The organism is Hespellia stercorisuis DSM 15480, assembly GCF_900142165.1.
Lineage (GTDB): Bacteria > Bacillota > Clostridia > Lachnospirales > Lachnospiraceae > Hespellia > Hespellia stercorisuis.
This window is the reverse complement of sequence record NZ_FQZY01000029.1, coordinates 1-54,868: the sequence shown is the minus strand read 5'-3', so window position 1 is coordinate 54,868 and position 54,868 is coordinate 1. Positions and strand designations below refer to the sequence as shown.

Here is a 54,868-nt window from a genome sequence, read left to right as displayed (position 1 = left end):
AATTACCGAAATAATATCGCAAAACAGGTTTTAAAAATTCTCTGTTTTGTACAAAAATTAATTAGTTCCCCAAGGGGGTTCTGAACAGTTACAGTATTATTATAATTAGGGTTTGATATGTAAACTTCTTGAGGTTTACTTTTAGGGATTCTAGAAGTTTGATTTTCAAACTCCTTGAAGTTTGATTTATAAACTTCTTGAAGTTTACTTTTTAAACCACTGTCAGAATCTTCTTCTAGCACCTTCTCCATCGCTGGATTTGGCTCTTTGTTATCTTCAATGACGAAGTTTTTCACATATATGACATTGGCTTTCCCAAATCCCTGTCTTCTTTTTTCAATCAGGCCAATTCCCTGCTCACTATCCAGTTCCTGTAAGATTTTGACTGCTTTATTCTTACCACAATTCAGTAATTCCATGATATTTTCCACAGAAAAGTATATGTAAGCTCTATTCTGGTCGTCAAACCATTCATTTTTTATGGATAAAGACATTCGATCCAGCATCAATCCATATAGAATCTTTGCGTCACTGGATAATTCGCGAAAATACTCATGTGTAAATAATAACTTGGGAATGCGATAAAATGTGTACATATCTGATTCCTGTCCGTAATAGTAATTAAATGTTGCTTTCTGACTCATGTTACCCTCCTTTCTTCGTAATATTCTCTCGGAATCTCTAAGCCAGTAAAATCAAGGCTTTCAGATTCCTTTTTTATTAAAATCCCCCACTTTTTATCAAAAAAAACTTGACAACTTCATCGAAAAATGTGGCGCTTTGCGCCCTTATTTATAAGATATTTTTCGATTGGAGGCGATTTTTATGTTACCTGTTAATTCTGGCGGCCATTCCGCCTATCAAGATTTTCTTCTCGAAAATCTCCGTAAATATTATCCGAATCTTGATTCCATTGCTCGTTCAACTTGGGATATTATCGAGCGATTTTGGAATCTCGATTTATCCTTTACCGATGAGTTCATGAAATCGAAATACTCTGTCTTTGGTCCTAAACCAAGGACTCCTTCCTGTATGCAGCGTTCCTATCTGCTATCGATTGAATTCAAAGTATCCTCTTTAACTGACTGGGCTGCCCAGCTTAAAATCAACCCTCTCTATGCCATTCTTAGCGGCTTTGAGTTTGGTGACACTCCGGGGGTTGGTACATTCTATGACTTTCTTTCAAGACTATGGGATTCTGATGAGAGCCATCTTTCTTCCCATATTCATCCTTTAAAAACAAAAGTGAAAAAGCCAAAATTAAAAGGAACAAAAGCGGATTCTATTGAGAAAGTTACCGTGGAACAACTTCTTCCTGAACTGGAAAATACCATATTTCACATTGATGAACAGCCCTATGGTTCCTTATTCAAACTATACAAATCAGAATTCCTTGATTTGTCTGTTTCTAAGGGACTTATTAATCCAAAATCTCTTGCTTTAGCTGGTGATGGTACTCCTGTTGTTACTTCTCACAGAGAACGCAAGCATCGTATCTGTGACTGTGCTACAAAAGGCATTACTGATTGCAATTGTGATCGATATTTTTCTCAACCAGATTGTGATATTGGTTGGGTTTCCTCACGAGACTGCTGGTATCATGGCTACGATTTATATATGCTTGTAGCCTCTGATTCTTATAGTGATCTCCCTGTATTCCCCTTATTGTCGCCAGCTTCAAAGCATGACTCACACGGATTCCTTCATACCTTTTTCAGAATGAAAAATTTCCTGCCTGACTACAGGGTAAACAAACTGCTTCTTGATTCTGCTCATGATGCAATGCCTTATTATGAATACTGCAAACGTGCTTCCATTACTCCTTTTATTGATTTGAATTGGAAACGCGGAAGCAATCTCCCTTACAAGAACGACTTTACCATCGGTAAAGATGGGGTTCCTGTCTGTCGTGCAGGTCATCGCATGAACCATGATGGCTCTGAGCCTTCTAAATATCGTATAAAATTTAGATGTCCTCTTGCTAGTCGAAAATATGGATGTTCCTGTGAACACCCATGCTCTGAATCAAAGTATGGAAGAACAGTTCATTTAGCAATGAAAGATAATCCAAGATTGTTTAACATACCGCCTCGTGACAGTGAGGAATGGAAACTTGAGTACAATGCAAGAACTTCTGCTGAACGCTCTAACAAACGTGAGAAATTATACTTTAAACTAGAAGACGGCAGACACCGCTCAACTAAGATGTGGTACTGCCGACTCTATCACATCCTGATGTTACAACACCTGGATGCATGGGATTTGCCTTTTGAATCCGCCCTCAGAAAGTTGATTCTACAAGCAGCATAATCCAAAGACTATTATATCCTAATTTCTTTGACATAGCGACAGTTATGTCTATTTCTTGTACCATTTTTTTATTTCATGGATAATATTTACTTTTCAAAGAGCATTTGCCAGCATGGCTGGCATGATCAATCAAGATTCCGAGAGATCATCGTATGCTCTACTTCTCATATTTGGTTTCAGAGGTTCCGAAATCGACACCCCTGAGAGTCTTATTTGTTGAATTATTCTATTTATGATGCAGACACTAACCTCTTCACATAGATAAGGTTTGGCAATCCCTGTCCTCTCGTCTTCTTTTCTATTAATCTGAATTTTTCTAATTCTGATAAGCACTGGATTGCTCTCTTTTTTGAAACATGCATATCTTCTTGTATCTCTTTAATCTGATAGATTAGATAGACCCTGTTCTGCTCATCCATCCATTGATTTTTATAAGCAATTCCAAGATGATCTAAAAGTAGTCCATAAAGCACTTTTGCCTCTAATGGTAAATCCTCAAACTCTTTTTCAATAAGTAGTGTTCTTGGTATCCTTATAAAAGAAAATTGATCCGCCTGGCTCCCATAATAATAATTAAAAGTTTTCTTCATCTGCCTTCTCCTGTTTCTGTTTCCATTCCTCTAATAATTCCATGATGACCTTCTCCATATCATAATTGTTATAGAATGGTGGAAAATAACTTCGTAGTTTCTTTTCTGATAAAGTCACCTTTACTGCAGGTTTAGCTCCAACCTGCGAATCATTGAAAATCTGAATTAATTTTCTTTGTGTCATTGGCTCCAACTTAATGTACTTTCTAAGAATTTCAATCTGCTTCGGCTTAATCGGTCCATTCTCCCTTATGTATTCATACACCCATTGCTGAATATTCTGCGGGACATATGAGATTTCCACTGCTATCGTAAATTGAATTCTTTTAGCATCTACCATATCAAGAAGTTCTGGAATCAGTTCAGTTAATCGGATATATCTACGCACTTGGTTCGGACTAATCCCCGACTCATTACCCACAACTTCTGCCGTTTCCAACTTCCCACCATTTTGGTTGGAAGTTAAATCAGTTCTTTTTCCTTGACGCTTCATAGCCTCCATCTTCATCTTAAATGCAAAACCTTTTTCGCTTGGAAGCAATTCTTCCCTTTGAATATTTGCATCCACCATTGCAATAGTGGCATCATCATCTGACATTTCCCTAATAATAGCTGGAATCATTGTTAATCCTGCCATGACAGCTGCATGCATTCTACGATGTCCGGATATCATTTCAAAATCTTCTCCTGTCGGACGAACTAGAACCGGAGTTAATATTCCCTTTTCCTTTACACTTTCCACAAGTTCAGCCATCTTATCATCATCGAGAACTTTAAATGGATGATCCTGAAAACACCGGATTTTATCAATTTCTATCTCAGATGCAACTTCTTCATTTGGCACACCTAAAAGTTCTTCAATACTTGTCAGTTTGATCTTTTCTCCGCTCCTAGTTTTCATGAGCCTGTACCTCCTTACTTAATTCCTCATAAGCTATGCTAACCTTACCTTTTGGACAATACGCAAAAATACTTCTTCCTTCTGCACTGGTTTCAGCTGCTTTTACAGATACTGGAATAGAACAATCAAAGATATTGATGTTCGCACCATATTCTTTTCTTACTTGTGCTGAAATATCCTTTGCAAAGTTGGTTCTAAAATCAACCATTGTAAGTAATATACCTTCCACCTTTAGGTTTCGATTCAAACGTTTCCTAACCATTGTGATTGTCTTAATCAGCTGTTGCAGACCTTTTACCGGTAAATACGCTGCTTGCACTGGAACAAGCACGGAATCGGCAGATACAAGCGCATTGATAGTGATCATTCCAAGAGATGGCATACAGTCAATTAGAATATAATCATATTGCTTCTTAATCTCTTCTATATATTCTTTCATGATAACTTCCCGGCTAATGACGTTTGCCATCGATACCTCTAGTCCTGAAAGTTCAATATTGGATGGTAACAAATCAACATTTTCCTGATGATGAAGTATTCCGTCTGTAACCTCGAATTCTTCCTCGTTTATTACGTTCATCATGATTGTTGCCAATGTGACACCTATATCATCCGGTTCAATATATCCAAGACTTGCTGTGAGACTTCCCTGCGGATCCGCATCAATAAGCAATACTTTATTTCCTTGTCTAGCAAGCCCGATACCAAGATTAACTGATGTTGTAGTTTTTCCAACTCCACCTTTTTGATTTGCAATTGCGATTACCTTACACATATTTATTCCTCCTTCTGTGTTCTTCTGAAATAGCCATCGAGTATTCTACGATTGAATAAAACCATCTTTCCGATTTTGTAGACAGCCCCAGCTTCATGAGCTTTACGGATCAATTGTCTTTCACCGATACCGTAATAGTTCCGAGCGATTTTGATAGTAACGAAATCCCTTCTTAAAAACGCTAAATCAATATCATCTAGCTGATCTGATACTTTCCATGCGTTTCCTCTCATTGGTCATCCTCCTCATTTCCCGATAAGGTACTCGGTTCATGAAATTGTTCCAGGTATTCTTCAAAAATATCCCTTCTTATAAGAACCGTGCCATCCATACGATAAATAGCCCCTGCTTTACCGGCTATCTCTAATAGTTTCCGATGGGTCATACTGTAAACAATTTCTGCCTCTTGGTAACGAAGGTATAATCTTCTTAGTTGCCTGATGTTTTGCTGAATCTCTACACGCTTGTCTAAATCTTTGAATCTATTCTTTGATGAATCCATATAATCTCCTAGTGACAGTAGATTTGTTTGCCTTGAATACTGAACGAAAAAAGAGCACCCTTCAAAAGATTTTTTATCTTTTAAAAGATGCTCTTCGCATTTTTATGATTTAATTTTGATGCATAAACTTTCTATCTTGGTTTGACTTTTTTCGACAATTCGAACCCAAAAAGTGTCATTTTGATGTCAGATAACATTTTAGACCTTGCAAACCCGCATAAATACTGGATTATTTCTCCAATGACTTCATTGTCGGGATGTCATCGGTAGATTTCACAATTGTATACGGATTTTTCATTGTTCTCTATCTCTTTCAAAGGTGTTTCTTTTTTTGCCCTACTGTTCTGTACGGTTCTGTATCGCTATAAAAAAACAGTGGATTAAATAATGGATTAAAGCGGATTAACACCAACAATGAAACCATAAAGTTATTATATTATAACATGATTTCGCACTTTTTTCAAGAGTTCCCGCCTAATTGCTTGTTTCTTTGAAAAAACCGGGTGCGAAGCAATTCAACATCCTGCTCGCTATCCGATTTGATAATGCAGCAGTGCTTTCTGAATGAGCTCTTGATTTTATCTGCGCACTCCGCTTCGTTCATCCCCTGCTTATATGGAATACGTACCAAGTCAATATGGTTCTTCTCACAGATAAACTTTTTGATTTCTGCGGCATCTCTCCCATCCTGATTAGTAGGAATCGACGACTCAATGGCAAGATACAGTTCTGGCAAATAGGTTTCCAGCTTCAGCCCGATTTGCTTATCAGAATTTACGAGTACCTTCAAGCCCTCTTTTCTCGCATAGAGCATAACAAGCAACTGTGAAAGTACCTGATGAAATTCACCGTTACACTTTCGACACTGCTCGCCGTTTATCGCTCTGTCAGCGATTCGAGCTTTCCAAGAGTGACCGTAAGAACATTTCCACCACACGCTTCTCAATGAGCTTTTAGATACCTTACCCGGCAGCAAGTCAGCGTTCTTGCTGTTGTCCCATTCTGAAACCAATTCAGGATTTGTTGTTGCAAGGTCGTTATATCCTTCAAGGACAGTTCTTTCTGCACATACCGGGCAAGATGCGCCTCTTACTCTTGCCCTTATAACGGATTGCCATTCAAATCCGCAGGTGTTGCACCTCCACCATACATTTTTGGTTGACTTCTCATTTACCATAGTGGGAATGACAGGAAGGTTTTTATCTGACCATTCTTCTGATAGAACGGGATACCTCGTGGCCAAATCATTGTAGCCTGTGAGCAACTTAATGCCACTGCAATATGGGCAATTACTTCCACCGGAGCGAGTCGAAATGAGCGTGTTCCATTCGTGACCTTCGCTGCATTTCCACCAGACCTTTTTGTTCTTAAAAGCCGTCACCATATCAGGCTTTAGTGGATAATTGCGTTCAGACCATTCTGCTGCGATTTCAGGGAAGCAGGAGGCAAGGTCATTAAAGCCGGACATAACGAGATTATGTGAGCAGTATGGGCATCCACTTCCATAAACACGGCTCTTAACTGTGGCTGACCACTCATGCCCGCACGAGCATTGCCAAATCGCTTTTTTGTGCGAACCCATGCTGACCATTGTCGGCATTAACGGATGGTTTTTATCTGACCATTCCGAAGCCAGCTTGGGGTATAAGGTTTTCAAATCATTTATTCCGGATACAACCCTTGCACCGGAACATATCGGACAATTCTCTCCGGCAGATCGACTTTTGGGACTTGCCTGCCATTCGTGGCCGCAGGAACCGTGCCACCACACAAGCTTGTTTGAACCGTAAGATATATCATCCGGCGTAAGCGGATAGTTTCTTTCAGACCATTGCTGCATAAGCTCCGGCTTAATGGTCGATTTACTGTTTTTCATAGGCACACCTCTTTCTCGCTTTTTCATACATTATATAAAGGAGTCCCGTTTCTGTTAAGGATGCGAATGAGCCTTGCAGCAAAACTGCAAGGCTCATTGTTATATCTGTTCAGTTGTTCCGTGTGATTCGCTCTGCTTCATAAAACTTCCGAAGCTCGCTATTTCCTTTTTCTTGAGGTCATTGGTGACATTGATATAAATATTCATTGTGGTTGATACATCGGCGTGTCCTAAAACATCCTGAATAACCTTGAGGTTGATGCCAGACTCGCATAACCTTGTTGCAAATGTGTGTCTGAGGTTATGACAGCTAAAATGAGGTAGGAGAACCGGGTCACTGTCAATGCCTTGCATTTCAATTATTTCGCAGTTGCAATCTCGGCTTATTCTCTGAATAGCTTTGTTCAGATTTCCGAGGTTCTGTACTACTCCGTCCCGATTAACAAAGACAAAATCATCGTAACCATCAATTCTGCTAATACTCTCAATTTCCGCTTCTTGCTGATACTGCTTTTCCAAATAGAACGCTTCTCTCACTTCGTCCATCATCGGAATCTCTCGCATTCCGGCTTTCGTCTTGGGTGTATTGATGCTGTAATAGCAGCCCTTTTCATCTCGGTGATTGTAATAGACCAAGGTATGATTTACGCTGATGATACCTTTATCCAAATCGACATCCCGCCAGCGCAGTCCTGTTATCTCTCCGACACGCATTCCTGTGTTTGCCATGATAAAGAATAGCGGATACCAGTGAAAATATCTCGGTGTCTTCTTTAAGTAGCCAAGAAACAGCTTTTCTTCTTCCATCGTGAGCGCTTTTCGCTGCTCACTCTTGTATCCGCTATGCGCAAGCTTCAGTTCCTTCATCATGTTGTCTGTCGGATTTATGCGAATAATTGCGTCATCAACGGCAACCTGAAACACCTGATGCAACACATTGTGAACATTATCAAGCGTGGCAACTTTCAGAGATTTTCCATCAACGAGATTGTTATAGAAGCGTCGTATATCTGATTTTGCCACTCGTACCACTCGGTTTCTACCGAAGGTCGGCTTGACGAACATCTCATACATATAGATGTAATTCTTAAAGGTGCTGTCTTTAATTCCTCGCTTGAGCTGACACCATAAATCAAACAAATCGTTGACCGTCAACCCCTTTACATCCGTCTTTATTCCATCGTGCTTATCAACAATGACCAGTTCTTCCTGTTCACGAAGTTTATCGAGTGTGGGCGCATATATTGAGTGCCTTTTGCCGTCCTCGGATGTCCAGCGGAACAAGTAAGTTCCGTTTGGTCGCTGACTCTCTCCGGTTCGCAGTCGGATATGTCGATTATCAAATCGCACTCCGGTTTGCGCTTTCTTCTTCATCCTGATTCCTCCTTATACTGAGAATGATTTTTCCAAGTATTCATCAAGCTTCTTTCGTTTGATGAGCCGCCTATTTCCAACCCAAAGAACAAAGTCGCAGGTTTCTTCTTTTGACATATCTCTGAGCTTATTAATTCCAATGTTGTAATACCGTGCGGCTTCTTCAAGCGTTAAGTTTGATTTCTCCCATATAGGGACTTCTTTTTTCTTATTGGCATCCATTTCTTTGTCCTCCGTGATTTATTCCGTTTTCGTTGAGCATAGGATAGCGGAATAAAGCGAAAAGGACAAAGGTGCGATTTGCCGGATCGCACCTTTGACAAATCAAACAGAATATGCGTTAGAAAGATACTCATCAAGCTTTATTCGCTTAAACATCCTGCGGTTGCCAACCCAAACGACATATTCACAGGAATCGTCATCGGACATTTCTCGGAGCTTGTTTACACCAATGCCCGTGTAGGCTCCGGCCTCTTCTAAAGTGAGTAAAGCCCTTTGCCATACCGGAACAGTCTTGTCTTTTTCTTCTTTAGTCACGACCATCACCTCCATTGTCAATTCCGACGCTGATTGACAATGCATTAGACAGCCGCAACATTGTTCCGGCACTCATATGACCAATGTAATCGTGCAGTCTGCATTTATCTATTGTCGTTATTTGCTCGGCAAGTGCAATGGATTCAGCGGTAAGTCCGAAGCACTTGCCTATATAGGTATGGGTCGGCTGCCGTTTCTTTTTATTGACTGATGTCAAGGGTACGACAACGATGGTTGGACTAAATCGGTTGCCTGTATTATTTTGAACGATAACAACGGGTCGAATGCCGCCCTGCTGAGAGCCAACAGTGTCGCCCAAGTCTGCATAAAAGATATCGCCTCTGAAAATTCTTCTTGTATTTCCGTTATTCATAATGACCTCCTACAATGGTGCTTGTTAGTTGCCTACACTTCTCTACTGCAACCTTCAAAGCCAAAAACGGAAAAATTATTTTTGTAAAAAATTCTTGACGACTTTTCTTAACTCTGTTTTCCTGTATCTGAAAGCACGCTCAGTAATTGCGTGTTTCCCGATAAATGCTTGCACAACTTCCTTTTCTTCTCCGTCATACAGACAGTTAAATAGTTCAACTGCCCAAGGTTTCCACTGCGATAGTTTTGTTTTTACCTGTTCCATCAAAAGCTCGCCTATAACAGCACTTTCAATACTGGTATCCTCTAAAGACACCGAATTCATTGGAGCGACACAATCGTCATGCTCCAAGCTGCTTAACGAAATCATTTTGTATTTCATCTTGTACTTTCGTTTCTTTTCTGAGCTGATATGCTCTGAATGCCATTTTCTGTATTCCTCTAAAGAAACCTCAATAAACATTTGGTCAACGCTTTCTTTTTCTACGATAGTGTCCTTGATAAAAAATCTTCGAGTAGCAATAGGCAAGCCACGATTGCTGCACATTATTTCAGTCCATTCTTCTTGTGTTGCCACTTTGAGAACCTTTCTATCTGCTTTAATATCCGAATAAATTAAATAAGTAGTCATTGTTGTAATCTCCTTAAAATTTTGATTTAGGTTTGTTGGACAATCAAAATTCGGAGATTACGGATACCTGCTAACTGAGCTTTGCCAGTCCTCCAATTTATACATTTGCTTCTCCATTCCGGAGCAAACAGCAAAAAATAAGCCGGACACCGAAAACCAAAAGGATAGAGTTATCCTCTGGTTCTCAGCGTCCGGCAATTTGGTGACTTGGAGGGTTTAGCAGAAGCTAAACCACAGACCCGTGGCTCGGTACAAAGAGTTGCTTATCTTATTCTGTTGTGCTGCCTTTCTATAATCTGAGGCGATACCATCGCCAATCTGTATTTTATCGACCTGCGAAGTGAGAGGTCAACTGCCACAACCTTGTGGCATTGCGGACATTTGACTTCGATTTCTCCCGATGTGGGTGTTACCTTGTCCAGTATGCGCCAGTCGCAATGGGGACACTTCACAATGACCTTCATTTGCTTATCTTTCATACACGACCACCTCCGTCATACGGAACATCAAGTATTCGGTAAGGGTCATCAAGATAATCATTTTCGAGTATTCCAAGCTGTTTCATACGAATGGCAAGAGCTGTCTTTGATACGCCTAAAAAACACGCAAGGTCTTTGAAACGGTCATATACCCGTGAATCTACCATTTTGTTGAGCATCGTGATTTTCTCTCCGAGGCTAAACATAAACATCGCTCTTTCAATTCTTTCTCTGGGTAATAAGATTGCTGAGCCGAGAGCGTTAGCCTGCCATTCCTCCCAATCAGAAATAGGCTTGTTTTTTTCTGAATTGGCACGATAGAAGTGTAGCTTGGCTGAGTTTGAGTTCACACCATATTCTCTCGGATAGAGCATCTTTAGAATCTGGTGGCTTCCTTCGTGAGCAATGGTAAAGTTGCAGCGTCCTTGCTGGGTTGTGTCGTCCTTCAAATCTTTCTCTACTAAGACGGTTTTGCCATCCAAAAAGTAGATGGCTTCATTATCATCATTGTCAAAGACCTCAATGCCCATTTCCGATGCCGAGGTTGCTCCAAGTATGGAGTTATCACGAGATAAGTGATAATACTCTATGTTCAGACCAAGCACCTTTGTTAGTAGCAGTTCCGGGTCTATGCGATGTATTTGCTGCCCTTGAAGTTCAGGGAGCTTATAATACGCAGTCACAACACGGGTTGCGATTGCTTCAATATCCTGTCGGGACAAACATTTCATTCAACAGTCCTCCTTATGATTTGGCTTCTACAAACCATTTTCCATTTTCTTCATCAAAAAGGTAACTCTCCTGTCCACATATCATTACGGTGTAGCGAATACCGTTTCCTCCGACCTTCATCGAAGCTGCACGGCATTTCCGCTTAACACGGTCTATTTCATATACCTCATCGTTCTCAAAGGTAATGGCGTTAGGACGGCAAGAGCCGTCGGGATTGTGGTCAGCGTTTACCTTAACATATACTTTTCTTCTCTGTGGCTGTTCCATTTTACGGTTATCCTCCTTAGCCAATCATTCCTGTCGGCATCGTGATTTCCACTCGTGCCGGAGGCATTTTAGAATGAGAGCATAAGACAGCATTGCGAATACTGTCATTTCCGAAACGACGCCTTATTTCCTCAATGCACAAATCAAGGCGTTCAAACTTATCTATCATCTTCACATCAGTAAACAGGTCAATCTGGCGGGGCGTGTCCTGTGGAATAAGGTTGATTGCCTGAACTGTGACGGAACGGATAGGGTTTGTCCAAGAATACTTCTGCTTAAACAGAGCAAATGCTGTCTTTGCAATTACCATCGGTGATTGTGTCGGCAACGAAATCTTGGTTTGCCATTGCTTTGAGAAAAGGGTGTTATCTCGGATGTGTATTGCGACTCCCTCGGCGCATTTCTGATGAACACGGAGCTTGTGTCCAATCTCTTGCGTAAGTTCAAGGAAAACAGCCCACACCTGTTCGCTGCTTTCCAAGTCCGCAACTGTTGTAGTACCGTGACCGATGCTCTTTACCGGAGATACGAAGTCTTGCTTTGCCACGATGGAATGGTCTTGACCATTAGCGAAATTCCACAAAGCGACGCCGTTTTTTCCAAGCCTGCTTTTCAGCAAGTCCGGACTGGTGTTAGCCAAGTCACCGATAGTACGGATACAATAGTTATCTAAAACACGCTGCGTTGCACGACCTACTCCAAGCAGGTCAGCAGCGGGAAGTCCCCATATCTTCTCTCGGAAAGTATCTTTCTCAATAATAGTAACGGCATCCGGCTTTTTCATATCACTGCCGAGCTTAGCAAATATCTTATTGAAAGATACACCAACCGAGATGGTAAGTCCGAGTTCAAACTTAATTGTTTCTCGGATTTCATTGGCAACCTTTTCGGGTGAGCCGAATATGTTCTGTGTTCCGCTTATGTCGAGCCAGCATTCGTCCATACCGTAAGGTTCAGCCTGATCGGTATAGCGGCCGTAAACACTTCTCGCAAGCTTTGAATACTTGATGTACTCCTCATAGTGGGGAGGAACAACTACCAAGTTTTTGCATTTCTGTTTTGCTTGCCATACAGCATCTCCGGTCTTTACATCGAATGCTTTTGCGGCATAGTTCTTTGCAAGGACAATGCCGTGCCTTTCCTCAACAGAGCCACAGACTGCCACCGGATGGCTGCGAAGCGAAGGGTCAAGCATACATTCAACGCTCGCATAGAAGTTATTCATATCACAATGCAAAATAGATTTTGACAATTCTCGCAACCCCCTTGACAATAATCCCAAACCAGTGTACAATTAACTTGTTAATTCACAAGCGGTTTGTGAATATCATTATATCCAATCAGCTTGTGATTGTCAAGTGCCATACAGAATAATTCACAATTAGTTTGTGAAAATAGGAGGATACAACAATGACCTTTGGCGAAAAACTCCGTACACTGCGATTGAAAGCCAATATGAAACAAAAGGAGCTTGCCGAAAAAGCAGGTCTTGGTCTGAATACCATCAGCAACTACGAGAAAGGAAAAACTTATCCGCAAAACAGAGAGGTTTATACCATCCTTGCGAATATACTTGGCGTGAGTGCCGACGAGCTTCGCAATGAGAACGATGACTTCATCATTTCCGCAAGAGAGCGTTACGGCTATACCGGCAAAAAACAGGCTCAGAAACTCGTTGAAGAAATGGGCGGTCTGTTTGCAGGCGGTGAACTTTCAGACGAGGATCTTGATGGCGTAATGAAAGCGTTTCAGGATTACTATTGGAAAGCCAAAGAGGACAACAAAAAATACACCCCCAAGAAATACAAAACAGAGTAAGTACGGTTTATGGGATACTTGCTCTGATAGAATTTATATGTCAAAGGGTGGATTGCACCCTTTTGGGAGGTGTATTTAATTGATTGATTCTGTTGGAATATATAAAAAGGCAAATAATCTCGTTCAAAAAAACGGAACAAGAAATACGCTGATATTAGCAAAAGAAGTCGGCATTGATGTAGTTCCGGTAGACTGCTTCAACAGTCTTTTAGGTATGTATGTGTATCGTTGGAAACACAGAGCAATGTTTCTAAATAGTAAGATGGACGAGTATCTAACACAAATGGTCGCCGGACACGAAATGGGTCACGACATTTATCATAGAGAGCTGGCAAAGGGAGAAGGTCTACAAGAATTTGAGCTTTTCCGTATGCAAAGCACAACCGAATATGAAGCAAATGCGTTTGCTGCCCATACTCTTATTGATACAGATGAGTGTATGGAATTGGCTCGAAACGGATATGACATCGTTCAAATGTCACAGATAATGAACTCGGAAATCAACCTGATGCTGATTAAGCTTCAGGAAATGAACAGGCTCGGATATAATTTGAGATTGCCGATGGAACCAAGGAGCGATTTTTTCAAAAACATTCGAGTTGATTAGTACGACAGCTACTTAGGAGTATATATTATGAACGGACAAAACAGAGCCGATATTCACATCGGTGCAAATGTAAAAATAGTCTTAAAGAAAAACCAGCCGACAGGCAAGCTAACAGAGGGTGTTGTTGCCCGTATTCTCACGAACAGTAGCCACCATCCCCACGGTATCAAGGTAATGCTCGATGATGGTCAAGTCGGTCGTGTACAGGAAATCATATAAATGAGGAACACTGATGAATAATACACTGAGATTCTACGTCAGTACTTTATAAACCACCCTCAAAGCATTGATAAATATACGTTCCTTCAAAATTCAGCTTTCACCCATTGGGTGAAAGAAAAATGCTCAAAAATGTGTTGAATTATCAGCTTTTATGAGTCGATATATGGTACAATAATAGTAACAAAAGCAGAAAAAGGGGTTTAAATTATGATTAATAAAATTGATTTCACAGCTAAGAATCTAACATCAAATGCAGGTCTTTTTCTTCTCCTTGAGAACGCAAAAAGTAATGAGATTTTTGATCTAGTTGAAAATGACCTCGTATTTGATAATGACTCCACAAATAAAATCAAGATGAATCATATAAAGACGATGATCTGTGGTCACTTTATTGGTATAGACAAGCTAGAACGTCTAAAGATCCTTCAAAATGATCCACTCGTTAATGAATTTGATATTTCCGTAAAAGAACCTGAAACAGTGTCACGGTTTTTAGGAAACTTCACCTTTAAGACAACACAAATGTTTAGAGACATTAATTTTAAAGTCTTTAAAAAACTGCTCACTAAAAGTAAATTGACATCCATTACGATTGATATTGATAGTAGTGTAATCAACGTAGAAGGTCATCAAGAAGGTGCATCAAAAGGATATAATCCCAAGAAACTAGGAAACCGATGCTACAATATCCAGTTTGCATTTTGCAACGAATTAAAAGCCTACGTCACCGGATTTGTAAGAAGTGGCAATACTTACACAGCTAACGGTGCATCTGAAATGATCAAAGAAATAGTAGCCAACATCAAAACAGATGATTTAGAGATTTTATTTCGAATGGATAGTGGCTACTTTGATGAAAAAATTATTGAAACGATAGAATCTCTTGGTTGCAAATATTTAATTAAACCCAAAAGTTATTCTACGCTTGCATCCCAAGCAACGAATTCATCGGTTGTATTCGTTAAAGGTGAAGAAGGCAGAGAAACTACAGAACTGTTTACAAAATTAGATAACTGGGAGAAAGACAGAAGGTTTGTTGTGTCTCGCGTACTGAAACCAGAAAAAGAAAGAGCACAAATATCACTTTTAGAAGGCTCTGAGTACGAATACTTTTTCTTTGTGACAAACACTACATTGCTTTCTGAAAAAGTAGTTATATCCTATGAAAAACGTGGCAATGCTGAGAATTATATTAAAGAAGCCAAATACGACATGGCGGTGGGTCATCTTTTACTTAAATCATTTTGGGCAAATGAAGCGGTATTTCAAATGATGATGCTTTCATATAACCTGTTTTTGTTGTTCAAGATTGATTCCTTAGAGCCTTCAGAATACAGACAGCAAATAAAGACCTTTCGTTTGAAGTATGTATTTCTTGCAGCCAAAATCATTAAAACCGCAAGAACTGTAATTATGAATTTGTCAGAAAACTATCCGTACAAGGAAGTGTATGAAAAATGTCTGGTATAATAAAGATATCATCTTGAAAATCGAGTGTTGCTCTGTGGATAACTTGCAGGGTTTAATAAGTATCTTTACTCCAAAGTTGCAATCAATAATTTATTGAAAAAGATTGAAAGGTGGTGGTAAATAATGTTACAATGTGGGAGTATCAGTTTAAATTCTTCGTGAAATAGTGTTCTTTTAAGCTAAGTGTGTATACAAAACAAAGTGAGGTTTGTTAGTATTTGAGGTGCAGAATATTATTTGCGGTTTTAAATCTATAGTGATATATTATTTCTAAACTACAAAAAGAAAGAAGGATATAAAATGAGATATTCAAAAGTTGTAATTGGTGGTGGTGGTGTTCTGGGAAGTCAGATTGCATTCCAGACAGCATTTTGTGGATTTGATGTAACGATTTGGCTGAGAAGTGAGAGTTCCATTACACGAACACAGCCTAAGCTTGATCAATTGAAAGAAACCTATCTTGAGGCAATTGAAAAGATGGCTTCAGGAGAAGGCCCTTGGTGTGCAGGAATTGCAGCGGAAGAGAACTTTAAGAAGGAAGAACTGATCGCAAAGGTCAATAGGGCATATGAAAGCATTCAGCTTGAACTTGATCTGAAGAAAGCAGTAGGTGATGCTGACCTTGTGATTGAGTCTATGGCAGAGAATACAAATGACAAGATTGTATTTTATAAGGCACTTGCCCCACTTTTGCCTGAAAAAACGGTCCTTGTTACGAATTCTTCCACACTACTTCCTTCCGCTTTTGCGAAATATACAGGAAGACCTGAAAAGTATTTATCGCTTCATTTTGCGAATTCAATCTGGAAGAATAATACGGCGGAAGTTATGGCTCAAGATAAGACAGACAAGAAACACTTTGATGAACTAATCCAGTTTGCGAACGATATTAGAATGATTGCATTACCGGTTTTAAAGGAAAAGAATGGATACCTTCTGAACTCCATGTTAGTTCCCTTTTTATTAAGTGGACTTGACCTATATGCATCAGGTGTTTCGGATCCAAAGAGTATTGATATGGCATGGACACATGGAACCGGTGCCCCGAAGGGCCCCTTCCAGATTTTTGATACAGTGGGACTTACAACAGCATACAATATTGTGCATCAGTACCAGAGTGTACCGGGTATCTTCTCACCACTTCTGAAGAAGATGATGATGCCATATAATTTTAAAGCGATGGAAAGTATTTTGAACAAATACATTGCAGAAGGAAAACTTGGAGTGTCTTCAGGCGAAGGATTTTACAAATACAAGTAACCCGTTAATTTTGTAAAAGATATTGCTGCGTCACTCAGTAATTTCTTTGGAGGAAGATCTGGAAGTTATGAAGAAGAGCTGATACAGGCAAGACAGAATGCACTCAGAGAGATGGAACAGAGAGCAGAAGCAATGGGTGCCAATGCTGTTGTAGGAGTTGATATTGATTATGAAGTGCTAGGTGCCGACAATGGAATGCTTATGGTGACAGCAAGTGGAACAGCAGTTATCGTGGAATAGACAGTCGCACAGTAAATGGGTTAATTTGGTTCTGTTACAACAACTCTACTACGCGTAGGTAAACAGGTTCGTGTTCATTTGATATCCTAAAGCCAGAAAGGAGTTGAACAGAATGAATCAGTATGTTACAGGATCTATTATTAGAAAACTCAGAGAAGAAAAGAAAATGACACAGCTTGAGCTTGCCAAACATCTTCAAGTAAGTGATAAAACAGTTTCAAAATGGGAGACCGGTAAGGGATATCCAGATATTGCGCTAATAGAGCATATCTCAAAAGCGCTTGGAATCTCTACGATTGAATTATTATCTGGAGATGATATTTCGAACACCAATCGTTCGTTTAATATGCTTAGAACAAAACTGTATGTATGTCCAATTTGTGGAAATGTTATTTCTGCAACGGGAGAGGCGGTGATTAGTTGCTGTGGAATCACCTTACCAGTGCTTGAGGCAGAGCCGGCCGATGAAATGCATGCAATCAATGTGGAGCAGGTCGAAGATGAATATTACGTAACGATTCATCATGATATGACAAAGGATCATTATATATGGAACTAGTCTATCAGCAACTGTTAGATTCCAAAATGGAGCCATAAAGGTTTTATCAGGAAAAGAGTTTTCGACTGAGAAAAGATGCAAACTCAATCTTAAGTCCCAGAAAATCTGTTATGAAATGTTCAATATCTATATATGCGACAACTTTGCTTGGGTGCTTATCCTTATATACTTGGATAAGACCTGCACCGATTTCATCAATCTCAGTTCTAGTATAAAATGTGTTCAAGTTGTATCCACCTCCACTGTTATGCAGGGTACTATTTTATCTGCATAATCACTTGATTTTATTTCCGCACTATCATAATGATGATAGCGAATTCCTTCATTCTTCATAATGTTTGCCTTTCACTGGTTAGATTTCCTTTATAATGTGACAAGCCACGCCTTGAATCGTACATTCTTCGGCATATATATCTTTGAATTTCTTATTCTCTGGATGGAGAATAATACGTCGGTTTTCATCATCTCTGTAAAACCGCTTTAGAGTATTCTGATTATCTACAAGTGCGACAACAATATCTCCATCATTGGCTTTTTTGTTTTTCTTAATAACAACTAAATCTCCATCATCAATACCTGCGTCTATCATTGACTCTCCATTGGCTCTAAGAATATATAAATCTTCTTTTCCAAAGATGGCAGTTGGCAAAGCTACATATCCCTCGATATGTTCTTCTTCATACTCAGGTGTTCCACAAGGAATAGAACCAACAATCGCTGTCTGAGAAATATCCTGATTCACTTTTCTTGTTACTGCTGTTTGTATCTCCTGACCATCATATTCCAACATACCTTTATCATTCATTTCTAACAGGTATCTGTATACAGTGGATTTTGCAATATCAAGTGCTTTTGCAATATTTAGCGTAGTAGGCGAATGCCCAAAATCCAGATAATACTGCTCTGCATATTTTAATATTTTCTTCATCAGTTCAGGATTTTTACTTCTCATTTTGCACCTCTTTTTCTAAGTGAAACGCTTCGTTTCTGATAAGTATATTATACTTGATAATTGAATAAACGCAATATAAAAATGGACAGAAAAATAGAGGTGTCGCTATCGAGCAACACCTCATCTCATTTCAATTCATAAGATTTGCTTTCCCATTCGTTCTGTACGTTTCTTTATTGCATTCACACAGCCCTTAGCTCCTTCGGTAACTTTAAACAAATAACCTCTCTCTGTAAATCTTTTGCATACGCTTGTTCTGAATACCATCACAAAATCTTTTGATAATTATTTCATTTTCATCCAGTATATCATCGACATATAAAGGCTCATCATCTGCCACTTCTCTGTCAATAACATTTGCATAAATCTCCAACTGTTCTGGATATTTGCACAAAACATAAGAATAATACGATGAAAAGTCCAAATAGCTTAATATCAAGGTAATATTGGCAAAGTCGGCAACTGTCATCTTTTCTTTTCCGATTAGTTTTCTACGGTACTTTTCTCCACATAATCTAAAAAACTTTTGTTGCTGAGATTTTGCAATTTTTGTTAATTTACATTTTCGTCTCATTTATCTTATGCCTCGTGGAAGTCCCTCACTTCCTTGAATCAAATCCAATGGTTATCTTATATTTCAACTTTCTTAAGTCTGTTATGATTCGATACATACACCTCTAGAAAACAGTTTCTTGGATTTTTTTCTTCTACAACAGTGATGATAACAGCTCCACCTGCAGTCAGTTCCTGTCTAATGATTTCATATTCTCTAACATTGATAAAAGTATCTAAACCATAATATGAGAAAAAACATTCTGTGGCAAATGCAAAACTATTAAATTCGTCTTCGTTCTTTGCTGCTTTTTTAAATTCTTTTTCGGTAATGAAAAGCTGTCTACCATCATTCAATTCTTGGTTTACCAGAAATTCTACATTCATATTTTATTCCTCTATACACTTACTTTCATCAAGTATCATCTGTCTATATTCTTCTTTTACTTCTGCTGGTTCTAATATCTGTACCTTGCCACCGAATCCGAAAACCCATCCATAGAATGTTTGGCTTGCCGAAATGGTAGTAATCAATCTAAATGATTCCATATCATATGCAAGGGTTGTTACATCTTCTCCGAAGCGGTCAATCATCGTTTTCATCAAGCTGTTATCACATCGCAGCGTAACTTCCACCTGCTCTCCGTCATACATAAAGAATACCTGCTTTGTATATTCTGCCACATCGAAATCTTTAGGAGCTGGAACTCCATCTTTATATAAGATTTCAGGTGTCGCTGCAATTCTGTCTACCCTAAAGGTTACAATCTTATCTTTCTTCTTTGAATGACCGACCACATAATAGTAATCGCCACACCAGACAAGACTGTATGGACTGATAATATACACTTCTCCTTTATTTCTCAAAACCTTTTTCTTAAGTCCCGAATATTCGTAATACTGGAAGGAGATTTGCTTATTGTTATTGATTGCCTCGTTAATAGCGTCAACAATATAATAAATCAGTTCATTATCAGGCTTCACTCGTTCAGCAAAATAATTGTTCCTTTTTAACTTGTAAACCTGTCCCTCATTGGTCAGTGTATGTATTTTTGAAATCAGTTCCTTTGATTTCTTATGTGTTATCAGCTTGGAAGATTCCACTGCATCAATCAATATCTTTAGTTCTGCAAGTTCAAAATCTCTATCGCCTATAAAATATCTTGTCTGTGTAGAACGGACTGACACAACATCAATTCCAAACTGCTGCAGGGCAGTCACATCTTTTGAGATAGTGGTTCTATATGTAGATATGCCATACTCATCATTCAATATCTCTATAAGCTGATTCGTCGAAAGCTGATGTTCTTCATCGGTACGCTCTTGTAGAATCTTTAAGAGATAAAGTATTCTTGGTTTTGTTTCCATATGCCATCCTTTCCTATACTAAAAATAACTATTTCCCAATAAATGTCATTCTATAATCAATCCAATTTATCTGCGTTATTCTGATTCTGTTTCATCGGTCTTTGTTTGGATATAATCTCGCATACTTACAATAGATTCATTCAATTCTTGGTGTGAATATGCTGCATTTTCCCTATTCTCGGGATGATGAATAAGATTTCTAATATACTCTGACAGAATTTTCTGTTCTGCCTTGATTGTTCCATCCCTCATAACACGATTATATGTGCGGTTGGTATTCTGCGCTTTACTTCTATAATCGTTTATCCACCCACGATACTCAATATATGAATAAAGTTCGTTATGATATTCTATCGTCACATCATCAAAAGCAATGTAGTTCACCTCATTTAAGGAAGGATAACTTAATTGCCCTGGCAATACCTTATCAATTTTCTTCTGATGTGATTCCTTGTCCTTACTTATCAATCTTAGATTGGAAAAATCAAGTTGTTTTACAATAAATGAACTGTGGGTAGTCAGTACAACCTGCACATTAGCCATCTCTGATAAACTTTTCAAAGCTACAATTAATTTCTTTTGATTGTCTATATGCTGCGAAGTTTCAGGTTCCTCAATCGCATATATGACACCTGTATTGTCACTTGCTTCTAGTCTTCGCTCAACCTCTCCTCTAAAAAAATTAAGTAGTATTAAGCGTTTTACCCCGCTACCTCTTTTATTGATTGGAATATCTCCGTCCCCAGAAATTGATACTTTCTTAAAAACATCCTGCCACTTTAACCCCTGCGTTGATGGAATGACTGGGTTTAGACTATTAGCAACATTAGGGTCCATTTCCCTTAATTTATCAAGTGTTCTTGAAGCAACTTCTTTTAGTTTATCTTGAACTTCTTGAGCAACTATATTTAAAGTTTCTAGTAATTGTTCGTCACTAAGTATTTGCTTGACTGCTTCTTGCAATGGGTCTTGAACTTCGCTATCCCCATCACTATTCTTTCTGTCAGACTGGAACAGAGAATATACTGGCATATAGCAATTTAATTTCTCCCATATATTTTTTGCATCTTCTTTTGATGTATCTATTTCTATAGATTTACATTCCAAACAATCACTATAATGCTTCCATATAGCTTCGCGCATAATTGAATTTACATTTTGATTCTCAACTTCTATGGAATTATCCTTTATAATCTTCTTAAGGTCTTTATTTTTCTTCAAAAGCAAATCAGCACATTCAGTATGTGTTGGGTGAAATGCTTTAATAAAAACTTTTGCACTTCCACCAGATTTGAATTTCTTGACCACTTCAAGTTGGTTATCTTCATTGATAAGATATTCCTTCTCCAAAGTTGTGCTTGCACTTGAATCTATAACAATAGAATCTGGCAAATCTGTAAATGTAACGGAAATAATTGTTTCCTCATTTCCTTCCTCTTTTTCAAATATATTCACGTCTAGTGGGTCTATCTTGATAATTCCTTTGTTATTATTGAAGAAAATATCCAATGCCTCAAGTATTGTTGATTTACCAATATCATTTTGTCCCACAAAGACTGTCAAATCATCAAATAATACTTTTGTTTCGCCCTTATATCCTCTAAAATTCTTAATTACTAAAGAATGTATTTTCAAATAATTTCTCCTTTCACCATTCCACACACAGTGCCTTAAACACTGCATTTTCCGTACTTATGTAGTATTTCAATTATTTATCAACCATATTGCTTTCCATATAGTTTCAAAAGTGTTCAAACTCATAGTTCACCTACCTAAGAAACAATTTTACTGCATTGACTTCATTACGTCTAATAAGCTCTGATAACTATCCACATCGTGGTATCTTACCTTACTTGTAGACATCTCATTAAATAGCTTCTTCGCACAAGATATTTTCGCTTGTTCAATAGGTCTTAGGTTCAGGCTTTCCATTGTACCTTTAGTTTCAGCAACAAAGAATATATGTTTTACCTTTCCTTCATAGAAAGCAATTGCCCAGTCTGGAGCATAGTTTCCAACCGGTGTCGGAATTTGGAATGTTCTTGGAAGTTTTGCATATACACAGACCTCATCAGCAGAATCTAACTCTTCTGCAAATTTTCTTTCTATGCTCTTTTCGGCAGACCCATCAGTAAAAACATAGTCTTGGATAGCCTTTTTTGCAACGAATGCCTTTTCAAAACTTTGAGTGTTCTTTTCAGCGGTAAAAATTGTACTATCATATTCTCCCTCAATAGGGTCATATGTAATATGTTCTACAATCATTGTTGCTTTTTGCTCATTGATAAGCTTCACAACTTTTGAGATAAATTCTTCAGGATTGTTTCTGAACATATAGAGCTTGTCAACTTTTATTCCTGCCAAAATCTTTGCAACTGTTTTCCTCGTAAGAGTAGTGCCTTCCGCTACTTTTCCAACAAGGTCATATTTGATTTGGCTCACTTCGGCGTGTTTCAGTCCATAAGTACCTGATGATTCTCTGACAAAAGACGCTCCTCTGCTTACTTCATACTCATCTATTTTATCTGTCTGACGACCAATTGTAGCTGTATATTGTAATTCGGCAACAAAAAGTTTCTCATCAATATGAGCAATAGATTTCTGGATTAGTTCATCACTATCAAATTCAACGGTATAAGCATACTTATGGTTAATCTGATTCCATAAAGCCTGAAACTCTTTCTTTTCAAAGTTAGCATTAAGTGGATTTTCTGTAACTTTCGTTTCGTGACCATCACTAAACATATCTTTAAGAATGCTATCATCATATACTGCCTGGACAAGCAAATGTATTCCCTCAGCCATCGGTTTTAAATTATCTGGTAGTTCTGCAACTGTACCATTTGCAATTTCGTCTCTGTATTTATCTGTTACTTTGCGTTTCTTATCTACATAGCCATTACTAATAAGATAAAATTCAATGTCATTGGCTTTTTCATCGTCAATTAGTGTCGGAACATCATCTACTTTTACATATTTTCCGCTAAAGTATTCACTTGTTGCAACTGTTGGTCTATCAAAAAGTACTTTCTTAATATCGCTTTGTAAATCAGTAACAAAATCAGTGTAGCTTTCACTTGCAACAACTGTAAGCATATTTATATCGTGAACTCTTTCACCGCAGCTTTGACTATCCATTCTATTTCCATCTTGATTAACACAAAGTCTAAGCCCACGACCAACTTCCTGACGTTTTGCGGTATTACTATCGCTATGCTTTAGTGTACAGATTTGGAATACGTTCGGATTATCCCATCCTTCTCTTAATGCTGAATGTGAGAAAATAAATCTGGTTGGTTCTTCAAAAGATAATAGACGCTCCTTATTTTTCAGAATCAGGTCGTATGCTGAAATATCATCTGAGAACTCACTGCCTCTTTTTACCGCACTGTCAATACTCTTCCCAGTTTTCTTATCAATGCTGAAATATCCCTTATGTATTTCTGATACTTCACTACACATAGACTTCAAATATCTCTGATATGGAGTATCAATCAAAGTAATTTTTTCATTAAGGATACTAAGGTATTCCTGCTCAAACATTTTCCCATATTCGCCTAATAGTTCATTTCCAGCTTCATCATATTGACGGTACTTTGCTACCTCGTCAATAAAGAACAGCGAAAGGGTTTTAATTCCCTGATTAAACAATACTCCTTCTTTATCAAAATGGGATTTGATTGTTTCTCTTATTTGAATTCTACGCATATCACTTTCAGATACATCGCCAACAACTTCTCCCGTTTTTATTTCCTCACCATTAGTAAATGTAACTGTTCCCGTAAGTGGGTCGATTTCCGAAATTGTGTATCCTTTGTATTGTTCCATTTCCTGAGAAACATAATAAAGATTATCCCCTACTCCAAGAATACGGGTTTCTCTATTAGTGGATTTATTGTATGCAATCTCAAGCTCAATACGAGCCATAGGTGGCTTCTTTGAAGAAAGCAATATTTGTTCTAAATAAAGGTAACTATCTGTTCCTCTGAAGTTCTTTACTTCAAATCCTTTTACCTCAATTTTCTTTACAAGTTTCTTGTTGTATGCATCCAAAGCATCCAAAACATAAACTGTATTATGTTTTACAGTGTGCGTTGCAGAATAATTCAAGCTGAACAATGGATTAAAGTTCTTTAGAGCTTTTTGTGTAACTGCACCACCCATTTTCTGAGGTTCATCCAAGATAATTATTGGTCTATTTGCTGCAATAACATCAATAGGTTTTCTTGAGCCGAACTCATCTCGTTTAGAATAGATAATACGAGCTTCCTTGCTTCTTCCATCTTCCTTAAGAGAAGAAGCAAAAGCTTGTGTATTTATAATCATTACATTTATTTTATCTCCCTGAGAGAAATTATCTAATTCTTTTAAGTTAGAGCTATTATATACAAAGAATCTTGCCTTTGTTCCATAATGTTCTTTGAAATGGTCTGCTGTAATCTCAAATGATTTTTTTACACCTTCTCTTATGGCAATACTTGGCACTACAACAATAAACTTGCACCACCCGTATTTCTCATATAACTCAAACATAGTTTTAATATATACATATGTTTTTCCCGTTCCAGTTTCCATTTCAATATCAAGGGAGCAACGCCCTAAGTCCTTGTTTAGACTTGCTGAATGTTTAATGTTATTCTGACTTTGTAAGTGATGTATGTTGGTTAGAAGTTGGTCATCTGTCAGTTCAATTACTTCATTTTTGTACCCAGTATCATCAAGAGGGTCATACATTTCAACAATACCATTATCCGAATTAGGAGCGAAAGTCATTTGCTCTGCCTTTTTAGTACGTTTTCCTATATCTCTTATATAACTGATTTTGTCATACTTCTTTTGACCGTTAAACACACTTACTATAGCTTCTACTGCATCCGTTTGGTATTCTTGTATTTTAAAGTTAAATTTCATTTTATGCGACACCTCCTATGAGCAGCGGACTAGCCCACGCTGCACTTGCAACAAGCATAGAAATAATGGCAACGACAAGCATTGCAATGCTCATTCTTTTTGTCTTTCTCGTTTCTTGCTTTGCCTCAACTAATTCTCTCTCTTTGAGTTTATAAAGTTCTTCCAGTTTTTTATAGTTACTCTCCAGTCTTTCATTATGCTCTGTAAGCAACCTTATTTGTTCATTACTCTTTTCAAGAATTTGATTTGTTTGTTGTTGCATTTGATATGCAAATGTGCTTTTCTCATCAATTTCTATCTTTGGTAATTCAGGTTTAAATTGGTATAAAATTGATTCGTCAGGCATTGTTGGCATAGAGATGTCTTTCAATTTGTCTGCAAGTCCCTGAATCCTTGAAAGAGAATCAATTGTCCCACTCATTACAACACCTTCCTTATTGTGTCAGTACTATATGTTGCAAATAATTGGTCAAAATTAGTAGCAACACTATCATTAGCCATCGAGTTATCACGCATAACAAAGTAATATGGCTTTTTCTTTGCTACTTCTGTAACAACATCTTCACTTACATTTTCATCAAAACAGGCAATTAAAAATCCATTAGCAACATTAAATACTTTCTTCCCAAGTAATTCTGTTTCTTCTATTGAGCTTGATAATTCAACCCCCAAATCGAGCATTACTTGGAACAATAAATCTTCAGAAGTTCTGTCTTCTTTAATATTATCCGATAATGAATTAAAAAGTGTTGATTGATATTCAGTCGGATTATAATAAACATCTTTCATATTGGAACTATCGCATTTCAGAACTCTGAATCCACCATCAAAATTGGCATCTGGATTATCTTCAGTTATTTTTTTAATAGCTCTACGAATACGCTCCTTACCAATTTCACAAATATTCTTATATCCCGCTTTGTACGCTTCGGATTTTACATCTGTTTCTTCTGGTAACTGTACCATAATAAATCTTCTATTTCCTGAATCTTCCACATTTAATTGTAGTACTGCTTGAGCAGTAGTTGCTGAGCCCGAAAAATAATCCAAAATTATATCATCCTCATTTGTACATAAATATGCAAAATGTTTAATCAAATCAACTGGCTTTGAAAAATCAAATGCTTTTGTTAAATCCAAACTTTTTAACATTGCAGCTCCTTTTGCCGTTGTTCCAATGTTTTCTAGCAAAAGTGTATCATAAGGTGTGTATGATACCCCAGAAGGGAATTTTCTATAAATATTATATTTTCCATTCTTCTCACTCAATTCAAGCACGCCTTCGTCTAAAAGTGTTTGTGCCATCTCTGCGCCCACTCTCCATCTTCCTTCAGTTCCATCATCTTTTATTGGAAGAACACTAACATTATCAATTGTAATTGGATAAAACATTGATGGACGGTCTTCACGACGGTCAGCCACACCCCACTGTCTTAAATTCTCTTTTCGTCCATCAGTTTCATTTCTTATCATTTTAAAAGACAACATTTCTAATTTCTTTGCATAACAAAGAATATATTCGTGAGTTGCAGATATTGTTGATGTAGTTCCAACTTTACCAAGTTTTGATTTCCAAATAAACTTACAAACAAAATTTGATTCACCAAATATTTCTGAACATACTTTTGATAAATTGTCTATTTCATTGTCATCAATTGATATGAATATAACACCATCATCTGAAAGTAAATCCTTAGATAATCTAATTCGTGTATAAATCATATTTAACCAATCTGTGTGAAATCGTCCGTTGCTATCAAGGTTTCTTACAAGTCGATTCCCTTCTTCATCAAGTTGACCGCTATTGGCAATATACTCTTCTGTTGTTAGAGAGAAATCGTCTTCATATACAAAATCATTGCCTGTATTATATGGTGGGTCAATATAAATCATCTTAATCTTTCCTAGATAGGTCTCTTGTAATAACTTCAACACTTCAAGGTTATCACCTTCGATGTAAAGATTTTCTGTATTATCAAACTCAACGCTTTCTTCTCTACAAGGGCGTAATGTCTTTGCAACAGGTGCATTGGCAAGGAGAACTGATTTCTTCTTGTCAGGCCAAGTAAACTGATAACGTTCTTCACGCCCTTCAACTACTTTGCAGGAAATTTCTTGCATAAGCACATCTTTATCAATTGCTCTTACAACCTCTCCATTTTCATCAATGGTTTCAGTTATGGCATTGGGAAACATCGCTTCCAATTTTTCGTAATTCTCATCTGCCTTGTTAGGTGTGTGCATTTTTAATTTGTCCATTCTAATTCTCCTCCGTTAACCAAAATTTATATATTGGATATTTTACAAATTCTTCTTGTTCTTTATCGTTCATTTTTTCAAAATGTCTTTTCGCAGCTTGTTGTTGTCCTAATAATAGATATGCTCCAACAATACAGCCATCATTTTTTTCTTGACTTTCGACTATTTCATATAAAGAAGCAATTTCATCATCATTAAACTCTCTTTGTCTTCTTATCACTTGCAATCTGTTTAGTGTTTTTACTAGATAATCTAATTCCTCATCAGGTGCTTCCAAAAGCCAGTTGCTAAACTCATCACAGGTCTTAATAAGCTTTTCTTTTCTTATCCCGTCTGCATTGTCATACGCCCCTAATAATTCAAGCAAAAACCAGTTTGCTCTATTATAAGTTTCATAATGATGTTCTGTCTTTTGATAGGATGGAAGTAACATTTCAAATTTCATATTGCTTATGGTAAGAAAATCGTCTTTATGGAAAATACAAAACGGTGAAATTGGTAACATATTTCCCTTAGTATCCTCAAATTCGACCCTGAATTCATCGTTGAAGAAATCACTTATTTCATATGTTCCCTTTTCTTCTAGTTCCTCCAAATGTACTACAATTCTTAGCTTTGCCACTTTCATACAACAAACAATCGGCAATCCTGTATTTAAACCTTTCACTGGTTTTTTATCAATAAAGGCAGTTCCCAGTCTATTAAGATTTCTCCAATCCTCATCCCCCATATCATTTATGTCTATATCGTCTAAACAACCTAGAATATCTAATGTATCTACAATTCTCTGTGCATATTCTAAATGTTCTCTTTCTTTTTCAATATCAAAATTGTCTGTATCTGCTCCTTTGTAATCAAAAGGAACTTTCACTTCATTTATTTTAAAATATCCTTTGTCTATATAAGAAAGCAGAAAATCAAGGTCTTTAGCCAAAATCCTCATCTTATCAGAATTCTTATATTTGATTTTGCAAGAATTTTCATTTTCTGCAAATGTCATTTTAAAACTACTACCAAAGCACAATGTCACTCCATTTATACCCTTAATAACTTCATAATTTGTGTAAAAAATCTTGTCTTCAACTGAAATCAAGGCATCCATATTTTGTTTTGTATGTACATCTTCTGGAATTATATCTATTGGTTGTGGAATTGAACTTCCTTTTATTTTAGCATATAAATATACCTCACTCTTTATCAATGCCATTTGCGGGTCATCAAAGCCTACACCAGAGAATGGTATAACTATATTTTCCAATACCCCTTCTTTTTGCAATTCCTCTAGAGAAAATAGTTTACCTTCTCCAAGACTCGCTTGCTTCTGGCAATTCTGCAGACAATTAAAAAATATTGTAGCTTTCTGATTTTCATCCGTCGGAAATTTTTGCAAATGTACTGTCTTGTGTCCTTGTTCCTTCGCTTCATTTAAAAGTTTTCTTAGTTTTATAGGCGTTAATTCAGCATAATAAATCTTTTTAGTCAAGCCATTATTTCCTATGTATACAACAAAAAGAACGCACCCTCCATCGTATAGATAATTACGTAAATCTGTAGTTTCCATAGAAAATGATATTTTATCCTTCGTATGGTCATCACATTCTTTGCCTTTAACTTGAACTGGCATACGACCTTTCAAGTCACTTTTCTTTTTCGATTTATTGCCATATATATATACGAATCCATCCCAAGAAGGTTCTTTGTCATTGTCCGCAATAAATTGGTCTAAGAACTGAGATGTAACAATCTTGTCTTTTACTTCATTAACCGACAAAATTTCTATTGCTTTGTTATCTAACGCCAATTTCATTTACTCCTTTACTTCAAATATTATCCAATTGTTCCTTAATTTTATTTATTTCTTTAACCAGATTAAACTTCTTATTTGGTTGCTTTTCATTTCGTGCTTGTTTCTCCAGCTTGGAAATTTCATTGCATAATTTTTCTCGCTTTTCTTTTAGTTCTAGCTGCTCTTCCAGTGAAGAATCTGCTTGAACTTTTATCGCTCCTATTTGAGCTACGATATTCTCCCAAACGGCATCGAGATTCATACCTTTTATTTCAATGCGACATTTTTCTCTTTTTTTCCAATCGGTTTGAAGTAACTTCGTATGGTAGACAGCAAATTTTACTTCATCATCAAAACTTAGCACCATTAAAATTTTCTGTGGAATAAGTTTTGCAATCTTCACAATGGTAGCATCACTAAAATCTTTGCTTTTTATTGCAACATTCATAACAAAAAAGTTTTTAACTTCCAAGCCTTCTTCAATATTTATCTTAGCCTTAGAAAATTCATTTGTTATGGCTATCTTTGAAATGTCTCTGTTTATTCGTGCTTTCTCCGCTGCATTCATTTGATAGGTTGCAAATAAAGCAGTCTTTGGTATTTGTTGTGGTTTCACTAATTCTGTGCTTTTAGGCAATCCAAACATATCTACACTCCTTTATCGAACAACTAAGAAACATATTAGTTCAAAGTCATCAAGCCCCTTAATTTCCCTTGATAAAAAGCTAACTTGTCCACCATTCAGAAATGCTGAAATATCACTTTCCTCTTTCACTTCGATAATTGACGAAATCGCATCACCAAGAAGATTTGAGAATTCATTCATATTTCTTCCATCACGAGTTTCTTTATTAAATATCTTATATAGGTCTGGAATAGGCTCTGTTTTTCCTTTGCAAAGAAATCTCATTTTATCAAGCATTGCTTTTGGCGAAAGATGGTCACAAACTACTTCGCCATCACTACTTATATAGACCATATAGAATGGATGTAAGCAATTTTGATTATCAATGTTCACGCTATCTGAGCGATTTTTCAAGACATAAATAACCCCTGCTGGCATATCCTCATTTGCTGGCACAACTGCGTGCAACCCAAATGGGGTATTATCAATATCTTCGTGATTCTTTACATACTCTAATAAGTCTAATCTAAACTCATTCAATCCTAAATCCATTATAGAAATACCCGTTGTCATATCCTCAATATCAACAACTTCTTCTTGCAATCTACGAAGCTGAGATTTTCTATATTCAAGGTCAGTCTTTTCTTCATCGCTCAATAAATTATCATCGCCTGTTGCGGTCATATCGACAATTTTCATACGAGTTTCGACTTTTGCTTTTAAATCAATATATTCATCAAGGGTTACATCTGGCCAGAAGTTTACGAGCTGGATGTACGCATTTTTACTTCCTATACGGTCTATTCGACCAAATCTTTGTATGATACGAACTGGATTCCAGTGAATATCATAATTTATTAAATAATCACAATCCTGTAAGTTCTGTCCTTCTGAAATACAATCTGTTGCAATCAGCAAATCTATTTCTGTATTATCATTTGGCATTAACAAATGCTTGTCTTTTGAAATAGGCGAAAAGCAGGTTAATACTGTATTCAAATCACTTCTAAGTTTTGGTACAGTTGTACGCCCTTCTACGGACCCAGATACCATTGCTGTGTTTAATCCGTATTTATCTTTCACATACTTACTAACATTGTCATAAAGATACTCTGCTGTATCAGCAAAAGCAGTAAAAATAATTACCTTTTTATTTCCTGCGTTTATAGGATTATCAATTTTATTCTGAATCACCTTAAACAACTCTTGTAGCTTACTGTCATATTCTGGTGTAATATCTCCAACCATTAGTGTCAGAAGTTCTAACACTTCGGCATCCTTTACAAGACTATCTCGCCAAGATTTATAATCCATATCCGCAAGTTCAATTTTGACTTTTTCCCCGAATGTAAATAAATCTTCCCCATTCTGGTCTTCTCCATCAAATTCATCTAAATTGGAAATATCGGTCATTTCCAATTTTAAAGAACTTGTCTTGTCAAAAGTATCAATAGTCTTAATTGTATTCTCGATTAAATCCTTAATACGTTTCAAAGTCAGGTTAAAAGAATACACTGAACTTTCCATACGCTTCATTAAATTGATAGCCGTCAGCCTTCTGATTCCTTGTTCTCTATTAGCCTGTGTAAATCCAACATTTACTTTGTTATCCTCATATAGTTCTGCATACTTATCCAACTTACTCGGCTGAATAAAATGTGTCGGAGTATATATCGTCAATGAAAGTTTCATCAACTGTTCAAATATCTCATTGTAATTTATTGCATTTTCCAGATTCGTCAGTTTAGGATTTAAGGATATAGGTTTTAGTCTGGTAGGAAATGTACCAATTTCTGTGGTATCATAATATTTTTGAATATGCTTCCTTGAACGTGCAATCGTAACACTATCCAAGACTTCAAAAAAATCAAAGTCTAACATTTTAAGTAAGTTATCTGTTGTCCTATCACACGCTTCCCATTTACTCCAAGTATTAAATGCCCTTTGTGCATTTTTGAATATGTCGTCAATTGAACGGCTTGTACTTAATTTATCATCTATGTAGTCTGTATTTCCTTCATACGCTAATGCAAGCTGATTCTTCAAATCATTAAATCTATTGTTTACAGGTGTAGCTGAAAGCATAAGGACTTTGGTTTTTACGCCTTTACGAATAACTTTATTAAGAAGTTTTAGATAACGATTTTCTTTTTCATTATCGTCACCTTTCAATTTTCCACCATTTCTAAAATTATGGGATTCATCTATGACAACAAGGTCATAGTTCCCCCAATTAAGCCTATCCAAATCTAATCCATTTGATTTTCCTGCCACTCTATTTAAGTCCGTATGGTAAAGTACATCGTATCTCAATCTATCTGCTGCAATAGGGTTATTCACATAGTTATCTTTGTATGTGTTCCAGTTGTTCGTTAGTTTTTTGGGACATAGAACGAGAACAGATTTATTCCTATTTTCATAATATTTAACTACCGCAAGGGCAGTAAATGTTTTTCCAAGACCAACGCTATCTGCTAATATGCACCCATTGAACTTTTCAAGTTTATTGATAATAGCAAGAACCGCATCCTTTTGAAAATTATAAAGCATACTCCAAATCTTACTGTCCTTAAATCCCGTTGCGTCATTTGGTAACACATCTTCAGATATATCTTCTAGGAACTCATTGAAAATATTATACAGTGTAATAAAATAGATAAAGTCAGGTGAGTTTTCCTGATACGCAGCAGTGATGTTTTCAATCACCTCATCTGTAACATCCTGCAGCTTTGCTGAATCATTCCATAAAGATTCAAAAATATCTATATAGGCTTTACTAAATGGAGTTTTAGTTTTTTGAACCATATTATATGCGTTGTTTCCACGTTCACAACCTAAATCAATTGTCGTAAATCCATTTACAGGCATATAGTTTGTCTCGTCTATGTTTATAAAGCCCATCATACTGTCGCCTGAAATGTTGGACTTAAACGTTACTTTTTGTTTTATCCATTCCGCACATTCTTTTGCAATTGCTTTTTGGGTTAATTCATTGCGAAGTTTCACCTCAAACTCTGTTCCATAGAGACTTCTTTCACGATTCAATCTCGGTATATAAAACTCTCTCTTTTCTTTTTTTGCTTTTTCAGTTGTGAATGTGGGTGAAGTAAATATAAACCTTAACACTTCTACATTTTTCAGTTCCTTTTTCAATTCCTGAAAAGCATATATAGAAAAGCAAGCTGCTGCAATTGATAGTTTACTACCTTGCTGAAGCTCCTCTGAAATATCATCTTTTAGTGTCTTGCTGACATTATCAATAACTTCTAGTTCCATCTGTTGTCCCTCCGTAGAAAATATACTAATCAATCGTCTAGTATAACTTCACATACATCTCCAATATCACAGTGAAAAACCTTGCATATCCTCATAAAGTTCTCAAGTGACACTGGTTCGTTTTTATTTATTTTTGTCATTGCATAAGCAGTTATTTCAGCAGCTCTTATCAAATCAGTACCCTTCATCTGATTTTCAACCATCAATTTTTGTAGCTTTACATAACTTAATTTCATTCTACTTCTCCTCATACAAAACCATAAATAAGTGGCTATAATAACTTATAATACATTATAACACTAAAATCCCGATTTTCAAGGAATATGCCCATATTTTCATTTGTGGTGAAAGCAGATGTTGTATTTTTTCAACACCTAGTTTTATGTAGTAGATGACTTCCCCGAAAGGTAGTCACCTATTGTTTTCTTCTTTGACCAAAACTTCCTAATATGCAGGTATTCCATAACCATAAATCACACTACTACCTACTGCGTATTCTCTTTGCCTACACATATCTCCTGAGTTACCCTCGACAGTATAAACCTTACCATTCTCGCATTTTTCTACAAGTCCTGTATGGTCAATCGTTCCATCGTTACCCCAGTCGAAGAAAATAATTGCTCCCGTAGGCGGGGTTGCATTTCTATCTTCCCATTGCTTATTTTTCTTAAACCAATTTACCCCATCACTACACAGAGAATACTTAGGGATAATGCCTTGCTCAATATATCCGCTTTGGTCTGCACACCAAGATACAAAGCAGGCACACCATTCCACACGAGAATTAAATCCATACCACGACCAATAAGATTGTCCTCCCTTATTACCAAGTTGAGATAATGCAACTTCGATAATCGCTTGATTACCACCACTGGTAAAAGCTCGACCATAAGGATAATATCTCAAAACGTGAGATACATATAGCGTATCCCCGTAACTGTCCCAGCCTAATTTTTTAGCTTGGTTTGTGGAAAATTCCACTGCATTTGCATAGGAGTATCCACCATAATTCTTCTTCGCCCAAGTGATATATCCACTGCCAAAATTGTAGCCTTGTAATGCCAGTTTGATATTTTCCATATCAATTGGATTTTTCACACCTGCGGAATTAAGGGCAGCTTTTAGTTCCTGAACGCCACATTGGATAGAGTAATCAGGGTCTTGAATCCCATTTGGCTGCTTAGGGTATCTCGTGTTAAATGCCCCCTCCGCTGCCTGCATTGGGTCATTCCCTCTGCCACCACTCTCTTGCATCATAACTGCCTTAATCAGTTCCACATACTCAGGTATGCCATACTGTTTCGCATACTTGGTAATTGTCGGTGTATAGGCTTCCACCTCTTGACTTACAGGAGTATATCCCGAATTTTCAGTCCCTCCTCCAAAAAGAGAAACCGCCGCACCTAGTAGCACACAAATAACAACAATTACAACGGCTACCCAGCCTCCTGCAATAATTGCAGTAATAAGTGCTTTGGTACTTGCGATAATTGCCTTCACTGCTTGAATTGTCGCTTTGGTTGCAGCTTTCACACCTCTCGCTGTTGTTTCTGCTGCTTTCTTTGTTGCACGAGCTGCCCTTTGAGTAGCCTTCACACTTGTCTTAGCAGTGTTCTTTACCACTTTTGCACTCTGCTCTGTGGTTTTGATTGCTGTCTTTGAAGTCTTTTCCGCTGTCTTTAAGTATCTCCTTGTAGTTTTAGCTGGTGCTTTTATTCCACGCTTAATAGTTTTATTTCCCGTTGACCTTACAGACTGCTTTATATTCTTCTCAACTTCTTTTGCTGTTCTGATAGATTGATTTGGTGCTTTTCCAGATTGTCTTTTCAGTGATTGTTCAGCTCTCTTATACTTAAAATTTTCTACGTTTTGCTTTGTTTTTGCTACTTTCTCTTTTGTGAATTCGGCTGTTTTCTTCACATTGTCAATCGTAGTTTTGGTGCTTTCTCTGCCGACTTTATCAAAAGTCTGTATTCCTCTGCGTGTCCCAGCAGATAGTCCTGCTGAAGCTTTATTAGAAGCATACTCTCCACCAGAGCTTTCATCTGTCCGTACCGCTTGTTCTGCTTTATCTTTTGTTGTTACATAAGCGTGTTTTACTCTATCCGTCGCAATGGCAGCTCGGTCTAAAGTTTTGATTGTGCCTTTTATCACATCTTTTGTTTTTATATCTGCCATAGAGCCTCCTTTCTAGCTCTGCTGGATTACTCTTTTGAATTTCACAGAACTCTTATTTATGAATTGGTTGATTAACCTGCTCTCGGATTTTGTTTCTGCATATGCGGTAATTGTGATGGTCTTGTCATTCCAATTCAATGTGTAACTGTCTGTTGCAACATTTGTGATATGATGATGTGCTAGAAAATCCCGTAATTTCTTCATCTCATCTAGATTATCTGACATAATCACGTTCACATAAGTTCTATCCTTTGACAGCTTTTCATTAACAAAACAAGCCAAAGAACATCCAACTCCACCTGCAACTGCTACTACAAGCATTGCAATTGAGTTGTCAGCAGACACAACCCGCTTCGTTATCCAGAAATAAATAAAGTCGGAAAGTATTACAGCAAATCCTGCAATTACCCACCGACTTCTTTGAATCATTATTGTTTTTGTTGTCCCTAGTGCATTATCTACAACCTTTGCCATAAACAATGCCACTAAGTAAATAATGCTACTCATACACATCTCCTTCTATGTTGTTTTTAATTTTGCTACTACAACGAATCTGCCATTATTATGGGAATATTCACAGGTAGATAAGGTAATGAGTTTATCTCCGTATTGGGCAGAAACTCCTGTTTCATATAAGGCTAATTTCTTGCACTTTTCAATATAATTATCGTAGTCCTCACTATTTTCAGCGTCTACAAAACGATAATATTGGAATCCGTCACTGGAATAAGCAACGGTTTTAAACACTGCAACAATCTCGTACTCTCTGTGTTGTGCTACACTGTCAAAAGTGATTGTCTTATGATTTTCATAAAATCCTTTACTTTCATATTTCGTAAGTTCGGCAAACATCGAGCCATCATTCATATGATGGCCATAGATGATGAGATTGTCGCTTGGTTTCTCTACATCACAATTCTCCTGCACATAAGGACACCCATATTCCGAATATGATTTATCAAACTTATGCTTTAAGTAGAAGTCTGGTTCATATTTTGACTGAACCACAGGATAATTGATTTTTGTATCTTCTACTTTTATCCACCCAACCATATCATTGTTCTGAAGATACAGTTCCTGATAATCTGGTAGAAACTCTGTATCTCCGTCATAAATCATTGGCTTTTCCTCTTTCTCTGGTTCTGTTTCCACAACTTCTGCAAGGTCATTATATAATTCCTGCTGCTTTTGAGAATCCAAATAGTTCTTTACCACTGCTCCCATACTTACAAGAAACACGATACCTAATATGGCAATTATGATTCGATATGTTTTTATCTTCATTTTCCTGTCCTTTCAAGAACCAAGCGAGAGCTAAATGCCCTCGCCTGGTTTGGTTGTCATCAGTTTATAGAGTTTCGTATTCTTAGGGAATTTATTTGCAAAAGGCACTAATGCACTGCCGACCTTAATCAATCCATGCCCTGCGTCTACATTGGTAATATAGGAAAGCTGAAGGTCTGAAATGTTAAGGAGTTTTGCAAGTTCAATTCTATCTGTGGATGCCTGATTCAGCATAATAATAAATTCGCTATTAGCAAGCATTGTTCTTGCTGTATGGCTCTGCAAAAGGTCGTCTACATTCTGCGTAATACCACTTGCATATGCACCATATTTTCTTACACGCTTCCAAAGTGTAAAGAGGAAATTCGCTGAGTATTCGTGCTGGAACAAAAGATATATCTCATCAATAAAAATAAAGGTATGCTTCCCTTTTGCTCTGTTTTGCGTAATTCTGTTCAGAATACTATCCAGAACGACAAGCATACCAATCGGCATAAGCTGTTTTCCTAAATCCAAGATGTCATAGCAGATAAGGCGATTGTCCGTATCTACATTTGTTGGTTTTGCAAAGGTATTTAATGAACCGTTGGTGAATAATTCGATGGCAAGTGCAATCTCTCTTGCCTCTGGTTCAGGCTGACTTAATAACTCTGCTCTAAAATCCTGCAAGGTTGGAACTGTACCCGTATAATCATTTTGCTGATAGGTATGATAAACACTTGCAGTACATCTATCAATGATTGATTTCTGCTTTGCTCCAAGATTTTTCCCACCGATAAGCTGTTCACAAAGAGACATAATAAACTCAGATTTAAGAATGACTGGATTTGCTCCATCTCCATAATCTTTATTCATGTCCATCGCATTGATATGGTTTGGTGAGGTTGCTGAAATATTGATAATCTCTCCTCCCATCGCCTTAACAAGCTGTGAATATTCACGCTCTGGGTCGATAACGATAATATCTGCATCGCTGGATAACATCTGGTTGATGATTTCCCCCTTTGCCGCAAAGGACTTACCACCACCCGATACACCTAAAATAAACTCATTACCATTTAAGAGCTGTTTTCTGTCTCCAATAATCATATTTTTACTGATAACATTCTGACCATAATAGATTCCATTTTCGTGATAAATATCCTGCACTCTAAAAGGCATAAACACTGCCAAACTCTCTGTAGTAAGTGTTCTGAACGTATCAATTTTTCTCACACCAAATGGCATAGCAGTTTTCAGTCCATCCATCTGCTGAAATTTCAGAACTGCGAACTGACACAAATGCTTTCTTGCTGTCGTAAGAAGTGCTTCTGTGTCATTGTCTAACTGCTCCTTTGAATCTGCTGTGTGAACCATAGTAAGCACTGCAAACATCATCCTCTGGTCACGAGTAGTAAGGTCATCAAGGAACTCTTTCATCTCTCTTTTCTGCTGCTCCATATCATATGGCACTGTCGCCGAAAAGTTATTATTCTGATTCTGTTTTCTCTGCCAGTTCGTAATATTTGTTTCTACTCCAAGAAGTCTGCTCTCAGCTTCTTTTACTGCTTCATCTGTTGGCACTGGCACAATATCAATAGACATCATCAGGTTTCTATTCATATCCGTAAGTTCCGCTACCATACTGTCTTTGATATAAGAGGCGTACTCTCTTAAAAAGATTACTCTGCCATATCTCTTTCCCATTTTGAAATAGTCATTTTCAAATTCCATAGAGTCTGGACAAATATAATCTTTAAAACTATGCCCCTTCTTACGATTATCTTTTGGTTCAAAATGAAACGAGGATTCTTCTCCCACTCGAAAGAAATCGTGAATAATACGAAGTCTTTCATCTGTTTCAAATTCTACGCATTTACTACCTAACCTGCTAAAATGCGAAATCAAGTCTGCACCTACCCTTGAGAAATAGGTTCTTGCATCTTCAACAGATTTTTTATTGATAGAAATGGTGACATATTTATCCTGCACAGTGGCATTTGCCCCAGTTGCTTTATCAAGGAGCATTTTATTATATTCCTCACGATATTCATCAAGCTCATCGTCTTTTCTTGGAATAAGAATTGTCTTTTCAAAATCCAGTCGATTCAATCTTCTGTTGTTAATAGTGAGTTTCGTCGTTGCACCACTATCAAGGGAATTCAGCAGCTCTGAATATTCAAGAAACATCGCTTCTTTATCCTCTCTGCTTGCTACTGCATAGTTAATATCTGTAAACTTAAAACTCTTAGAATATTTGTCCTTTCCGCTTCTAAAGATTCCATCATCATAAATCACATTCACTGGCAGAATGTCCTGCACCCCTTTCGGTACAACAAATTTCTCTTTATCCTGTTTAAATAATGTTGTTAGTGTTTTAATCATTTTGTTTCTTTGCCTCCTTAATCTTCTGTTCAATATTTGATTTCATTAACTCGTAATAGGTGTTGGTGGACTTAAACACCAATTTCTTTGGCATAAGAAATTCTGATTTAATCCACGCCCAAATTGCTTTTTCAGCAGTCATTCCGTTATATTTAAAAAATCCAAGTGCTGCGAAGGGAAATGCTCCAACCACGCACACCCACGATGTCGTTTCCATTCCAAGATAGGGTTTGCCTAAAAAATAAATTCCTACGGCTACCCCACAAGCAAGGACAGAAAAAATGAACTGTCTAAGTGACAGTCCAAAAAACATTGATTCTGTGAAGTTTCTTATTTCTCGATTGATTTTTACTTCCATAAAGTCTTCCTTTCTTTCCTTATATATTTTTATAGTCCCATCATTTCTCGAATAATCCTATCTGCCATTTTTACTGTTCCCACAAGAATCAGCATATTAAATACCAACTCTCCAATATATGCCCATACCTGCGTTACTGCTGCTACGTCTGGATTCACCACTGGTGGGGAAGACGCAAACACAGAGAAAATAATGCAAGCAAGAGATATAACTGCCCCTTCAAGCAATACTGCACAATAGCTTTTCACAAAACTCTTTCCTATGTTTTGTGATGGCTCTCCTGCAAACGTGGAAAGTGGAATTGGTGCTAGTGCTGTGTACATATACATTTTGAAAAATCTTCCGTACACACTCATTATCAAGATAAACGATAAGACAGTTACAATCAGTCCTCCAATAAGCGTTACTGCCCAAAGCGGGATACTCTCAAAGAATCCACAATCTTCTATGGTTGTAATCATTTCTGCTGGAAGTGTTGTTTTATTTGGAACTCCAAATCCTGCCGCTTTCATTATGGTAGACATCGTTCCTTGAGCAATGCTAAAAAGTGCAAGCATTAGTTCCATACCGTGGGTGATTACACCTTTTGCAATTGCAAATCTAACGAATAGTTTTAATGCGTGTTCAGGCTTCTTCACATCCGTAAAAGAACCGCAGGTTTTAACCACACCTACAACAAAGAAAAGCACCAGTAATGCAATACCGATTGCCTGAACTGCTCCATTAATGTCTACGATTACTTTCCATATTCCTCCGCCTTTGAAATTCTGAGGTGTGGTAGTAAGCAATGTCCATATTTCGCTCATCTTATCATTCCAAGTCTTCAAGGCATTTTCGAGGTTTTGGACTACCCAGTTATCACTCATTTATTCGTACCTCCTTCTTAAAATAGGGTGTACCAGATTCCTCGGTACACCCCTCGTTGATAACGAACCCCGTCTTACGCTCCAGTGATAAGAGTAAGAATTTCTTTTGCAAATGTGATGATAATACCACCTGCAAGCGTAAGGAATCCGTTAGCTCTCTGTGATGGGTCGTGAGATTTCAGTGACAAGCCTACCTGCACAATACCAAATCCTAAAAGGATAAGACCAATCGCACGAATCAGGCTAAAGATAAATGTGGATAGATTATTGATAACGGTAAGAGGGTCGCCTCCTTCAGCAGCAAATGCCACTGTACCCGTTCCAATAATCAAAGCACCCATAATCATCATTGTGCAGTATGCCTTAAAACCTTTTTTTACCTTTCCTGTCATTGGAAGTTTCTTAGTTACCTTTGTTTCGTTATTTTTCTTAAAAAATGTCATATTCATTTCCTCCAAATTATAAGTTGTTGTTTCCTTCAAAATCCTCATCGGATAGAAGTTCATAGTTTGTTTCTCCATAGTTCTCACTTGGAAGCATTGTAAGGTCCATCGGAATCATAGAGATAGTTGTGTGTTCAATTGTTACCTCACCGTGTGCATACGGTTTTTCTTTTCCATCTGTTGTCATAGCTACATTTGGATGTTTTAAAATGTCATACTTCAAGTCCATCACTGGTCGTTCTCCTCGAATGAAAAGAATGGCATATTGATTATCCAGAAGTCTTACTTCATCTGGAGTGAGGAGTTCTCTGCCACTTATTTGATAATTCGTGGAGTAGTTACCACTTCTGCCTGTACTTTTTCCGAAGGTATTCGTATCAATGGTTTCCTTGCCTAGAAGTTCTGACACATATTTATGGGTTGACTGTTCGTTTCCACCAAGATAGAGGAACTCATCACAGTTACCCACAATGCTTTCCCACTGTTTTTCAAAAAGTGCTTTTAACTGTGCTAAATTTTGTAAAATAATACTGACCGATACGCTACGGGAACGCATTACCGACAAAATCTTATCGAAGTCATCAGGCAATGAAACATTTGCAAATTCGTCCATCAGAAAATGAACTGGCATTGGCAAACTTCCACCGTAGATATGGTCAGCAGTATAGAAAAGCTGTTGAAATAATTGTGTATATAAAATCGAAACCAGAAAGTTAAAACTGGAGTCATTATCTGGTATCAATGCGAACAGTGCCACCTTCTTTTCTCCCATAGATGGAAGGTCTAGTTCATCCGTTGTCGTAAGTGCAGCTAAACTTTCCAAGTTGAATTTTTCCAGTCGTGCTGCAAGTGTAATCTGTATTGATTTTAATGTTTTGGCAGAACCAGAATGGTAAGAACGATAATATTTCAAGGCAATATGCTCAGGATTTATCATCTCTAAATCTTGGAACAATTCATCAAGTAGTGACGGTCTTGTATCTTCTTCATCTTCTATGGATGCCGCCCTTAACATTTCCATTACCATCGCAAAATTCTGTTCTTCTTCTGGTGCTTCATAATGCAAGTAAAAGACAAGTGCAAGAAGAAGCATTGAAGCAGAAGTATCCCAAAACGGGTCATTACTCTGCGAACCTTTTGGCGTTGTACTCTTAAAAAGATTGGTAACCAACTTTTGCACATCATTGTCATTTTTCAAATATACAAATGGATTATAACAATGGCTCTTTTCCATTGAAATTAAGTCAAGAACCCTTACCTCATATCCTCGGTTTTTAAGGAGTTTACCCGTATCTCGAAGCATTTCTCCCTTCGGGTCAAGTATTACGAATGAGGTATTACATTGCATTAAATTTGGCTTACAATAAAATCTTGTCTTTCCTGCACCAGAACCACCACATACTAAGGTATTGAGATTCCGCCTGTGTTTCTTAGCGTTTAACCCAATACTCACAGATTGAGTCATTAACTTATTCTCTGATTGCGGACTTTGCTTATATTTCTTATTCACTGTTCTGGCATTGCCCCACTTAGCCGAACCATGCTCTTCCCGTCTTCGATAATTCCTATTGGATGAAAGATAGATGCCAATCCCCATTCCGTAGCACAAGAGTAAAATGAGGACAGTTTTTAAGCTGTCCTCACAAAGTTCTATATAGAATGGTTTCTCAAATATCAGCATAAGGCTTTGGAATATTTCTGGCAGACCACCTTTTGTTGATGGTGCAATTTTTAAACCAAGCCATATCATAGGAATAATGCCAATCAGAGATAAGATAATTGACGACTGCTTTTCTCTATCTCGATTCATTATCTTTCTCTATTACTTTGAATTTCTTCTTTGGGGCAGTTCCAACTTTCACAATAAGGTCATTCACATCATTGGTAAATTTACCTTCTCTCTGAAGTTCTGTTTTCGTGTCATTAAGAGAGCGTACAATAATCCCATGCTCATAGTCATCCAAAGCAATATAATATTTTTCTTCTTTTACCATATACTCACCTTATCTTTCGTAATCCTTTGAACGCTCCTGCTTTTTCTTATACAGTTCATCGGAAACTCTGGAATGAATTTCCGCCATTGCGTTTCTCATCTTGGAAAGTTCTCCTCTGATTTCCTGCGGCTCTGCATTTTTCATATTGTCAGGAATTCGGTTGATGGCAAAGTTCTGTGTATCAACTCCATACTTTTGACAAAGCATATAGCCAATGCACACTGCGGGAAATCCCATCTCCAAGCGGCTGTACTTATCACTATTGATGGAAAGCTGAGCGTGACCAAGTTCCTGTGCTACGCATTGGGCAACAGCAACACTATCTCCTACATCTCTTTTCACATACAGTACCTGCTTCTCATTATTATAAAACGCTGCCATATTCGGATATGGAAGTTCATTTGTACTCTCTACATCAACAGGTGAGGAATCAAGCATTGTGGTAATCAATTCTTTCGGGTCACGATTTACGCTTGGTGCAGGCGGTTTCTTTGCATTTGTCTGCGATACATCAAATACCTTTTTCACATTATAGGATACTCTTGTATTCCCATCTTTTCGGGTATATTCTACTGGCTCCAAGATAGAAATACTTCTCACACCTTTTTTCACTCTTACATTTTCTTTACTCCAATCTTCAAAGTCTTTTAGCTGTGTCGCTTCTGGAAGCTGATTGTAAATAAGAAGTGTATTAACTGCTGAATATCTATCCATCTGACTTTGCGTATTTAGATACTCCATAAATTTCTCAGGGTCATTTACAATTTCTCTTGCAGTATCATCTACCATTTTATAAATGCCTTCTTTTTCTGCTTTCTTTTTCTCTGCAAACTCTTCTTTTGAAAGTCTTGGTCTTTCATTCGCTTTTCTTGGTTCAAAATCATTTGTCATTTTTGCTACCTCTCTTTTGATTTTTTAACTTTAGGTTTGGGTTGCGTATGCACTGTCTGTGCATTTTTTGTTGTGGATTTCGGCTTGTCAATCTCAGGTGTTTTGTGTTCTGATTCTTTTTGCTGGTTTGCCTTTGCCTTATATCTGTCGAGTTTTTCCTTCACAGATGGTTTTGTTTCCTTTCCAGCAACACCCTTGTCAGAGAGCATATCTACCTGCTCTGAGTTTTGCCTTGACGGAGGGTTTTTGTCCGTCTTGGCAACCGAGGGGTTTGACTGCGACTGTCCCTCCTTTTGCATAGGCTTTCTGACTGCCTCCTCCATAATAATTTCATTTTTGGATTTCGTAGGCATTTCCTTTGCCATGCTCTCTCTATTTGCTTTCTCCTTTTGTGCTTCCGCAATAACAGAAGCTTTCTCAACAGTATTAAAGTCAAATCTCTCTACAATACGCTGAATTTTAGAAGCGTCTTCTGCACGAGCAATAATATCTACGGGAACATTATCGCCTTTTGTATTTTTATCTCGAAGTACACAGTACAAAACTCCATACCTCTTTGCCTGTTCCGTAAATGTTTTTAGGTCTTTATTTGAAATAGAAAATACTTTTAATTCCTTACCAGATTTAATCATATTGGTAAGTCTTGCTTTTCCTCTTGTCTTGTTCACCTGACTTGCTTCCTGCTTTAATACGGAAGCCAAAAGAATGGCAATGTTCTTTGCGGCTGAACCGCTTAATTTTGCAGCTACTTCTACTCCTTCTAAGGATAATCGAACGATTTGTTCTGCTGCGTCACCACCGTTGTTCATAGGTTTCTTTCTCCTTCCTTTTACTCTTCTGCTCTGTGGGATTATCCTGTGATAAGTTATATTCCATAACCTTTGACCTCTCGGCAATACTTTCACAAGTTTTTACTTCCTTACGGAGCAGTCGAATTTTGTCGCTTATTGTCGAAACTTCATCTTTGACTTTTGATAGCTCATCGTCACTTATTTTTCTTCTCATCATTTTTCGCAGGTGCGTTCTATCGTCAGTCAGTTTTGAAATCTCTCCCATAACTGATTCTTTATATGAGAAAAGCTGCTTGTCTGTCGAGATATTCTCACGACCAAGCAGCCTTGCCTCCTCTGAAATCTTATCCAGTTTTAATAAATCTTCTCTTAAAAGATAATGCAGCTTATTTGTATCTGGTTTCTTATATTTAGGTAAGTATCCCAACTTGTAACAGTAGTAAAGATACAAGCAATAAATACCACTCTTTTTCTTGATTTTATCCCCTCTGGTTGGGAGATTATATTGCTTTTTACTTCCACTTGAAAAGGGAAGTATCGGAAGCCTTTGATTCTCTATAAGTCTTCGTTTAATCGCTTCCTCGCTATATTCCTCGCCTAGATTTTTAAGTCTAACAGGCTTACTGTATCCTTTCGGAATGACTGTCCAGTATTTTCTGCTCTCGCTTAGACAATGCTTGTATCCCATCTGAGTAAGATTGTACTCAAATGTTTTGAGATTGGTACTGTGTGCAATTGCCTCATCAATAGCACTTCTAAGCATAGAATATCTGGTTGGCATTCCTGCCTGCTCCTGCTTATAGTAATAAGAATTTTGTTTGCTTCTATTTGGATTCGGATTATAATACAGTCCATATTTCTCACAAATCCTATCAGCAACAAGCCTGAATTTAAACCACGCTTTTTCTTCTCCCCACAATCTCTTTCCATCAAGAAATGATACGGAGTTTATTACAAAGTGGCAGTGAAGATGTTTGGTATTCAGATGAGTGGTAACTACAACCTGAAATTTCTTTCCCCACACCTCTTTTGCAAATTCCATTCCTATTCTTTGTGCCATCTCTGGAGTAATATTTTGTTCTTTAAAACTAAGGTATGCGTGATATGCTTGAATCCCCTCGGTTTTTCCAAACAACTCCTTTGTCGTTACAAATTGGTCACGAGCTGTGATTGGATTGCAATTTATCCCTTCAATATAAAACTCCTGCTCTGTTTTCTCCTCATCTTTTGCATAAGACAAAACATCGGCAAGAGCTTGATATTGTTCTTCACTATATACTTTTGCTGATGTCTTTTCTGGATTCGCTGCGTATTCAATTACTCGCTCCAGATTTGTAGAAACAGACCAGAGTTTACTTACTGCCATTTCATATTACTTTTATCAGGGCGAAGAAACGCTTGTTCCACATCAGCTTGGAACTTATGCCAACGCTCTGCTTCCTTTTTCAGCATTACTGCATCTACAAACTCTAGTGCATTGGCTTTGATTGCAAGCTGGTTAATGTTGTTTCCAATAGCAGATAACTCTCTCATTGTATCGAAGAATCTGTCATCAGGTTTCTCTTTCGGCTCATAACCTTTTATCAGAAGTCTAATCAGACCTGCTTCGCTCATACACGCTTTCTTGGATTTTCTCTGTAAATCCTGTGCTTCACTTCGATTGAATCGCACAATCTTTTGAATATTTCTCTTTCTCATATTATCAAGTTCCTTTCTTGGGGTATTAGGGGCAACCCCTAACGAGTATCTACCGTTTGGAAACTGTGGTTATCCAAATGGTCTGCTCGCTAAGAATATACAGAGTTCCTCGGTTGCCCCGATTTTTTTAATTTAGCGTTCCATATCTTTTGTGACTGGCTTATAAGGTGCTACCTTAATCTCTCCATTCTGCTTGAAAAAACGCTCCGGATATTTGAATTTATCTCGGTATTTATTCTCCAAATCCTTGGGGAGACTTTGAAAATTTTCACTTTCAATTGGTGCATAGCACACGAAGAACTTACCTGCCACAATATCCATCAGCTCGCCATCTTTATCATAAACAGCCCGATTTAATTCCTCTCCATTCATTTTTCCTTCCTCATTACACACAATCGCAACATCATCAATAAATGGCATATATTCTTCAATATAGCCTCCAACAGCTTCTTGCATTGCTTCTAAGGAATTCTCCATTTCAATCACCTTAGGATATTTCCCCGGTTCTACTAATATCACTGAAATCTTCTTTGTTTCTTCTACCATAATGAATTTATCCTCCTCTACATTAAGGGCAAGGGAACTTCCATTTTCCCATTTCATATGAATCTGCCCTATATCATCAACATATTTTACTGTTCCACGAAGTCCTGCTGGCATTCTTCCTTCACCCTTCGTTTCTGCAAGAACTATGGTCATACCTTCGGAATAAGTTTTCTTTACTTCTTCTGCATTCATCTCTCACAATTCCTTTCTTCTCTGAATTTATTCTGGTTTATGTGCATCCGGATACAAAGAAAGTCGTTGTAATCTTTGCCCTTCGGCGGTGGATTATCAACGACTTCATATTCACTTGGCAGCGCAAGTTTCAAGCCTTGCGTCGCCTTTCTTCCTGCTATATCATTATCCAAATGAAGATTGATACGCTTGATTTTTGGATGTTCTTTTAAGAACTTCTCTACTGTCACTGGTACTTTGCTTTCCTTCATATCTCTCTTTGGAGCATAGACACCGGATAAGGATATGAGGTTCATATTTCGCCAATCTTCTCCGTCTAACTTGCAAAGTGTGGCATAAGATAATAGGTCAATGGCACATTCGAACAGATGAATTTCACTTTCATTTTCTCCAATCAGTCGGAACGAATACTGCTTTTTACTACCCGAACAGTCACCCATAATGCGCTTTCCATTGGTGGCACGATAGGCTCCATATTTTGCTTCTCCCTGCTCATCGTATCCAATGAAAACTACATTGTGATAGGGAAGCGATTCTATAATGAGTTTCTTGTCCAGACAGTCATTTATGATTTCATAATCAATGCCACGCCGAAACAGATACTCCATAACCACATCACTTGTTGGACTTTGCTCTGGCAAAAGCAGTGGTCGTTCCTCATAACTCGTCCCAATTGTTTCATAGGTTGGAGTGGTAATTCCTACATTTCCCATAATGGTTTCCACAGCCTGTATAAAGTCCAATCCTCTCACACTGATAAGGAAATCAAGGGCAGATACACCCCCGATTCCTCTGCTCCACCACATCCATTTTCCATTAGAAATCTTCAAACTATCGTGTTCTTTTGTAGAGTAGGTATTCCCAGACAGCTTTACAAGTTCGCCCGGCTCATAATTTCTTAAATAGGTTAGCACATCCATTCTCTTTGCTTCTGTAATAATCTCTGGTGGTATATATGGCATACTATCACCCGCCTATCTTTCTAAATCTTTTGTCTTTTCCTTTGATTCTTTTACAGTGTCAAGGGTTTTCTTATCCTTATCAAATTCATAAATATGGTCCGATAAGCGCTCTTCTTTGCTTACTTCTTCAGCATTGACATCCCGGACCATCGCTCCAAGTTCCTTTGGTGTCATATCCATTATATATGCACATTCCTTTGGAATTACTAAGACCTCGTGGACAGATGATGGGAGAATATAGTAGCTGTCTCCAATTACTTCTGACACTTTACTAAGAACCTGTGGGTTGGCAAGTACACCGGCCCCACCTACTTTGTCTTCGTTTGTCAGTACCATCAATACACACTGCTGATAGGTGATTCCTTCCTCTAGCATGTTTTCTTCTATTCCCACTAAGATGGATTCTATTGCACTAAGCTTTGATGGATGGATTCTCTCCGTATTCTCAACTGCCAAATGATGAAGCTCGCTCACTGTAACGCCCCAGCTTTTCATAAGTTCATTTGTGACGGGTGCTGTGGCTCTTCCAAATGGCGTAGTCCCAACTTCTATTTGATACATCACTGCCAAATCATCCAACTTCGTGGATGGTCTTTCCCGAAGCAGGCTCCTATTATTCTTAGCCGCCACTACCTTGGTGGTAATATTATCTTTCGCTTTTTCAAAACTCAGGATAGATTCCACACCAAAGGTCTTATCATCAAGACTGTGTTTCGTATATTCTTTGGCAATGTGCGAACACACCTCCTTCATTGAATCTCCTTCTTCATAGGACTGGAAAAACTCATCCAAATACAGTTTTGGTGTTAGAACCTCTCCCTCTCTGTGAATGGATAACCCCTGTCTCATCACACTGTTGTTCTTCATCGTTCCATCAATTCTAACCTCTGCATTTTCATATTCCGGAGGCATATAATCTAAAATAGTATTTTCTACTTCATTGATAAATTCTCTGTAATCCATAATGGCACCTCATCTTTCTTATTTGCTTTTTCCACTTAGTTTCTCAGCATATAGGCGATAACGCTTCATAGCACCCTGCCTCTCACCATCCTGCTTTTTCTCCTTGTTGCACTCATAATAAATAGACTTCTTTCTCATAATTACCTTCTTTCTAGCGACTATCTCGCTCCTTTGATTTTTCTTTCTTCATAGGTTCGCTCTCGCCCTCTTCAGGCTCGCCGCCTACAATCTCATTTTCCTTTTTATCCATATTCAGAAGAATATTCAGCTCATCAAGTCTTGATAATTTACCCTTTAATTCCTCTTCGTGGACAAATGGTTTTTCTACTTCCACCTTTGCTGTCTCATACTGCTTTTTCATATTTTCCAGTTCATATTCACTGGCAGATAAGCCTTCTGCAAATTTCTCTATCCCATTATCAAGTCTGATGATATTGCCAAGTGGGTCTTCCCCAAGGGACACCGTTCGACTTGTTTCCCCCTTTAATTTCACTTCATAACTTCGCTCCACAGTATTAAATAAAAGCTCCGTCTGAAAACCTCTGTACGCTCCAAGCACAATAGGGTCAGGACTTGTCATTGCCTTGCAAGCCTCTATAATTGCCTTCCCTGCATCTGCTTTTTCTGCATAAAAAATATCCGAAACCATCATACCGATAAATCGGTCATCAAGTGGCTTCGGATTTGCCTTTGCAGTTGCTACATCTTTTGTAAGACCTGCAATTCTGGTTTCTAAAAATATGATTTTCTGCGGATAATATTTTATGATTTTGTCTTCTAACCTGTATTTTTCTGATAGAAAATTGGACTTTAAGAGCTTTAACTTCTGCACCTGAATATCTAGGTCCATCTTCTCTTTGATATAGGGATTACCCGTTGCAAGCATTTTAATTTCAGCATAGGACAATGCGGTTTCATCAATATCTTCTGCCGAACGAACTGGCGATTTGCTTGTCATAATCTGACTTGAAAACTTCTGTTTCCCCTCCACAAGTTGATACAAATACGCATCGAAGGTCTGCTCTGTTACATATCGGTAGATATTTACTTCTGGATTTTCATTGCCCTGCCGAATAATTCTACCACTTCGCTGTTCCAAATCGGATGGTCTCCACGGACAATCTACATCGTGAAGTGCAACCAGTTTATCTTGCACATTTGTTCCTGCTCCCATCTTTTGTGTTGAGCCAAGAAGCACTCTCACATCGCCTTTGCGGGTCTTTTGAAACAGTTCTTTTTTCTTCATATCACTGTCTGCTTCGTGGATAAATCTTACCTCATTTTCTGGAACACCTCTTTCGACTAGCTTCTTTCTGATGTCATTGTAGACAGAGAATCTCCCATCATTTTTCGGTGTGGAAAGGTCGCAAAACACTAATTGTGCTGATTTCTTTTCCATCGTCTCAGACCAGATTCGATAGATATTATCCACACAGGCATTCACTTTACTCCCCTCAAAATCAGGCAGCATTTCATTTAACATTCTCTGGTCTAGGGCAAGTTTACGACCATCGTTTGTGATTTTCAGCATATTATCAACGCTTGAATCTACCCCGCCGCTGCGAACTGCTTCTGCTCGTTCTGCAAGGGATTCTACCATTTCTTTTTGCATTTCCGATGGCTTAACTGCTACATTGTGAAACTTCGCTTCTGGCACCGGAAGATTCAACATATCTGCTGTCTTAATGTCTGCAACTTCCTTAAACATCGCCATTAGTTCCGGCAGATTATAGAACTTCGCAAATCTTGTTTTGGCTCTGTAACCAGTCCCTTCCGGGGTTAATTCCACAGCCGTAACTGTTTCACCAAAGGTACTTGCCCAAGCATCAAAGTGTTGCAAATTATTCTTCACCAGCGTTCCATATTGCAAATATCTCTGTATGGTATAAAGTTCCACCATACTATTACTTATCGGGGTCCCCGTAGCAAATACAGTGCCACGACCTCCCGTTATCTCATCAAGATAGCGACATTTCATAAATAAATCGGAGGATTTTTGTGCTTCTGTCTGGGCAATACCACCTACATTTCGCATTTTCGTGTATAAAAAAAGATTTTTGTAAAAATGGCTTTCATCAATAAAGACTCTGTCCACACCTAATTCTTCAAAGGTTACAACATCATCTTTTCTACTCTGGTCATTTAATTTCTCCAGTTTTTGACTGATGGATTTCTTTGATTTTTCAAGCTGCTTGATGGTAAATTTCTCTCCACGATTCCGCTTTAACTCAATAATTCCTTCGGTCAGTTCATCAATCTGTTGCTGCAAAATTGTTTTCTGTCTTGCTACTGACATTGGGATTTTTTCAAATTGACTATGCCCGATAATGACTGATAGTGATAGGTAATCCTTTGATGTTATCGCCGGATTTTCCCCCACTCCAAACCGTGCATGAAGGTTTCCCCTCACACGGCTTTCCATCAGTAATAGTATTTAAAACAATTCTAACAACTCTTAACCCAGACAGGATTTTCTCAATTTAGCAACCTTTTCCAATTGCTTTTCTGTCAAACACAGTTTTTCTTTTAATTCCTCTACTTTGATAGGATTCTTTTCATGCAAAAGTGCATCCACTTCTTTTGTTACAAGAATAAGGTTTTTGTAATTGTTATCACCACCTTTAAATTCTGATACTATATGGTGGCAATAGATATTTTCGCTTGTCAGCTTTATCCCAGATACTGCACATTTCCCTTGTTGGGCAGAATAAAGTGATAGGCGGTTATCGTTAAACTCAATACTTTTGCACCTAATGGGGTGTCTCATTAACTCCTGTAACTCTCCTATGTCTATGTTTGACAGGTCTTTATGAATTTCTTCTCTGCCTTCTTTTGTATAAGAGTTTACGCACTTTTTCTTGTTTAGGGGCGTTTTATATTGCACATATCCTACTGGCACAAGTGCATTTCCACCAACATATTTTAACTGTCGACTGTCTCCGTACTTTTGTTTTACATACGCTGGCATTCGAACAGTTATGCGTCTTTCTTTTACTTCGGAAGCAGATTTTACTCTTTCCTTTAATCTGGCTTTTAGGCTCTTATGGACTTGAAAGGCAATCGGGTTGATGTCAAAATAGACCATCGTAGCAATTCTGTAATAGCTGTGCATTCCCAGGATATAGGAGTTGTAAGCACAAACCGCTTTATACTCCTTTCCCTTTTCTCCTGCACTATTTTCTATATCATAGATTAGTTCTGGTATTCTGGTCTTTATTCTTTTCAGTGCTTTATCATTGATACGGCTTTTTACCACATATCTGACTTTTCCTTTTTGACCTGCACGCTTGATGACCTTATGCTTGAATCCAAGAAAATTAGAATATTTCTCTCGCAGGCATATAACCTTTGATTTTTCTTCACTTGTTTCAAGCCCAAGCCTGTCACTCAGCCACTGTTTCGTAGCATTAAAGATTTTGACCGCATCGCTATAATTATTTGTGAATATTTTAAAGTCATCAGCAAATCTCACGGAATGCATTTCTTTCAGATTACTGGAGCTTCTCAAGGCACGGTATTTAGTGCCTTTGTTTTCACTCCCATTTTTGTGTATCTGCACATAGTATGGATGCTTCGTAGGGATATTTTCCCACTGGCTTGCAATCCACCAATCCAGTTCATTCAAAACCACATTAGACAACAGGGGCGAAATAATTCCACCCTGTGGTGTGCCTTTTTCTGGAAACCCAATTTCAGCCACTTCCGCCTTAAGCATAGATGAGATAATAGAAAGCAACCTTTTATCCCTTATGCCCAGTGCCCATAACTGTTTTAACAGCTTTCCATGACTAACACTGTCAAAGAATCCCTTGATGTCGATATCTACAACAAAGTGCAGATGTGACTGTTGCATATATTTTTCTGCCAATGCTATAGCCTGTTCCTGACTTCTATTTGGTCGGAATCCGTAACTGCTGTCATGAAATTTAGCTTCACAGATAGGCTCCAGAACTTGTAAAACACACTGTTGGATTAGCCTATCCATGATTGTCGGTATTCCCAAAGGTCTTGTTTTGCCTTCCCCTTTTGGTATTTCTACTCTGCGCACACTCTGTGGTTCATACCACCGAAATTTCTGTTGCACCTTACTGACCAGTTTTTCTTCTGGCATTCTTGCCAGATATTCGATTGTTCGCTTGTCCGTTCCCGCTGTATGGCTTCCTTTATTGCTCTTAAGATTTCTATATGCGAGCTTGATATTTTCTGGTCTGGTAATAATGTCTATCAGATTTTTGAAAACATATTCATTACTGCTTTTTGCATATAAATCATCTTGAACTTTCTGGAAATCATAGTATTCAGCGTGTCGTAACTTTGCCTTTTTGAGCGTCCTTTGCTCGGTTATCATAGTCGGCTGTACCTCCTGATATTTCACATTTGTATCAGCCTTTCTTAGTCTTACTCGAACCTATAATGTTTGTTTCATTGTTTTGTATCTTTACTACTATTACTGACTACAGCCCATCCCTCCACCATATTTCTATGGTTTCATTGGTACTATGGCTGCGCTTTCACCTCGGATTAATGGCAGTTATACCTTACAGTTTTCCTGCCAACCGCTTCACAGTGTGTAATCACTCCACGTTCCAAGACTTTCCACGTTTCGATATTTCTATCTTTACATTCGTATCCTTAGGCTGTCCTCTAGGCCTGTATACTGGGTAGTGCCTGTAACACTACAGGGTATTTCATAACGACGAATCTTACTTTACCCCATATACTTCATTTACATGAATCACAGCATTTTCTACTGTGCCGACTTATAGACCTGTACATTCAGACTTTTGTCAGATTTCTCATTCTCACCATAGATACTTTATAGACTCCCAGCCTATCACTCACGACCACCTCTGGTTCGCTTTTGCCATACCGTTGTTTCTTGTGTTGACCTCGGTATAGCGAGTGCATACAGCTGACTTTAGCGAGCTGCATCAGAATCGAACTATTACACGTTCTCATCTTTTGTCGCAGTATCAGAGGGAGCGTTTCAAGGCGTTACCCTATCATTCCACTCCTCGAAATATCAGTTAGCAAGCTTTAAGCTTGCCGCTACTTTTACCTTCTTTGAGGCTTATTTACCCCCATTGAAGTTTATTTGCAGCAACGTGTCGCTGCACCATCATAATCTCCTGTTGCAATTCTTCCACAAAACTTTTTGCGGTTCTTTGTTTCAAAATCTTTCTTGGTAGCAACAAGAATATTCGCCGCCGGATACAGTTGCAGATATTCCGCTGCCCACTGCTCTGTTAAGTGGTTTGGAACTACGAATAGCGACTTGTTACATAAACCAAGTCTCTTCGATTCCTGAGAAGCCGCTACCATCTCAAAAGTTTTTCCTGCACCTACTGCGTGAGCAAGCAAGGTATTTCCACCATAAAGGATGTGAGCAACTGCATTTCTTTGATGCTCTCTCAAATCAATTTCAGGATTCATACCATTAAAAACGATATGACTTCCATCATACTCACGAGGTCTAATGGAGTTGAATTTCTCATTATATAGCTTCGTCAGTTCCTCCCGGCGGCTCGGTTCTGACCATACCCAATCCACAAATCCTTGCTTTATCATTTCCTGCTTTGCCTGCGCTATGGCTGTTTCTTTCTTGTTGAGTACCGCCTTTTTCTTGCCTTCCTCATCTTCGATATAGTCAAAGATACGCACATCTTTTAAGTTCAGAGTTTCCTCCATAATCTTGTATGCGTTGATTCGTCCTGTACCGTAAGTGCTATTGGCTTTTACATTTCCTCTGTCATACGATTTCCCTTCTATATTCTGTAATTCGTATAATTACCTGCTTCTCATTTTCCTGTTTTCAAGCAAATTACAAAAAGGTACAGGATAAATTAATCTGGCTTATTTTTCAGCAGATTGTTTTATCTTGTACCTTTTTGTATTATCATAGTTGTTGCAACTACAAAAAGAAGCAGGAACCTCCCCGACCAAAGTTTGGTTTCCTGCCTCACCACACCGAGCATAGGCATGCCTATGTCCCAGTAAGACTATGATAACCTTATTCGTCGAAGAAAACAATCCTATTACACCTAATTTTTATAACGATGTGATTTCCAATCTTCAATTTCACAGGCT

Annotated in this window: 51 protein-coding genes and 4 pseudogenes; 8 read left to right on the top strand and 47 right to left on the bottom strand. The window is 37.8% G+C overall.

Annotated elements, in window-relative coordinates:
• Positions 1 to 95 precede the first annotated feature (95 nt).
• Positions 96 to 644 (bottom strand): annotated as a pseudogene (locus BUB85_RS10985) (replication initiator protein A); the annotation flags it as partial.
• Positions 645 to 825: 181 nt separating this feature from the next.
• Here BUB85_RS10985 and BUB85_RS10980 point away from each other — a divergent pair.
• The gene (locus tag BUB85_RS10980; RefSeq protein WP_073110164.1) at positions 826 to 2,310 is read left to right on the top strand and encodes a hypothetical protein; all 1,485 of its coding nucleotides are present in this window, start codon (positions 826 to 828) and stop codon (positions 2,308 to 2,310) included.
• Positions 2,311 to 2,540: 230 nt separating this feature from the next.
• Here BUB85_RS10980 and BUB85_RS10975 read toward each other — a convergent pair whose 3' ends face one another.
• From BUB85_RS10975 to BUB85_RS10905, 15 genes are all read right to left on the bottom strand, one after another.
• Positions 2,541 to 2,900, bottom strand: coding sequence for a replication initiator protein A (locus tag BUB85_RS10975; RefSeq protein WP_073110156.1), 360 nt, complete (start codon positions 2,898 to 2,900; stop codon positions 2,541 to 2,543).
• On the bottom strand, positions 2,884 to 3,801 hold the full coding sequence (locus tag BUB85_RS10970; RefSeq protein ID WP_073110150.1) for a ParB/RepB/Spo0J family partition protein: 918 nt from the start codon (positions 3,799 to 3,801) through the stop codon (positions 2,884 to 2,886). The genes BUB85_RS10975 and BUB85_RS10970 overlap by 17 nt, the downstream gene beginning before the upstream one ends.
• Entirely contained in the window at positions 3,791 to 4,576 is a 786-nt protein-coding gene (locus tag BUB85_RS10965) for a ParA family protein (RefSeq protein WP_073110147.1), read from the bottom strand. Before BUB85_RS10965 ends, BUB85_RS10970 begins: the two co-directional genes overlap by 11 nt.
• Positions 4,577 to 4,578: 2 nt before the next feature.
• Positions 4,579 to 4,809, bottom strand: coding sequence for a DUF6462 family protein (locus tag BUB85_RS10960; RefSeq protein WP_073110142.1), 231 nt, complete (start codon positions 4,807 to 4,809; stop codon positions 4,579 to 4,581).
• Entirely contained in the window at positions 4,806 to 5,078 is a 273-nt protein-coding gene (locus tag BUB85_RS10955) for a DUF6462 family protein (protein WP_073110139.1), read from the bottom strand. Before BUB85_RS10955 ends, BUB85_RS10960 begins: the two co-directional genes overlap by 4 nt.
• A gap of 460 nt (positions 5,079 to 5,538) precedes the next feature.
• On the bottom strand, positions 5,539 to 6,954 hold the full coding sequence (locus tag BUB85_RS10950) for a zinc-ribbon domain-containing protein (RefSeq protein WP_073110133.1): 1,416 nt from the start codon (positions 6,952 to 6,954) through the stop codon (positions 5,539 to 5,541).
• Positions 6,955 to 7,053: 99 nt separating this feature from the next.
• Positions 7,054 to 8,328 (bottom strand): site-specific integrase, encoded by a 1,275-nt coding sequence (locus tag BUB85_RS10945; RefSeq protein WP_073110125.1) that lies wholly within the window; start codon positions 8,326 to 8,328, stop codon positions 7,054 to 7,056.
• A 12-nt stretch (positions 8,329 to 8,340) separates the two neighbouring features.
• Positions 8,341 to 8,550, bottom strand: a complete 210-nt coding sequence (locus BUB85_RS10940; RefSeq protein ID WP_073110117.1) for an excisionase — start codon at positions 8,548 to 8,550, stop codon at positions 8,341 to 8,343.
• Between the two features lie 102 nt (positions 8,551 to 8,652).
• Positions 8,653 to 8,865: an excisionase gene (locus BUB85_RS10935; protein WP_242945404.1), complete on the bottom strand. Its 213-nt coding sequence runs from the start codon at positions 8,863 to 8,865 to the stop codon at positions 8,653 to 8,655.
• On the bottom strand, positions 8,858 to 9,238 hold the full coding sequence (locus BUB85_RS10930) for a type II toxin-antitoxin system PemK/MazF family toxin (RefSeq protein WP_073110109.1): 381 nt from the start codon (positions 9,236 to 9,238) through the stop codon (positions 8,858 to 8,860). The genes BUB85_RS10935 and BUB85_RS10930 overlap by 8 nt, the downstream gene beginning before the upstream one ends.
• Before the next feature lie 75 nt (positions 9,239 to 9,313).
• Entirely contained in the window at positions 9,314 to 9,868 is a 555-nt protein-coding gene (locus BUB85_RS10925; RefSeq protein ID WP_073110104.1) for a hypothetical protein, read from the bottom strand.
• 263 nt (positions 9,869 to 10,131) lie between these two features.
• Positions 10,132 to 10,347, bottom strand: a complete 216-nt coding sequence (locus BUB85_RS10920) for a hypothetical protein (protein ID WP_073110099.1) — start codon at positions 10,345 to 10,347, stop codon at positions 10,132 to 10,134.
• Positions 10,344 to 11,078 (bottom strand): ImmA/IrrE family metallo-endopeptidase, encoded by a 735-nt coding sequence (locus BUB85_RS10915; protein ID WP_073110094.1) that lies wholly within the window; start codon positions 11,076 to 11,078, stop codon positions 10,344 to 10,346. Before BUB85_RS10915 ends, BUB85_RS10920 begins: the two co-directional genes overlap by 4 nt.
• A gap of 13 nt (positions 11,079 to 11,091) precedes the next feature.
• Positions 11,092 to 11,346 carry a hypothetical protein gene (locus BUB85_RS10910; protein ID WP_073110091.1) on the bottom strand — a complete coding sequence of 85 codons (255 nt, stop codon included), beginning with the start codon at positions 11,344 to 11,346 and terminating at the stop codon, positions 11,092 to 11,094.
• 16 nt (positions 11,347 to 11,362) lie between these two features.
• Positions 11,363 to 12,598 (bottom strand): DNA polymerase Y family protein, encoded by a 1,236-nt coding sequence (locus BUB85_RS10905; RefSeq protein ID WP_073110087.1) that lies wholly within the window; start codon positions 12,596 to 12,598, stop codon positions 11,363 to 11,365.
• Between the two features lie 158 nt (positions 12,599 to 12,756).
• Here BUB85_RS10905 and BUB85_RS10900 point away from each other — a divergent pair, with 158 nt between their 5' ends.
• From BUB85_RS10900 to BUB85_RS10875, 7 genes and pseudogenes are all read left to right on the top strand, one after another.
• On the top strand, positions 12,757 to 13,164 hold the full coding sequence (locus BUB85_RS10900; RefSeq protein WP_073110084.1) for a helix-turn-helix domain-containing protein: 408 nt from the start codon (positions 12,757 to 12,759) through the stop codon (positions 13,162 to 13,164).
• Between the two features lie 79 nt (positions 13,165 to 13,243).
• The gene (locus BUB85_RS10895) at positions 13,244 to 13,771 is read left to right on the top strand and encodes an ImmA/IrrE family metallo-endopeptidase (protein ID WP_073110081.1); all 528 of its coding nucleotides are present in this window, start codon (positions 13,244 to 13,246) and stop codon (positions 13,769 to 13,771) included.
• 27 nt (positions 13,772 to 13,798) lie between these two features.
• Positions 13,799 to 13,990, top strand: coding sequence for a YwbE family protein (locus tag BUB85_RS10890; RefSeq protein WP_073110078.1), 192 nt, complete (start codon positions 13,799 to 13,801; stop codon positions 13,988 to 13,990).
• 210 nt (positions 13,991 to 14,200) lie between these two features.
• Positions 14,201 to 15,463 (top strand): IS1380-like element ISEnca1 family transposase, encoded by a 1,263-nt coding sequence (locus tag BUB85_RS10885; RefSeq protein WP_073110075.1) that lies wholly within the window; start codon positions 14,201 to 14,203, stop codon positions 15,461 to 15,463.
• Positions 15,464 to 15,763: 300 nt separating this feature from the next.
• Positions 15,764 to 16,723, top strand: a complete 960-nt coding sequence (locus BUB85_RS10880; protein WP_216099890.1) for a 3-hydroxyacyl-CoA dehydrogenase — start codon at positions 15,764 to 15,766, stop codon at positions 16,721 to 16,723.
• A gap of 18 nt (positions 16,724 to 16,741) precedes the next feature.
• Positions 16,742 to 16,963 (top strand): annotated as a pseudogene (locus tag BUB85_RS22005) (heavy metal-binding domain-containing protein); the annotation flags it as partial.
• Between the two features lie 112 nt (positions 16,964 to 17,075).
• Positions 17,076 to 17,522: a helix-turn-helix domain-containing protein gene (locus tag BUB85_RS10875; RefSeq protein WP_073110072.1), complete on the top strand. Its 447-nt coding sequence runs from the start codon at positions 17,076 to 17,078 to the stop codon at positions 17,520 to 17,522.
• Between the two features lie 352 nt (positions 17,523 to 17,874).
• On the opposite strand, the gene lexA is transcribed toward BUB85_RS10875, so the two are convergent.
• From lexA to BUB85_RS10715, 31 genes and pseudogenes are all read right to left on the bottom strand, one after another.
• Positions 17,875 to 18,474: a transcriptional repressor LexA gene (gene lexA, locus BUB85_RS10865; protein ID WP_073110066.1), complete on the bottom strand. Its 600-nt coding sequence runs from the start codon at positions 18,472 to 18,474 to the stop codon at positions 17,875 to 17,877.
• Positions 18,475 to 18,685: 211 nt separating this feature from the next.
• Positions 18,686 to 19,048, bottom strand: coding sequence for a hypothetical protein (locus BUB85_RS10860; RefSeq protein ID WP_073110061.1), 363 nt, complete (start codon positions 19,046 to 19,048; stop codon positions 18,686 to 18,688).
• A gap of 56 nt (positions 19,049 to 19,104) precedes the next feature.
• Positions 19,105 to 19,413 carry a hypothetical protein gene (locus BUB85_RS10855; protein WP_073110056.1) on the bottom strand — a complete coding sequence of 103 codons (309 nt, stop codon included), beginning with the start codon at positions 19,411 to 19,413 and terminating at the stop codon, positions 19,105 to 19,107.
• A gap of 3 nt (positions 19,414 to 19,416) precedes the next feature.
• Positions 19,417 to 20,394 (bottom strand): helix-turn-helix transcriptional regulator, encoded by a 978-nt coding sequence (locus BUB85_RS10850; RefSeq protein ID WP_073110049.1) that lies wholly within the window; start codon positions 20,392 to 20,394, stop codon positions 19,417 to 19,419.
• Positions 20,395 to 20,469: 75 nt separating this feature from the next.
• Entirely contained in the window at positions 20,470 to 22,029 is a 1,560-nt protein-coding gene (locus BUB85_RS10845) for an ATP-binding protein (protein WP_073110046.1), read from the bottom strand.
• A gap of 150 nt (positions 22,030 to 22,179) precedes the next feature.
• Entirely contained in the window at positions 22,180 to 25,305 is a 3,126-nt protein-coding gene (locus BUB85_RS10840; RefSeq protein ID WP_073110043.1) for a type III restriction-modification system endonuclease, read from the bottom strand.
• 1 nt (position 25,306) lies between these two features.
• The gene (locus tag BUB85_RS10835) at positions 25,307 to 25,726 is read right to left on the bottom strand and encodes a hypothetical protein (RefSeq protein WP_073110040.1); all 420 of its coding nucleotides are present in this window, start codon (positions 25,724 to 25,726) and stop codon (positions 25,307 to 25,309) included.
• A complete protein-coding gene (locus BUB85_RS10830; protein ID WP_200803563.1) occupies positions 25,726 to 27,564 on the bottom strand; it encodes a site-specific DNA-methyltransferase in 1,839 nt (612 codons plus the stop codon). Before BUB85_RS10830 ends, BUB85_RS10835 begins: the two co-directional genes overlap by 1 nt.
• Position 27,565: 1 nt before the next feature.
• A complete protein-coding gene (locus tag BUB85_RS10825; protein ID WP_159434639.1) occupies positions 27,566 to 29,365 on the bottom strand; it encodes a hypothetical protein in 1,800 nt (599 codons plus the stop codon).
• A gap of 19 nt (positions 29,366 to 29,384) precedes the next feature.
• Positions 29,385 to 29,996, bottom strand: coding sequence for a DUF4391 domain-containing protein (locus tag BUB85_RS10820; RefSeq protein WP_073110034.1), 612 nt, complete (start codon positions 29,994 to 29,996; stop codon positions 29,385 to 29,387).
• A 12-nt stretch (positions 29,997 to 30,008) separates the two neighbouring features.
• Entirely contained in the window at positions 30,009 to 33,251 is a 3,243-nt protein-coding gene (locus tag BUB85_RS10815) for a helicase-related protein (RefSeq protein ID WP_073110031.1), read from the bottom strand.
• Between the two features lie 29 nt (positions 33,252 to 33,280).
• On the bottom strand, positions 33,281 to 33,487 hold the full coding sequence (locus tag BUB85_RS10810) for a helix-turn-helix domain-containing protein (protein ID WP_073110028.1): 207 nt from the start codon (positions 33,485 to 33,487) through the stop codon (positions 33,281 to 33,283).
• Between the two features lie 208 nt (positions 33,488 to 33,695).
• Positions 33,696 to 35,429: a lysozyme family protein gene (locus tag BUB85_RS10805; RefSeq protein WP_073110025.1), complete on the bottom strand. Its 1,734-nt coding sequence runs from the start codon at positions 35,427 to 35,429 to the stop codon at positions 33,696 to 33,698.
• 12 nt (positions 35,430 to 35,441) lie between these two features.
• The gene (locus BUB85_RS10800) at positions 35,442 to 35,936 is read right to left on the bottom strand and encodes a hypothetical protein (protein ID WP_073110022.1); all 495 of its coding nucleotides are present in this window, start codon (positions 35,934 to 35,936) and stop codon (positions 35,442 to 35,444) included.
• A 12-nt stretch (positions 35,937 to 35,948) separates the two neighbouring features.
• Positions 35,949 to 36,713: a class B sortase gene (gene srtB, locus BUB85_RS10795; RefSeq protein WP_073110015.1), complete on the bottom strand. Its 765-nt coding sequence runs from the start codon at positions 36,711 to 36,713 to the stop codon at positions 35,949 to 35,951.
• Positions 36,714 to 36,743: 30 nt separating this feature from the next.
• Positions 36,744 to 39,077, bottom strand: coding sequence for a VirB4-like conjugal transfer ATPase, CD1110 family (locus BUB85_RS10790; protein WP_073110010.1), 2,334 nt, complete (start codon positions 39,075 to 39,077; stop codon positions 36,744 to 36,746).
• Positions 39,070 to 39,435 (bottom strand): PrgI family protein, encoded by a 366-nt coding sequence (locus tag BUB85_RS10785; RefSeq protein WP_073110005.1) that lies wholly within the window; start codon positions 39,433 to 39,435, stop codon positions 39,070 to 39,072. Before BUB85_RS10785 ends, BUB85_RS10790 begins: the two co-directional genes overlap by 8 nt.
• Before the next feature lie 29 nt (positions 39,436 to 39,464).
• The gene (locus BUB85_RS10780) at positions 39,465 to 40,301 is read right to left on the bottom strand and encodes a hypothetical protein (protein WP_073110001.1); all 837 of its coding nucleotides are present in this window, start codon (positions 40,299 to 40,301) and stop codon (positions 39,465 to 39,467) included.
• 74 nt (positions 40,302 to 40,375) lie between these two features.
• Entirely contained in the window at positions 40,376 to 40,744 is a 369-nt protein-coding gene (locus BUB85_RS10775; protein WP_073109998.1) for a glutamyl-tRNA amidotransferase, read from the bottom strand.
• Between the two features lie 16 nt (positions 40,745 to 40,760).
• Positions 40,761 to 42,554: a VirD4-like conjugal transfer protein, CD1115 family gene (locus tag BUB85_RS10770; protein WP_073109995.1), complete on the bottom strand. Its 1,794-nt coding sequence runs from the start codon at positions 42,552 to 42,554 to the stop codon at positions 40,761 to 40,763.
• A complete protein-coding gene (locus tag BUB85_RS10765; protein WP_073109992.1) occupies positions 42,541 to 42,738 on the bottom strand; it encodes a hypothetical protein in 198 nt (65 codons plus the stop codon). Before BUB85_RS10765 ends, BUB85_RS10770 begins: the two co-directional genes overlap by 14 nt.
• A gap of 9 nt (positions 42,739 to 42,747) precedes the next feature.
• Positions 42,748 to 43,629, bottom strand: a complete 882-nt coding sequence (locus BUB85_RS10760) for an ArdC-like ssDNA-binding domain-containing protein (RefSeq protein WP_073109989.1) — start codon at positions 43,627 to 43,629, stop codon at positions 42,748 to 42,750.
• A 5-nt stretch (positions 43,630 to 43,634) separates the two neighbouring features.
• The gene (locus tag BUB85_RS10755) at positions 43,635 to 44,438 is read right to left on the bottom strand and encodes a PcfB family protein (protein ID WP_073109986.1); all 804 of its coding nucleotides are present in this window, start codon (positions 44,436 to 44,438) and stop codon (positions 43,635 to 43,637) included.
• Complete coding sequence (locus BUB85_RS10750; RefSeq protein ID WP_073109984.1) at positions 44,422 to 45,786, bottom strand: relaxase/mobilization nuclease domain-containing protein; 1,365 nt, start codon at positions 45,784 to 45,786, stop codon at positions 44,422 to 44,424. The genes BUB85_RS10755 and BUB85_RS10750 overlap by 17 nt, the downstream gene beginning before the upstream one ends.
• Positions 45,777 to 46,118 (bottom strand): plasmid mobilization protein, encoded by a 342-nt coding sequence (locus tag BUB85_RS10745; RefSeq protein WP_073109981.1) that lies wholly within the window; start codon positions 46,116 to 46,118, stop codon positions 45,777 to 45,779. Before BUB85_RS10745 ends, BUB85_RS10750 begins: the two co-directional genes overlap by 10 nt.
• Before the next feature lie 132 nt (positions 46,119 to 46,250).
• Positions 46,251 to 46,856 (bottom strand): DUF3846 domain-containing protein, encoded by a 606-nt coding sequence (locus BUB85_RS10740; RefSeq protein WP_073109978.1) that lies wholly within the window; start codon positions 46,854 to 46,856, stop codon positions 46,251 to 46,253.
• A complete protein-coding gene (locus BUB85_RS10735) occupies positions 46,853 to 47,818 on the bottom strand; it encodes a DUF3991 and TOPRIM domain-containing protein (protein WP_073109975.1) in 966 nt (321 codons plus the stop codon). The genes BUB85_RS10740 and BUB85_RS10735 overlap by 4 nt, the downstream gene beginning before the upstream one ends.
• 12 nt (positions 47,819 to 47,830) lie before the next feature.
• Positions 47,831 to 48,781, bottom strand: coding sequence for a DUF5688 family protein (locus BUB85_RS10730; RefSeq protein ID WP_073109970.1), 951 nt, complete (start codon positions 48,779 to 48,781; stop codon positions 47,831 to 47,833).
• Between the two features lie 151 nt (positions 48,782 to 48,932).
• A pseudogene (locus BUB85_RS10725) lies at positions 48,933 to 51,116 on the bottom strand (helicase-related protein); the annotation flags it as partial.
• Positions 51,117 to 51,236: 120 nt separating this feature from the next.
• Positions 51,237 to 53,129 carry a group II intron reverse transcriptase/maturase gene (gene ltrA / locus BUB85_RS10720; protein WP_073109964.1) on the bottom strand — a complete coding sequence of 631 codons (1,893 nt, stop codon included), beginning with the start codon at positions 53,127 to 53,129 and terminating at the stop codon, positions 51,237 to 51,239.
• A gap of 770 nt (positions 53,130 to 53,899) precedes the next feature.
• Positions 53,900 to 54,553, bottom strand: a pseudogene (locus tag BUB85_RS10715) (DEAD/DEAH box helicase family protein); the annotation flags it as partial.
• Positions 54,554 to 54,868 lie beyond the last annotated feature (315 nt).

Excerpts from the sequence above, each read along its gene's own strand:
- BUB85_RS10980 (WP_073110164.1), top strand. The coding sequence starts at position 826 with ATGTTACCTGTTAATTCTGGCGGCCATTCCGCCTATCAAGATTTTCTT.
- BUB85_RS10975 (WP_073110156.1), bottom strand. The coding sequence starts at position 2,900 with ATGAAGAAAACTTTTAATTATTATTATGGGAGCCAGGCGGATCAATTT.
- BUB85_RS10970 (WP_073110150.1), bottom strand. The coding sequence starts at position 3,801 with ATGAAAACTAGGAGCGGAGAAAAGATCAAACTGACAAGTATTGAAGAA.
- BUB85_RS10965 (WP_073110147.1), bottom strand. The coding sequence starts at position 4,576 with ATGTGTAAGGTAATCGCAATTGCAAATCAAAAAGGTGGAGTTGGAAAA.
- BUB85_RS10960 (WP_073110142.1), bottom strand. The coding sequence starts at position 4,809 with ATGAGAGGAAACGCATGGAAAGTATCAGATCAGCTAGATGATATTGAT.
- BUB85_RS10955 (WP_073110139.1), bottom strand. The coding sequence starts at position 5,078 with ATGGATTCATCAAAGAATAGATTCAAAGATTTAGACAAGCGTGTAGAG.
- BUB85_RS10950 (WP_073110133.1), bottom strand. The coding sequence starts at position 6,954 with ATGAAAAACAGTAAATCGACCATTAAGCCGGAGCTTATGCAGCAATGG.
- BUB85_RS10945 (WP_073110125.1), bottom strand. The coding sequence starts at position 8,328 with ATGAAGAAGAAAGCGCAAACCGGAGTGCGATTTGATAATCGACATATC.
- BUB85_RS10940 (WP_073110117.1), bottom strand. The coding sequence starts at position 8,550 with ATGGATGCCAATAAGAAAAAAGAAGTCCCTATATGGGAGAAATCAAAC.
- BUB85_RS10930 (WP_073110109.1), bottom strand. The coding sequence starts at position 9,238 with ATGAATAACGGAAATACAAGAAGAATTTTCAGAGGCGATATCTTTTAT.
- BUB85_RS10925 (WP_073110104.1), bottom strand. The coding sequence starts at position 9,868 with ATGACTACTTATTTAATTTATTCGGATATTAAAGCAGATAGAAAGGTT.
- BUB85_RS10920 (WP_073110099.1), bottom strand. The coding sequence starts at position 10,347 with ATGAAAGATAAGCAAATGAAGGTCATTGTGAAGTGTCCCCATTGCGAC.
- BUB85_RS10915 (WP_073110094.1), bottom strand. The coding sequence starts at position 11,078 with ATGAAATGTTTGTCCCGACAGGATATTGAAGCAATCGCAACCCGTGTT.
- BUB85_RS10910 (WP_073110091.1), bottom strand. The coding sequence starts at position 11,346 with ATGGAACAGCCACAGAGAAGAAAAGTATATGTTAAGGTAAACGCTGAC.
- BUB85_RS10900 (WP_073110084.1), top strand. The coding sequence starts at position 12,757 with ATGACCTTTGGCGAAAAACTCCGTACACTGCGATTGAAAGCCAATATG.
- BUB85_RS10890 (WP_073110078.1), top strand. The coding sequence starts at position 13,799 with ATGAACGGACAAAACAGAGCCGATATTCACATCGGTGCAAATGTAAAA.
- BUB85_RS10885 (WP_073110075.1), top strand. The coding sequence starts at position 14,201 with ATGATTAATAAAATTGATTTCACAGCTAAGAATCTAACATCAAATGCA.
- BUB85_RS10880 (WP_216099890.1), top strand. The coding sequence starts at position 15,764 with ATGAGATATTCAAAAGTTGTAATTGGTGGTGGTGGTGTTCTGGGAAGT.
- BUB85_RS10875 (WP_073110072.1), top strand. The coding sequence starts at position 17,076 with ATGAATCAGTATGTTACAGGATCTATTATTAGAAAACTCAGAGAAGAA.
- lexA (WP_073110066.1), bottom strand. The coding sequence starts at position 18,474 with ATGAGAAGTAAAAATCCTGAACTGATGAAGAAAATATTAAAATATGCA.
- BUB85_RS10860 (WP_073110061.1), bottom strand. The coding sequence starts at position 19,048 with ATGAGACGAAAATGTAAATTAACAAAAATTGCAAAATCTCAGCAACAA.
- BUB85_RS10855 (WP_073110056.1), bottom strand. The coding sequence starts at position 19,413 with ATGAATGTAGAATTTCTGGTAAACCAAGAATTGAATGATGGTAGACAG.
- BUB85_RS10850 (WP_073110049.1), bottom strand. The coding sequence starts at position 20,394 with ATGGAAACAAAACCAAGAATACTTTATCTCTTAAAGATTCTACAAGAG.
- BUB85_RS10840 (WP_073110043.1), bottom strand. The coding sequence starts at position 25,305 with ATGAAATTTAACTTTAAAATACAAGAATACCAAACGGATGCAGTAGAA.
- BUB85_RS10835 (WP_073110040.1), bottom strand. The coding sequence starts at position 25,726 with ATGAGTGGGACAATTGATTCTCTTTCAAGGATTCAGGGACTTGCAGAC.
- BUB85_RS10830 (WP_200803563.1), bottom strand. The coding sequence starts at position 27,564 with ATGGACAAATTAAAAATGCACACACCTAACAAGGCAGATGAGAATTAC.
- BUB85_RS10820 (WP_073110034.1), bottom strand. The coding sequence starts at position 29,996 with ATGTTTGGATTGCCTAAAAGCACAGAATTAGTGAAACCACAACAAATA.
- BUB85_RS10815 (WP_073110031.1), bottom strand. The coding sequence starts at position 33,251 with ATGGAACTAGAAGTTATTGATAATGTCAGCAAGACACTAAAAGATGAT.
- BUB85_RS10810 (WP_073110028.1), bottom strand. The coding sequence starts at position 33,487 with ATGAAATTAAGTTATGTAAAGCTACAAAAATTGATGGTTGAAAATCAG.
- BUB85_RS10805 (WP_073110025.1), bottom strand. The coding sequence starts at position 35,429 with ATGGCAGATATAAAAACAAAAGATGTGATAAAAGGCACAATCAAAACT.
- BUB85_RS10800 (WP_073110022.1), bottom strand. The coding sequence starts at position 35,936 with ATGAGTAGCATTATTTACTTAGTGGCATTGTTTATGGCAAAGGTTGTA.
- srtB (WP_073110015.1), bottom strand. The coding sequence starts at position 36,713 with ATGAAGATAAAAACATATCGAATCATAATTGCCATATTAGGTATCGTG.
- BUB85_RS10790 (WP_073110010.1), bottom strand. The coding sequence starts at position 39,077 with ATGATTAAAACACTAACAACATTATTTAAACAGGATAAAGAGAAATTT.
- BUB85_RS10785 (WP_073110005.1), bottom strand. The coding sequence starts at position 39,435 with ATGGAAGTAAAAATCAATCGAGAAATAAGAAACTTCACAGAATCAATG.
- BUB85_RS10780 (WP_073110001.1), bottom strand. The coding sequence starts at position 40,301 with ATGAGTGATAACTGGGTAGTCCAAAACCTCGAAAATGCCTTGAAGACT.
- BUB85_RS10775 (WP_073109998.1), bottom strand. The coding sequence starts at position 40,744 with ATGACATTTTTTAAGAAAAATAACGAAACAAAGGTAACTAAGAAACTT.
- BUB85_RS10770 (WP_073109995.1), bottom strand. The coding sequence starts at position 42,554 with ATGAATCGAGATAGAGAAAAGCAGTCGTCAATTATCTTATCTCTGATT.
- BUB85_RS10765 (WP_073109992.1), bottom strand. The coding sequence starts at position 42,738 with ATGGTAAAAGAAGAAAAATATTATATTGCTTTGGATGACTATGAGCAT.
- BUB85_RS10760 (WP_073109989.1), bottom strand. The coding sequence starts at position 43,629 with ATGACAAATGATTTTGAACCAAGAAAAGCGAATGAAAGACCAAGACTT.
- BUB85_RS10755 (WP_073109986.1), bottom strand. The coding sequence starts at position 44,438 with ATGAACAACGGTGGTGACGCAGCAGAACAAATCGTTCGATTATCCTTA.
- BUB85_RS10750 (WP_073109984.1), bottom strand. The coding sequence starts at position 45,786 with ATGGCAGTAAGTAAACTCTGGTCTGTTTCTACAAATCTGGAGCGAGTA.
- BUB85_RS10745 (WP_073109981.1), bottom strand. The coding sequence starts at position 46,118 with ATGAGAAAGAGAAATATTCAAAAGATTGTGCGATTCAATCGAAGTGAA.
- BUB85_RS10740 (WP_073109978.1), bottom strand. The coding sequence starts at position 46,856 with ATGAATGCAGAAGAAGTAAAGAAAACTTATTCCGAAGGTATGACCATA.
- BUB85_RS10735 (WP_073109975.1), bottom strand. The coding sequence starts at position 47,818 with ATGCCATATATACCACCAGAGATTATTACAGAAGCAAAGAGAATGGAT.
- BUB85_RS10730 (WP_073109970.1), bottom strand. The coding sequence starts at position 48,781 with ATGGATTACAGAGAATTTATCAATGAAGTAGAAAATACTATTTTAGAT.
- ltrA (WP_073109964.1), bottom strand. The coding sequence starts at position 53,129 with ATGATAACCGAGCAAAGGACGCTCAAAAAGGCAAAGTTACGACACGCT.